Raw genomic sequence first — 44,683 nt, 5'->3', positions numbered from 1 at the left:
GGCCTGAAAGATAGTCTTTGACAACCCGACGCTTGAACTGCGCACTATGTCTGCTCATGAAAAAACACCCCAAATCGTTGGACGGGTGTCCAACTTTTGGGGTGCAGTTCAAATGAGCCGGGCTTTCCTTTTTTAGAAGAGGTCGCTAGTGCAGTTGGGCCGCGCCCAGTTGCCCCCTAGTTACCCTTAGTTGCCGCTGCCGCGCGCAACACGGCGTTGCTTGACCGCCTCCGCGAGACCTTCCAGCACGGCGACGCTTTCGTCCCAGCCGATGCACGCGTCGGTGATGCTCTGGCCGTACGTCAGCGCGCAGCCTTCCTGCAGGTCCTGGCGACCCGCCACCAGGTGCGATTCCACCATCACGCCGACAATCCGTTCGTCACCCGAAGCAATTTGACGACCGATATCCGCGCATACCGGAATCTGGTTTTCATGCTTCTTCGAGCTGTTCGCGTGGCTCGCGTCGATCATCAGACGCGCCGCGAGACCTGCTTTGCCGATATCCGCGCAGGCCGCATTCACGCTGTCCGCGTCGTAGTTCGGCGTCTTGCCGCCGCGCAGAATGATGTGGCAGTCCTCGTTGCCGGCCGTCGACACGATCGCCGAGTGGCCACCCTTCGTCACCGACAGGAAATGGTGAGGCTGCGAAGCGGCCTTGATTGCGTCGACGGCGATCTTCACGTTGCCGTCCGTGCCGTTCTTGAAGCCGACCGGGCACGACAGGCCCGACGCGAGTTCGCGGTGCACCTGCGACTCGGTGGTCCGCGCGCCGATCGCACCCCACGAGATCAGATCCGCGATGTATTGCGGGCTGATCATATCGAGGTATTCGGTACCGGCCGGCAGGCCCAGTTCGTTGATGCGCAACAGCAGTTCGCGGGCGGCGCGCAGGCCGTCGTTGATCTTGAAGCTGTTATCCATGTGCGGGTCGTTGATGAGGCCCTTCCAGCCTACCGTGGTACGCGGCTTTTCGAAGTACACGCGCATCACGATTTCGAGTTCGCCAGCGAAACGCTTGCGTTGCTCGATCAGGCGACCGGCGTATTCCATCGCCGCTTTCGGATCGTGAATCGAGCACGGCCCGATGATGACGATCAACCGGTCTTCCATGCCATGCAAGATCCGATGCATCGCGTTGCGCGAGTTGTAGATCACGTTGGACACCGTTTCGTCGCAAGCGAATTCGCGGATCAGATGAGCGGGGGGCGTGAGTTCTTTCAATTCGCGAATACGGACATCGTCGGTGTTGTGCGGGGGCATGTTGTTCTCCTGAATCGGTTCTTAGCGTGTTCGCCTGCGCAGCGGCGGACAACAATCAAAAAGGTTTCAACGACAGAATTTCAGATACGGTTCAAACGAATGAGGCGAAAAAAAAACCGCCAGGCTTAGCTGGCGGTTTTTCGGGAATTCTTGGTGTTGCGTGCACTAACACCCCTCTCGATCCGCCAGCGGTCTGAGATAGCCAAAAAAGTAAAAATAAAACTTGGCGGACATGGCGAAATAGGTCGCTGGTCAAAAAGGGTGAGTGACTTTATAACCTGCTGAAGCTCGGTTGACAAGCTGCAGCGTACAAAAATGCGGAAAATCCGCATACTTCGTGCGATTGATGCACGAAGTATGCGTTTGCTTCAAAATCAGGCAGTACCGCCAACCGTCATCCGGTCGATCCGCAGCGTGGGTTGACCGACGCCCACCGGCACGCTCTGGCCTTCCTTGCCACACACGCCGACGCCCGAATCGAGCTTCATGTCGTTGCCGATCATGCTGACGTACTTCAGCGATTCCGGGCCGCTGCCGATCAGCGTCGCGCCCTTCACCGGGTACGTGATTTTGCCGTTTTCGATCATGTACGCCTCGGACGCCGAGAACACAAACTTGCCGTTCGTGATGTCGACCTGGCCACCGCCGAAATTCACCGCATACAAGCCGTTCTTCACCGACTGGATGATTTCCTGCGGGTCCTTGTCGCCGTTGAGCATGTAGGTGTTGGTCATGCGCGGCATCGGCAGCGCGGCGTACGACTCGCGGCGCGCGTTGCCCGTGACCGGCATCTTCATCAGACGCGCGTTCAGCGTGTCCTGGATGTAGCCCTTCAGGATGCCGTCTTCGATCAGCGTCGTGCACTGCGTCGGGTTGCCTTCGTCGTCGATATTGAGCGAGCCGCGGCGGTTCGGCAGCGTGCCGTCGTCGACCACGGTGACGCCCTTGGCGGCGACCTGTTCGCCGATGCGTCCCGCGAATGCCGACGAGCCCTTGCGGTTGAAGTCGCCTTCCAGCCCGTGGCCGATCGCTTCGTGCAGCAGCACGCCGGGCCAGCCCGGTCCGAGCACGACGGTCATCGCGCCAGCCGGCGCCGGACGCGCGTCGAGGTTCACCAAAGCCGCATGCACGGCGTCGTCGACGTAGCGCGACAGCACTTCGTCGGTGAAATAGCCGTAGTCGAAGCGGCCACCGCCGCCGCCGCTGCCGATCTCGCGGCGGCCGTTCTGTTCGGCGATCACGGTCACCGACACGCGCACCAGCGGACGGATGTCGGCCGCAAAGCCGCCGTCGCTGCGCGCGACCAGCACCACGTCGTATTCACCGGCGAGCCCCGCCATCACTTGCTGGATGCGCGGATCACGGCCGCGCGCCATCTTTTCGATGCGCTCGAGCAGCTTGACCTTGGCGGTGGCGTCGAGTGAATGGAGCGGGTCGGACGGCAGGTACAGATCGCGTCCGGCAATGCCGGTCAGCGACGAGGCCGCCTTGATCTTCTGCTTGCCGCCGCCCGCCTTGGCAATCGAGCGGGTGGCGAGCGCCGCCTGACGGATCGCTTCGGGCGAGAGGTCGTCCGAATACGCGAAGGCCGTGCGGTCGCCCGATACGGCGCGCACGCCAACACCCTGGTCGATGCTGAAGCTGCCCGATTTCACGATGCCTTCTTCGAGACTCCACGCTTCGCTGCGCGTGTACTGGAAGTACAGGTCCGCGTAGTCGATCTTGTGCGTGAAGATTTCGGCGAGCGTGCGGGTGAGCAGCGATTCGTCGAGACCGTAGGGCGTCAGGAGGATGTCCTTGGCGGTGGCGAGATTACGGATACCGGGTTCGATGATGTTCATGCGAAGTATGTTCTGCTCGATACGGAGGATTCGGTTAGCGCCCGAGTCACTATATGCGTGACGGGCGCCGCAGTTTCAATGTCGTTTCAGCTCAGCACACGATGACGCCACGCGGGCAGGCTCTGTCGCACCTCGTCGATGCGTGCACGTTCGAGATTGCCGGCGACCACGCCAGCGCCCTCGTCGCGCACCGCGACGATATCGCCCCACGGGTCGATCAGCATGCTGTGGCCCCAGGTGCGGCGGCCGTTTTCGTGTTGACCGCCTTGCGCCGCGGCCAGCACATAACACTGGTTTTCGACCGCCCGCGCGCGCAGCAGCATTTCCCAATGCGCGCGGCCGGTGGTGTAAGTGAACGCGGACGGCACCACGATCAGCGCGCAGTCGCCCATGCGCCGGTACAGCTCGGGGAAGCGCAAATCGTAGCAGACCGACAGGCCGACCCGTCCGAACGGCGCCTCGAAGCTGCGGACTTCTTCACCGGGGCGGATGGTGCGCGCCTCGTCGAACGATTCCTGGCCTTTTTCGAAGTTGAACAGGTGGATCTTGTCGTAGCGCGCGGCTTCGTTGCCTTGCGGGTCGAACACCAGCGTAGTGTTCAGCACACGCGACGCTTCCGGCGCAGTGATTGGCAGCGTGCCGCCAATCACCCAGATATTGTGACGCCGTGCGGCATCGGCGAGAAATCGCTGGATTGGGCCGTCCTGATAAGGCTCGCGCACGGCCAGTTTGTCCGTGTCCTTGAAACCCATGAAGCAGAAATATTCGGGCAGCAGCACGAGTTGCGCGCCGTCGGCGGCGGCTTCGGCGATCAGGCGTTCCGCGTCGGCCAGATTGCGTTCGCGATCCGGCCTGCTCACCATCTGCAACGCGGCGACACGGAAGCTGCTGGCAGGAGGGCCGCTGGACACCCCGGCGGATGAAAGTGGAGAGACGTGTGTTTCGCTCATGAGCGTTTCGAAAAACTCCCGGCAAGGCGGCGGCACTCACTGCGTGTGCCACTTACGTCGTTGATGTCATTCAGGACTGGCTGGGACCGCCGTCGACGCACCGCGCTTTCGCTCTAACCGGCAAAAGGGCCAGCAAAAAACTCAGTGCGCTTCCACGGTCGAAGCTGGAGCGTCCATCTTACCGCGATCGCTCTTCACCCGCTCGACGTGCGGCTTGGCCCACGAGCCGGTGATCGCGTAGTCGCGCGCGAACACGTGCGAGACCGAATGCGAGAGCGCCAGATCGGCCACCAGCGCGCCCAGCCCGAACAGCGGATTGATCACCGTCGCAGCGATCACGCCGGCGCCGGCGCTGACAGTCGGCACGACATGCACATGCAGATCCTGGGTTTCCTGCGCGAGATCGATCGAGCCCGTCATGTCGGCGCGGGCCGGGGCGGTGATCAACTGGAAGTTGTCGGTGCGGCCAATGCCGTCGTGAATCTGCGCGGTGCCGCTCACCTGCTTGAACGGCAGACCCTCGCCGATCACATCGCGGAAATCGAGCGTGACGAAGCGCGCGAGGCTCTGCAGACTCAGCACGCCCAGCAGCGTGGCCACGCCCTGATCGATCTTCAGGATCTGGCCGTGGCGCAGGTCGAGGGCGAGATTGCCGTTAAGCGTCGGATAGTCGATCGCAGCCGGGCCGCCGCGCCACACCATTCTGCCCGACAGCGAGCCCTCGCCGGCCTTGATCGTGCGCGGCTTGCCGAATTGTTCGAGCAGCGCGCCCGCGTCCTTGATATCGAGCTTGAAATCGAACACGGTGCGGCGCTGTTCGCCTTCGTCAGCGGGGTTGTCTACGCCGGTCGACGTGCGCCAGTTTGCGGTTGCGGTCAACTTGGCGGCCGGATTGGTGATGTCGAGCTTGTCGAGCTGCCAGACCGGCACGCCGTCTTCGGTGAAATTGTGCGCGTCGACTTCGAGACGGCCGATGTTGCGGTCTCGCACGATCAGCTCGTTGACCACCAGATCGATCGACGGCATGTTCTGCGCGGGCGCCGACATGGCGGGGCCGAGCAGGTCCTTGTCGGCGACCGAAGGGATCACCACGCGGGCAAAGCGCGCCTGCAATTCGCCCGGCGACTCGCGGGTCGCGCCTGGCAGCCACGATACGTGGCCCGACACCTGGCTCGACGCGATATTCGCCTGCCACTGGCGATCGGCATGCGACGCGCCGACGATCACGTTGTCCCAGTGGCGCTTGAGCAGCGTCAGCGTGTCGATATGCAGCGCGAAGCGGCTCGGCAGGAATTGCGCGACGGTAGGGTTCGGCGTAGTGGGGGCGGCCGGCGCGACGGGCGTGGCGGGCGCGTCGCGGTTGCGCATCTGCGTGACGAGCGCGCGCCATGCATCGGCGTCGAACGCCTGCACGTCGACGTTGGCGACCACACCGTCGGCCGGCAGATCGGCGGGCTTGTTGACACCGATCGCGCCGCGCACCACCGTCGGCGCGGCTTTCGGCTGATAGCGCAGCACATAGGTCGCAGCGACCGGCCCAAAGGTCAGATCGGCGCGCTCCAGGCCGGCTTCACCCGGTGCTGGCGACGGATTGACCGCGAAGCGCAGCGGCATCGCCGCGCCGACCGGCTTGTTGAACGGCGCGGGGAAATCGAGCGCGAGGCCGGTCAGGTCGGAGTTCGCCGACACCTCCGGCAGTTGCCCCTTGGCCCCGCGCACGTTCAGCGCGTACGGCGCACTGCCGCTCATGTGCGTCAGAACCTGCGCGGCGGGACCGTGCAGATTGAGCCCGCGAGCGGCATCGACGGCAATATGGCCGTTCAGATTCAGCGCATACGTGCCGTTCTGCCGGAAGCCGCCGTTGGCGTGCACGTCGCCGCCGAGGAACTGCCCGGAAAGCCGGTCGACCTGCGCGGTATGTTCGGTGAACTGCACCTTGCCGTTCAGTTGCGACAGCGGCGGCGCGTTCTCCACGCTGAGCCGGTTGTTCACGAAGCCGACCGCGCCTTCCACGCCGATGTGCGGCTTCGGCGTGCGCGGAATGGTCAGCTTCAGCGCGAGCGACGCCCGTCCTTCGGCGCGAATCTTCTCGGTCTGATGCTTGGCCATGATGCCGAGCGAGCTGTCGTTCACATAGTCGAGCATGTCGGCAAGCGGCCCGCGTCCGTTGCCCTGGATGATGAGGTTCGACGCCTTGGTGCCGAGGTCCTCGATCTTGCCGTTGACGCCGCTGAGCGCAACCCGCTTGTAATGCCCGCGATTGATATCGAAGCGCATCACGTTCTGTTTGAGTTCGAACACGCCGTCGATGCCGTCCAGCGGCGGCCACACGTTCGGCGTGCCGTTACGCATGTTGCGCGGCGGGTACGGCGACGGGTCGAACTTGCCGCCCTTGAACGGCGCGTAGACACGGAAGATGCCGGCGCTCGGGTCGCGCGCGTACGGGAATTTGGTCAGATCGCCGTGCACTTCGATCATCGCGCCGTGCGACATGCCGGCCTGCAGGCCGTGGCTGAGATAGATGCGCAACTTCTCGCTGATGCTGGTGGGCAGGTAGCGGTAGATGCGCGTGACCTGCGCGCGCTGGAAGTCGGCTTTCAGGTCGAGCGAACCGCGTCCGTGGCCCGGGTTGCTGTAGCTGGCGGAAGCAGTAGCCGCGACGTCCGCGTTCGACACGCCGAAGTCGGCCAGCTTCACGCTGAACGCCGGATGGTTTTCGCCTGGCGCCTTAGGCCCCATGGTCCAGTCGGCGCGGCCATGCAGACGGTCGAGCTTCAGACGCGGGTCGTCGAACACGCCCGGCAGCGTGATGGCCACGTTGGAGGTGTCGAGAATCGCGGTGCCGCGATTTTCGTCGGCATCGACGCTGCCCCACAGATTTTCGATGCCGGGAATGCCTGCGCGCGGGTGGTTCAACGGCGTAAGCCCCGGCGGCGGTTCCTGGGCGGCGACGCTGATACCTTGCAGGTCGCCCTTGAAGCGATAACGCTCGATCGGCTCCGCGCCGGTCGGCCGGTGGTCGCTGCCCGCCTCGCCGGATTCCGGTTTGCCGCGCTCGACTTCGATCACGTAGTTAGCGACGAGGCCACGTGGATTGAAGCGCACGAGATTGTTCAGCAGACGCTTAGGCAGCGGCAACGCCCGGCTGAATTCGGCGAGGATGCCCAGATCGACGCGATCGCCGCTGACACTGACGAGCTGGCCATGTTGCTGCGAGGCCATCCGGTAGCGCCCGTTCAGGGTCGAAAAAACCAGTGTGCGGGTGAGCGGCGTGCCGTCGTCGAGCGGCGGCTGGCCGAGTTCGGCGCGGACATCCTTCAGTTGCAGCTGGTAGTCGTCGCCCTCGGCTGCCAGATGCCATGAGAAGTGAGCGACCGGCAGCAGCAGCTTCGGCTGGGTCGGATGTACGCGTAACGCGACGTCCATCCCGTTCAGTTGTCCGCTCGCGGCCTTCATGCGGCCGTCGGTGAAGTCGATCCAGATTGCATTGTCGACGCGGCCGGCGAAGGTCTCGATCGGGAAATTGACGTAGCGTGCCAGCGCGGGCAGATCGACCGGGCCCGTCGACACATAGGCCTGGCCCGTCCAGTTGATCGGCTTGCCGATCGCGGAGAGCGGCGCGTGCCGGAAATACGTGCGGAAATCGATCGGACCACGCAGCACCTGGCCGTCGGGCGGTGCTTGCAGCGCGAGCCGGTGGTCGTAGCCGTCGTTGAGAATCGCGATCCGGATGTTGCGCAGTGCGAGTTCCGGTGCATCATGCTGCGCATCGCGCCAGCGCAGCACAGCGCCGCGCACCACGATGGCCTGCTGGCGCAAAAGCCAGGTGGACAACGTGTCGTTGCCGCTATGGCGGGTCGGAATCGGCACACCGGCCACTGACATCACGCCGTCACTGGTGCGCGACACCAGCACGTCCGGCTGGTCGACGATCAGGCTGGAGAGCGCCGGATGAAACTGCCACAGCGACTTCCATGAGAGCGTGGCGGTGGCGTGCGGAATGGTGAGTGCGGGCTGCCCTTCGTGGTCGCGGATGACGAGGTTCGTCACGTCGAGACCCGGCTGAAAGCCGCTCCAGTGCGGCGCGAGCTTGCCAATGGTGAACTGCGTGCGCAGTTTGTCGGAGACAGCGGCTTCGATGCGAGGCCGGAACGAATCGACGCGCGGCAACACGATATAGCGCAAGCCGAGAAACAGACCCGTCGCTATAAAGTAGAGGACCAGCGCGAGCGCCAGCGCCACGCGAAAAATCCGACGCAGCACAATGTGGTCGCTTCCGCTCACAGGCCGGACCTGCCCGGTTTCGTGCGGGTCGGCGGATTCGTTTCGCTCGGACATGCTGCGGCGGGTGGGCGTATGGTAGTTTTGCGAATTAACGACGAAATGTAACACACGAGAAAGCGTCGGCGGACTTCCTGCAAACCCTGTCTACGTGCCGCCTCGCCGTGAGCGCCGGGCTAACTTTCTCTGGTGTTGCAGCTAACTGAATAACGCTATCAAGCAACGAGCGAGCCTGACCCTTGATGACTGACGCCACTCTGCTGAGTTCCAGCTATTCACACTACGCGGCGCGTGCCGCCGCGGCCCGTCCGCCACTCGTCGCGCAGGTCGCGGCGCTTGCGTCGGCGCCATTGAGCCGCGAGCGTATCGACGCGCGCTTCGATGCGTTGTGCGCCGAGGCCGCGGGTGCGGCCGGCGTGGCGGGCGTGCTGTTGAGCGAGGATGCGCTCAAACGGGCGCTGCGCCAATTGCGCACGGAAGTGTTTTGCGCGGTGATGGAACGCGACCTGGCGGGGGAGGCCGACGTTGCCGAAGTCACCGGCGCGATGACCGATCTTGCGGAAACGACGATCCAGCGCTCGCTCGCGGTGCTGTCCGCTGAACTCGAAACGCTGTACGGCGAGCCGCGCGGCCCGCAGGGCGAGCGGCTCGCGCTCGGCGTCGTGGGCATGGGCAAACTGGGCGGACGTGAGCTGAACGTGTCGTCTGATATCGACCTGATCTTTGTTTATGAAGACGATGGTGAGACAGCGGGCGGTCAACGTTCGCCGATTGCCACGCAGGACTTTTTTACGCGTCTCGGCAAACGCCTGATCGGCGCACTGGCCGAAGTAACCGCCGACGGCTACGTGTTCCGTGTCGACATGCGTTTGCGGCCGAACGGCGATTCGGGACCGCTCGTCTGCAGTCTCGGCATGCTCGAAGAATATTTCTACGTACAGGGCCGCGAGTGGGAGCGCTATGCGTGGATCAAAGGCCGGATGGTGTCCGAAGGCGCCAGCCCCGCGGCGCAGCGCCTGCAGAAGCAACTCGACGCGATCGTCACGCCGTTCGTTTATCGCCGCTATCTCGACTTCGGCGTGATCAGCGCGATCCGCGCGCTGCATCTACAGATTCGCCAGGAGGCGCAGCGCCGCGCGTCGATGCGGCCCGACAAGGCCGACGACATCAAGCTCGGGCGCGGCGGTATCCGCGAAATCGAATTTAGCGCGCAGGTGTTCCAGTTGATCCGCGGCGGTCAGGATGCGGGTTTTCGCGTGCGGCCGACGCTTGCCGTGTTGCGGCACGCGGCCACGCATGGACTGCTGGATACCTCGGTGTGCGTGAAACTTTCGCAGGCTTACCGGTTTCTGCGCGAGCTGGAGCATCGTCTGCAATACCGTAACGATGCACAGACTCACGCAATGCCGGTCGATCCCGAGGAACGTGTTGCGCTTGCTCAGGCAATGGGCTGCGACGACTACGCGGCGTTGATGGTCAGACTCGACGCGCATCGCGAGTTCGTCGAGCAGCAGTTCGACCAGATTTTCGCCGACAAGGTGAGCGGCCGCGACGGCTGCGGTGCGCCGGAAGACGGTGCGGCCGCATGGGTCTGGAGCAGCGCGCTCGCCGACGACAGCGCCGACGAAGCGTTGCGCGCACGGCTGATCGAACTCGGCGTGGCCGAACCTGGCGATCTGCTGACGCGATTGCGCGCGGTATGGCAGTCGTCGCGCTATACGGGACTTGCCGAGCGCAGCCGGCAACGCTTCGATATCGTCGCGCAGCGGGCGCTGGAAGCGGCGCGCACGCTGGAGCCGCCCGAGCGGCGGGGCAATACGGTCGTGCGCTTCTTCGACCTGCTCGAAGCCGTGAGCCGGCGCGGTGCCTATCTGGCGTTGCTGACCGAATATCCGCAGGCGCTGCATCAGGTGTTGTCGGTGCTGGGCGGTTCGCGATGGGCGGCGGGTTATCTGATTCGCCATCCGCAATTGCTCGACGAGTTGCTGGACGATGAAGCGATCAACAGCCCGTTCGACTGGCCCGAGTTCAAGCGCACGCTGCGCCTGCGTCTGGCCGCCGCCGACGGCGTCGAACAACAGATGGACCTGCTGCGCCATGCGCACCAGGCCGAAGTATTCCGCATTCTGCTGATCGACCTCGCGGGCAGGCTGAGCGTCGAGCATGTGAGCGACCGGCTGTCCGAACTCGCCGACGCGGTGCTCGACGTCACGCTCGAAGCGGTCTGGAAGCAGTTGCCCAAACGCCATCGCGAGGTGCCGCGCTTCGCGGTGATCGCGTACGGCAAGCTGGGCGGCAAGGAGTTGGGCTACGCGTCCGACCTCGACGTGATCTTCCTGTACGACGATGCTGACGATGCCGCCGCCGATGTCTACGCGACGTACACTCGCCGCCTGATCACGTGGCTGACGACCGCGACCGGCGCAGGCACGCTGTTCGACGTCGACTTGCGGCTGCGGCCGAACGGCGAGTCGGGGTTGCTCGTTACCGATCTGGACGCGTTCCGCCGCTATCAGCTGCGCGAGGGCGATGCGGCTAACACCGCCTGGGTCTGGGAGCACCAGGCGCTGAGCCGTGCGCGTTTCTGTGCGGGCGATGTCGACATCGGCGCGAAATTCGAGGCGATCCGCGAACAGGTGCTGACCACGCCGCGCGAGGCCGGACCGCTCGCGAAGGAGATCGTCGAGATGCGCGAGCGCGTCGAGGCGGGACATCCGAACCACACGCCGGGGTTATTCGATCTGAAGCACGATCGCGGCGGGATGGTGGATATCGAATTTACCGTCCAGTACTGGGTGTTGCTGCACGCGGCCAGCGATCCTGAACTGATCCGCAACACGGGGAACATCGCGTTGCTGCGCGAGGTGTCGCGCTTTGGGCTGATGAGCGAAGCGGAGGCGGAAACGGTGGGCGCCGCGTATCGCACGTACCGCAAGTTGCAGCACAAACTGCGGCTGGACGGGATGGAAAAGGCGCGGGTCGACCCCGGGCTGGTGAAGACCGAGCGGGAAGTCGTGCTGGGGTTGTGGAGGCGGGTGTTTGAGTGAGGGTGGACGCCGGCCGCTTGATCAGGCGGTGGCCGGGCTTTCGCTGTTGTTCAGCCCATAACGTGGTGCGCAGAGGGCGCCTACGAATCCCGGTTTGTGTGTTGGCCCGCAACTTTTCACACAGACCGGGACGTCATCAGGTGCCGTCCCGGATATGGGTGGTTTAGCTTGTGCAACCGCTTACGCGGGATGCGCGACAACCCAGGTCGTCCACCTGTTAAGCCGCCAGCATTTCCTTCGCGTGCTTACGCGTCGTCGCGGTAATTTCGAGACCGCCGAGCATCCGCGCGACTTCTTCGACACGGCTCGCCTTGTCCAGCGATGTCACGCTGCTCACCGTGCCGCCTTTGCCATTGCCCGCTTTCGCAACCTGGAAATGATGGTCGCCACGAGCTGCAACCTGCGGCAGGTGCGTCACGCACAACACCTGGCGGGCTTGTCCAAGCTGATGCAACAACCGTCCGACCACTTCGGCGACACCGCCGCCAATTCCGGTATCCACTTCGTCGAAGATCAGCGTCGGCGTGGGGCTTGCGGCGCTGGCAATGACCGCGAGCGCCAGACTGATCCGCGCCAGTTCGCCGCCTGACGCAACCTTCGCCAGCGGCCGCAGCGGCACACCGGCGTGACCGGCGACACGGAACTCGACCTGTTCCAATCCATGTGCACCGCCTTCGGGCAGCGGCACTAGTGCGACTTCGAAACTGCCGCCTTTCATCGACAGTTCCTGCATGCCGGTGGTGACCGCTGCGCCCAATGCGTTGCCCGCCTTCGCGCGTGCTTTCGACAGTTTCTTTGCTTCAGTCACGAAGGCTTCTTTGGCCTTGGCCGCGGCGGCGTGCAGGCTGTCGAGATCCGCTGCGGCGTCGAGCGCGGCCAGTTGCGTGCGTCTTGCCTGATGTTCATCGGGCAACGTTTCCGGTTGCAGACGGAATTTGCGTGCCGCCGAGTGCAACGCGTCGAGACGCTTTTCAACCTGCGCGAGCCGGTCCGGATCGAGTTCGAGCCGTTGCGCGTAATGACTCAACGAATACGCGGCTTCCTGCAGCTGGATTTCAGCGGGTTCAAGTGCGGCCAGCACGTCGTTCAACGCGGGGTCGATTTCCGCGAGATCGCGCACCTTCGACACGATCGACGCCAGATGCGTGATCATCGCCTCGTCCGATTCGGACAGCGCGCCGAGTGCCCCTTGCACGCCGTCGATCAGATTGGCCGAATGCGAGAGCCGCCGATGCTCGGCGTTGACCTCTTCCCATTCGCCCGGTTGCGGCGACAGTTTGTCGAGTTCGGTCAGTTGCCAGGCGAGACGCTCGCGCTCTAGTTGCAACTCACGGTCGCGTGTCTGCGCATGCTCGACGGCCTGGACCGTCTCGCGCCACGTGCGCCATGCCCGGGTGACGGTCGCCGCCGTGTCGGCAAGGCCGGCGTGAGTGTCGAACAATTCGCGTTGAGCGTCCGGGCGCATGAGTAACTGATGCGCATGCTGGCCGTGAATGTCCACCAGCATTTCACCGACTTCGCGCAACTGCGTAAGCGTCGCCGCGGTGCCATTGATGAACGCCCGCGAGCGGCCATTGGCATCCACGACGCGCCGCAGCATGACGGTGCCGCCGTGATGGCCGTCGTCGGCGGTTGCGGCGAGCGCCTGCTCGTCGAGCCATTGATCAACCAGCGCATGGGTCTCGAACTCGGCCGTGATGTCGGCGCGGCTCTCGCCGTTGCGTACGACGTTGGCATCGGCGCGGGCGCCGAGCGCGAGCGCCAGCGCGTCGATCAGGATCGATTTGCCGGCGCCGGTTTCGCCTGAAAAAACAGAAAAGCCGCTGTCGAATTCGAGGTCGAGCGCGGCGACGATGACGAAGTCGCGTATCGAGAGGTGGCGAAGCATGGAAGTCGTCTGATGAGCTTGAAATTCAGGTTCCGGCAGCGGCGACTGCGTTGGCGTCCAGCGTTACTTCGCCGCTCAGGGCTTGGGGTCTTCTTCGTGCGACGGGTATTCGTTCCAGTGCAGCTTTTTACGCAGCGTGGCGTAATGGCTGTAGCCGACCGGATGCAGCATCGGCACCGTATGACGCGAGCGGCGCACCTCGATCGTGTCGCCCAACTCGAGCGACGTGAACGACTGCATGTCGAAATTGACGTTCACTTCACGCCCGGACACGATCTGGATGCTCACTTTCGAGTCGTCCGGCAGCACGATAGGGCGGTTCGACAACGCGTGCGGCGCGATCGGCACCAGCACGATGCCCTGCAATTGCGGATGCAGAATCGGCCCCTGCGACGACAGCGCGTAAGCGGTCGAGCCGGTCGGCGTGGCGACAATCAGCCCGTCCGAGCGCTGGTTGTACATGAAGCGGCCGTCCACCGACACATGCAGTTCGGCCATGCCGGAGAAGCCGCTGCGGTTGACCACCACGTCGTTGAAGGCCAGCGCGTGATAGATCGGATTGCCGCCGCGCATGATCCGCGCTTCGAGCAGCACACGTTCTTCACGCTCGAATTTGCCGGCCAGCATTTGCGGCACGATCTCGCGCATATCGGAGATCGGGATATCGGTAATGAAGCCCAGCCGCCCATGATTGATGCCGATGAGCGGAGTGCGGTAGGGCGCGAGTTGACGGCCGATGCCCAGCATCGTGCCGTCGCCGCCCAGCACGACGGCCACGTCGGCGCGCGCGCCGATCTCGGCGGGACGGAGCGCCGGATAGTCGGTGACGCCGATTTCGGCTGCGGTGTCGGCTTCGAACACGACTTCGAAGCCGCGCTTCGCGATGCACGAGGCGAGCGCGGTCAGCGGCTCACCGATGCCCGGCGTATTGTTGCGCCCGACGAGCGCGACGGTCTTGAACTGGCTGGTCACTTGCATGCCGGCATTACACCATAGGTAGGGCCTGAAAAGAACCGCTGACAGACCCGGTAGTGAGCCGGCTCACACAGGCTGTCAGCGCATGTCGCGATTATCGTTAGAATGGTGAAGCCTTGATGACATGCGCGCCGACAACTGGCGGCAGATTCGTCAGGAGTGAGCGCCGCTGGCGCTCGCGGTTGTCGCGTCATTGAGCTAAAATTTTCCCTCATGCTAGATCCTCGCGCACAAACCCTCCTCAAAACGCTGATTGAGCGATATATCGCCGAAGGTCAGCCGGTCGGCTCTCGCACGTTGTCACGTTATTCGGGCCTCGAACTGAGCCCGGCCACGATCCGCAACGTGATGTCCGATCTCGAGGACCTGGGGCTCGTGATCAGCCCGCACACTTCCGCGGGCCGCATTCCCACCCCGCGTGGCTATCGCCTCTTTGTCGACACGATGCTGACGGTCGAATCCGCTGCAGACGAAGAAGCCGTGATGCGCACCGTCAAAACCACGCTGCAGGGTGGGGAGCCGCAAAAAATCGTCGCGGCGGCAGCCAGCGTGCTGTCCAGCCTGTCGCAGTTCGCCGGGGTGGTTCTTACGCCGCGGCGCAGCCACGTCTTCAAGCAGATCGAGTTCATGCGTTTGTCCGACAAGCGCATCCTGCTGATCATCGTGACGCCCGAGGGCGACGTGCAGAACCGCATCATGGCGACCCAGCGTGACTTCTCGCCGTCGCAACTGGTCGAGGCCTCCAATTACATCAACGCGCATTTTGCGGGCCTGTCGTTCGACGACGTGCGCCGCCGTCTGCGCGAGGAAATCGACGAACTGCGCGGCGACATGACCACGCTGATGCACGCGGCCGTCACCGCCAGCACCGACGAAGCCGATACCGGCGAGACCGTGCTGATTTCCGGCGAGCGCAATCTGCTCGAAGTTGCCGATCTTTCGTCGGACATGGCGCGGCTGCGCAAGCTGTTCGATGTGTTCGATCAAAAGACCAGTCTCCTTCAGTTGCTCGACGTGTCGAGTCATGCGGCGGGCGTGCAGATTTTCATCGGCGGGGAGTCGAACCTCGTGCCGATCGAAGAAATGAGCGTCGTCACCGCGCCGTACGAGGTGAACGGCAAGATCGTCGGCACGCTCGGCGTGATCGGACCCACCCGTATGGCCTACAACCGCGTGATTCCGATTGTCGACATCACTGCACGGCTACTTTCGCTGACGCTCAGCCAGCAGTAATGCCTGGCGCTCCTTGCGAGAGCAGGCCGGACGCGTCGAAGCCGTGTTGCAAATGATGCGCGAGACCGCGCGGCTTGCCAATCGGCCGAATGGCCAGGGGTGCCTGGGGATCCGGGCACGACCTGCGCCGCTATAATGAATCTCTCCTGAATCCGACTCGCCGCCCCAAGCGGTGACCTCCGCTGCCTATGCGCTTCGACCTCGAGCGGCCTTCACAGAACGCCACGTCACATCGTGTCGCCGTGCTGCTGATCAATCTCGGCACGCCCGACGCGCCGACGCCGCGCGCAGTCCGACGCTATCTCGCGCAGTTTCTGTCCGATCCGCGGGTGGTCGAGATTCCGGCGCTGCTGTGGCAGATCATCCTGCGTCTGCTGATCTTGCCGTTTCGCAGTCGTAGCTCGGCGAAAAAGTACGCGGCGGTCTGGATGCCGGAAGGCTCGCCATTGCGCGTCTATACGGAAAAGCAGGTGGAAGGCTTGCGCCATCTGCTGCATTTGAACGACTACACGGTGCTGGTCGACTACGCGATGCGCTATGGCACGCCAGGCATCCCGGCCATGCTGAACCAGCTGAAACTCGCCGGTGTCGAGCGCGTGCTGCTGGTGCCTATGTATCCGCAATACTCGTCGTCGACCACGGCCACGGCTTTCGATGACGCTTTCGCCGCGATGAAACGCATGCGCAATCAGCCGGAAATCCGCACGCTGCGCCAGTACGCCGATCATCCGGCGTACATTGCCGCGTTGGCCGCACAGGTGCATCAATATTGGCATCAGCATGGCCGGCCGGATTTCGCTGCGGGTGACAAACTCGTGCTGAGCTTTCACGGTGTGCCCAAGCGCACGCTCGATCTGGGCGATCCCTACCACGAGCAATGCCAGCAGACCGGCGCGTTGCTGATGCAGGCGCTCGAACTGACGCCAGTGGAATGCCGCATCACCTTCCAGTCGCGTTTCGGCAAGGCTGAATGGCTGCAACCGTACACCGCGCCCACACTGAAGGAACTGGGTGCAGCGGGTGTGCGACGTGCCGACGTGTTCTGTCCGGGTTTCACTGCCGACTGCCTCGAAACGATTGAAGAAATCGGCATGGAAGTGCGTGACGAGTTTCTGCATGCGGGCGGCAAGGAGTTTCACCGCATTGCGTGTCTGAACGCCTCGCAACCGTGGATCGCCGCGCTCGGCGAAATCGTCGCGCAGAATCTGCAGGGCTGGCCTGTGCAGGCCGTGCCGGTGCCACACACCAGTGGGAGTGGAGCAGGCGGATGAACTACAAAATATCAACCGAAGCGGGCGCGAAGCTGCGCATCGACAAATGGCTTTGGGCGGCGCGCTTCTTCAAGACGCGCTCGCTAGCGGCAGATGCAGTCGACAAAGGCCATGTGCTGATCGGCGGAGCCAGCGTCAAGCCGGCTAAGGAAGTGCGGGTCGGCGATCTGGTCGAGGTCGAAATCGAGCGGATTGTGTGGCAGGTGGAAGTGCTAGGCGTGTGCGACGTGCGCGGCCCGGCGAGTGTCGCACAGACGCTCTACGCCGAGACCGAAGAAAGCAAGGTGAAGCGGCAGGTCGAGCAGGAACGCCGCAAGACGTATCGCGAGCCGGCCGCCGCTTTGCACGGGCGCCCGACCAAGCGCGACCGGCGCACTATCGACAGATTTTCTGGTGGGGATTGAACAACTGCTCAATGGTCGCGTGCACACCGCCGTACTCAGTGGTGTGATCGTTGACCGCCCCGGACATGCAGATTGTGGTGGTGCCCGCAATCAGAACCAATGCGACCACCCCGATTGCAAAGGTCAGTTTCACGGTACTCCCCTTGGGAAGATTCGGTATTGAAACGGGCTTGAAGCGGGTAAATCAGGTGGTAATGCAAAATGCCGGTAAGGTAGACGTCAGATTAGGGTTAACGTGTCTTTTTCGACGCTTTATTGGAGCATAGGCCACTTGCTGGCTTCCCTCAATCTCAATCTGATTGCGCCGCATGAATGGTTGTAACGGCGGATTTCGCCTGGATCGCGGCAGTGTGAAAAGAACGGGGAGACCCGCTTGAAATGGGTCTTTCCGGCCCCATCTGCCGTTTCGTTATGCAGCTTTGCGTGGAACGATGTGTCGCGATTTTGCAACGCACAAATCGCACTATGTTCACGTACTGCCGCCACTGTTGGCTTTTACTTTTTAACGACTTTCAGCGACATGGAAAACACGCAAGAGAACCCGACGAGCCAGAATCCCACGCCCGCCGACGAAACCGCGCGCCAGGCCGCCGAGGCTGCGGCATCCCAGCAGGACGCGGCTGCTAACGCTGGTGCGCCGGCGCCGGAAAGCGCCGAGCAGATCGCGCTCGCCGAAGCTCAGGCGAAGATCGCCGAGTTGCAGGAAAGCTTCCTGCGCGCGAAGGCCGAGACCGAGAACGTGCGCCGCCGTGCTCAGGAAGACGTTGCGAAGGCTCATAAATTCGCAATCGAGAGTTTCGCGGAGCACTTGCTGCCGGTGGTCGACAGCCTCGAAGCCGCCGTCGCACATTCGTCCGACGACCTGCAGAAGGTGCGCGAAGGCGTCGAACTCACGTTGCGCCAGTTGACCGGCGCGCTGGAAAAGGGCCGCGTCGTTGCCCTGAATCCGGTCGGCGAGAAGTTCGACCCGCATCGTCACCAGGCTATTTCCATGGTGCCGGCCGATCAGGAGCCGAACACGGTCGTCGCCGTGCTGCAAAAAGGCTTCGTGATCGCCGACCGGGTGCTGCGTCCGGCACTCGTCACTGTCGCGGCGCCGAAGTAAGCAAACGCGGCATGCGGTTGTCTTTGTAGCAATCGTCGCCCGGCAGGTACCGCCATGGCCAACATTCCCGTCGACGCAACCGCGTTCGCCGTCTTCGACATGCAGGCGGTTAGCGCCGACTCGTTCGACGCCGCGCTTGCCGAAGCCGGGGATGATCTGGCCGTCGTGTTTTTCTGGGGTCTCGACTGTTTCAATTGCGAGATCGCCAAGAAAGCCATGCTGGCGCAACCGGACGCGATCCGCGCGCTCGGCCTCCGGTGGTTTCACAGCAATGTCTATGAGCACCGCGAGCTGGGCCGGCGCTTCATGCTTCACGGCGTCCCCACGTGGTTCTTCTTTTACCGTGGCAAGCGGCTAGGCCGGGCAACTGGCTGGCATGGTCTTGGGCAGTTCGAGGCGGCAGTAGCGGCTGCCCGGGAAAAGATTCGGGGCATCAACGTCGCCGGCAGCAACCAGGCCGACAGCGCGGAGCCGGGCAAAAGTTCGACCGATTGAAAAAAATTAAAGACCGCATCGCAAAAGAGGTCTTGAAAACGATGCGGTCGCACTTATGTTGAGTGCAGGTAGGAATTCAGAGCGGATCGCCTTGCCGCCAGATGGGCAAACAGGGCGATTCCCGCAGCGATCAAAGTCAGGAGAACAGTAAAAATGGGCAAAATCATCGGTATCGACCTCGGCACGACCAACTCGTGCGTGGCGATCATGGAAGGCAACACGGTCAAGGTCATCGAGAACTCGGAAGGTGCTCGCACCACGCCGTCGATCATCGCTTACATGGAAGACGGCGAGATTCTCGTCGGCGCACCGGCGAAGCGTCAGTCGGTCACGAATCCGAAGAACACGCTGTACGCGGTCAAGCGCCTGATCGGCCGCCGCTTCGAAGAAAAGGAAGTGCAGAAAGACATCGCTCTGATGCCGTACAAGATCATGAAGGCCGACAACGGCGACGCATGGATCGAAGTGCGCGATCAGAAGCTGGCACCGCCGCAAATCTCGGCGGAAACGCTGCGCAAGATGAAGAAGACCGCTGAAGATTACCTCGGCGAGCCGGTCACCGAAGCTGTGATTACGGTTCCCGCGTACTTCAACGACAGCCAGCGTCAGGCCACCAAGGACGCAGGCCGCATCGCCGGTCTGGAAGTCAAGCGGATCATCAACGAGCCGACCGCTGCTGCGCTGGCCTTCGGCCTGGACAAGGCTGAAAAAGGCGACCGCAAGATCGCGGTGTATGACCTGGGCGGCGGTACGTTCGACGTGTCGATCATCGAAATCGCCGACGTCGACGGTGAAATGCAGTTCGAAGTGCTCTCCACGAACGGCGATACGTTCCTGGGCGGTGAAGACTTCGACCAGCGCATCATCGACTACATCATTGGCGAGTTCAAGAAGGAACAGGGCGTCGATCTGTCGAAAGACGTGCTCGCGCTGCAACGCCTGAAGGAATCGGCTGAAAAGGCGAAGATCGAACTGTCGTCGAGCCAGCAGACCGAAATCAACCTGCCGTACATCACCGCAGACGCATCGGGTCCGAAGCACTTGAACCTGAAAATCACGCGTGCCAAGCTGGAAGCGCTGGTTGAAGAGCTGATCGAACGCACGATCGAACCGTGCCGCGTGGCTATCAAGGACGCAGGCGTGAAGGTCGGCGAAATCGACGACGTGATTCTGGTCGGCGGCATGACCCGCATGCCGAAGGTGCAGGAAAAGGTTAAGGAGTTCTTCGGCAAGGATCCGCGCCGTGACGTGAACCCGGACGAAGCCGTCGCCGTTGGCGCCGCGATTCAAGGCCAGGTTCTGTCGGGTGACCGCAAGGACGTTCTGCTGCTCGACGTGACCCCGCTGTCGCTCGGCATCGAAACGCTCGGCGGCGTGATGACGAAGATGATCAACAAGAACACCACGATCCCGACCAAGCATGCACAGGTCTACTCGACGGCCGACGACAACCAGGGCGCCGTGACGATCAAGGTGTTCCAGGGCGAACGCGAAATGGCAGCCGGCAACAAGCTGCTCGGCGAGTTCAACCTCGAAGGCATTCCGCCGGCACCGCGCGGCACGCCGCAGATCGAAGTGAGCTTCGACATCGACGCGAACGGCATCTTGCACGTCGGCGCGAAAGACAAGGCGACCGGCAAGGAAAACCGCATCACGATCAAGGCAAACTCGGGTCTGTCCGAAGCCGAAATCGAGAAGATGGTGAAGGACGCCGAAGCGAACGCTGAAGAAGATCACAAGCTGCGTGAACTGGCCGATGCCCGCAACCAGGGCGACGCGCTGGTCCACAGCACGAAGAAGGCGCTCACGGAATACGGCGACAAGCTGGAAGCCGCGGAGAAGGAAGCGATCGAAACCGCGCTGAAGGACCTCGAAGAAACGCTGAAGAGCGGTTCGGCTGACAAGGCCGCAATCGAAGCGAAAATCGAAGTTGTGGCAACCGCGTCGCAGAAGATGGGCGAAAAGATGTACGCCGACATGCAGGCAGCGCAAGGCGCAGAAGCCGCGGCAGCGGGCGCAGCAGGTCCGGGCGCGTCGGCTGGTGGCGCAAGCCAGCAGCAGGACGACGTGGTCGACGCCGACTTCAAGGAAGTAAAGAAGGACTAAAGCCAGGTCGCATTTCGACCGTAAAGCCGCACACGGCAACGTGTGCGGCCCGGCTGCACAAGCAATGGCCCGTCTGGGCAACAAGCAAAGTGCAAGAGCGGTTATCTCGCCTGGCGAGCCTTTTGGGGCTCTCCGGGCACATTTGTTTTATGGAGGGCGTTGTTTCGAGCCGGGTCAAAACGGTGAAAAATAGCGGCCGGACGAGTCGTAAGACTCCAGCATTCAAGAGGAGCCACCGCGTTGCATTGCGCGAGTGGCGTTGAACCGATATGGCGAAACGGGATTACTACGAGGTTCTGGGCGTCGCAAAGAACGCGAGCGACGACGAAATCAAGAAGGCTTATCGCAAGCTCGCGATGAAGCACCACCCCGACCGCAATCCGGGCAACAAGGATGCGGAAGAGCATTTCAAGGAGGTGAAGGAAGCCTATGAAATGCTCTCGGACTCGCAAAAGCGTGCCGCGTACGACCAGTACGGCCACGCGGGCGTCGATCCGAACATGGGGGCGGGCGGCGCGCAAGGCTTCGGCGGGTTTGCCGATGCATTCGGCGATATTTTCGGCGACATCTTCGGCCAGGCGGCCGGTGGCGCCGCACGTGGCGGTGGTGGACGCGCGGGCCCGCAGGTGTATCGCGGCGCCGATCTGCGCTACAGCATGGAAATCACGCTGGAACAGGCCGCGCACGGCTACGACACGCAGATTCGCGTGCCGAGTTGGGTCTCCTGCGAAATCTGTCACGGTTCGGGCGCGAAGCCCGGCACCAAGCCAGAAACCTGCCCGACCTGTAGCGGTTCGGGTTCGGTGCGGATGTCGCAAGGCTTTTTCAGCATCCAGCAGACCTGCCCGAAGTGCCATGGCACCGGCACCTACATCCCCGACCCGTGCGGCCACTGCCATGGCGCGGGCAAGGTGAAGGAAACCAAGACGCTGGAAGTGAAGATCCCCGCAGGTATCGACGACGGCATGCGTATCCGTTCGGCCGGTAACGGCGAGCCAGGTATCAACGGCGGTCCGTCGGGTGATCTGTACGTCGAGATTCACATCAAGCAGCACTCGGTGTTCGAACGCGACGGCGACGACCTGCATTGCCAGATGCCGATTCCGTTCACCACGGCGGCGCTCGGCGGCGAGATCGAAGTGCCGACCCTCGCGGGCCGCGCTAGCTTCACGGTGCCGGAAGGTACGCAGTCGGGCAAGACGTTCCGTTTGCGCGGCAAGGGCATCAAGGGGCTGCGTTCGAGCATTGCCGGCGATCTGTACGTGCACGTCCAGGTCGAAACGCCGGTCAAGCTCACCGACTCGCAGCGCGAATTGCTGCAACAGTTCGAGAAGGCACTCGTGGAAGGCGGCTCGCGGCATAGCCCGCAAAGCAAGAGCTGGTTCGATCGGGTGAAGAGCTTCTTCGATTAATGGCGGTTTGAAGTTTGGCGGTAAGCATGACGGCAGATGAGCGCGGCGCAGTTTTCGCGCTGCTCGACGATTGCGACGCAACGGCGGCGCGCCGTACGAGTCGTCTGTACACGGGCTTTGTGCATGAGCGGGTTTGCGCGGATGCTGCGCAACTCGAGGCTGTGTGCGAAACCGTGGCGGCGGATACGCGGCGCGGTTTGCATGCCGTCGTGCTAGCCGATTATGAGTTTGGCCATACTCTGCTCGATATCGAGCAGCTTCGGTCTTCGAAAACGCAGCGTGGCGATGCCACGCTGCGTTTTTTATTGTTTGAGCGGTGTGACAAGCAGTCGCGTGAAGAGGTCGATGCCTGGCTTGCGGCGCGCGATGGCGATGCTGCGGAGCCTTCGGTGGCGGGCACGGCGAATGTGCGTGCGAGCGTCGATCCCACGCAGTTCAACGCGGCGATCGACGCTATTCACGCCGCGTTGCGCGCGGGCGATTCGTATCAGGTCAACTATACGTATCGGCTTGGCTTCGACGTGTTCGGCTCGCCGATCGCGCTTTATCGGCGATTGAGGGCACGGCAGCCAGTCCCGTTCGGTGCGCTTGTTGCGTTGCCTGGCGATGGCTGGGTGCTGTCATGCTCACCGGAGCTTTTCATTGAAAAGCAGGGTGCAAAGCTGCGCACGCGGCCTATGAAAGGCACCGCGCCTCGGTCGGACGACCCTGTCAAAGACCGGAGCGCGGCCGAGTTTCTCGCCAACGATCCGAAAAACCGCGCTGAAAACGTGATGATCGTCGACCTGCTGCGCAACGATCTGTCGCGGGTTGCGCAGACGGGATCGGTCAACGTGCCGGCGCTGTTTTCGGTAGAACTGTATGCGTCGGTCTGGCAGATGACGTCGACGGTAGATGCCGCGTTGCTGCCCGGCACGTCGTTCGCCGGGATCCTCAGAGCGCTGTTTCCGTGCGGCTCGATCACCGGCGCGCCGAAGCATCGGACGATGCAGTTGATCGACGAACTGGAAAGCACGCCGCGCGGTCTTTATACGGGCTCGATTGGGTGGCTTGACGCGTCGGCGTTGGCGTCGCCGCAGTCGGAACAAACACCGGCGTGCGGCGATTTCTGCCTGTCGGTCGCGATCCGGACTTTGACGTTGAGCCGTAGCCCACAAACCGGCGCGCTGCAAGGCACGATGGGCGTCGGCGCGGGTATCGTCCTCGATAGCGTGGCCGCCGACGAATATGCGGAGTGTCAATTGAAAGCGAGCTTTCTGACCGGCGCGGAGCCGGGCTTCGATCTGTTCGAAACGATGTACGCGACGCGAGAAGAGGGCGTGCGGCATCTGTCGCGACATCTGAAGCGGCTATCGTCCAGCGCTTCGGCGCTCGGCTTCAAACTCGCCGATGAAGCCAGCCTTCGCGCGCAGATCGCGGCGAAGTGCGCGGAGTTGCCGTTGCAAACCGCGCACCGGATGCGGCTCGCGCTGAGCAAAACCGGTACGCTTCAGATTACCGCTGCCGCATTGTTGCCACTAACAGCATCAGCGGACGCACCGATCGGCGTCTTGCTCGCGAATGAACGGGATTTCCCGGCGACGCAAGCCGGCGATCCGCTGCTGCTCCACAAAACCACCCGTCGCGAAGAATACGACCGCGGCTGGCGCGAAGCCGAAGCGAAGGGCGCATTCGATACGCTGTTCTTCAACGATCGAGGTGAGTTGACCGAAGGCGGCCGGTCGAATGTATTTGTGAAGCTGAACGGGCGATGGTGGACGCCCCCGCTCGCATCGGGCGTGTTGCCCGGGGTGATGCGAAGTGTCTTGCTGGAAGAGCACGCTGCCGGGTTGCAAGCGGCTGAGCGTGTGATGACACGCGCGGATCTGCAGAACGCTGAAGCGCTGATCGTATGCAATGCGCTGCGAGGCGCGATGCCGGCGCGGGTTGTGGGCTGAGAGCGGGCGCGAGGAAGAATCCACTAGCGCCCTGACGGCTACACGACACCACACGCAGGCGGCAGCGAATCACGCACGGCGCACGGCGCCATACTCGCGGCCTCTCTGGCCGACGCTGGCGCCAGCACGATCACCTCAACCACGTCCCCCATGCAGCACCCGGCTCATCCAACTTCCCAGGCGCTTATGCCATGCGGATTGATGCACGTCATGCGGTACTTCGGCATGCTCGCGGATTCCCGCGACGTCGATCAGGCAGAACGGGCTCATGGTGATCTCTCCTCGCTTTCGGTTCGTGGCTAGCGGCTCGCAGAAGAGCCGCATTGCCACATAAACGAAGGTAGACCACCGGTTTTGCAGCCAATGTCGGATGGACCTCACAACGGACGCAAAAACGTCCGTCCTGTCCTATCCGCTATCAGCGAGGGAGGAGAAAAGCTCAGAACGTATGTTCGGTACCCGGGAACGAACCGTCCTTCACTGCACGCACGTACGCTTCCACGCCCGCCAGAATGCTCGGCTGCCCTTGCATGAAATCCTTCACGAAGCGCGGGCGCTTGCCGGGGAAAATGCCCAGCATGTCGTGCAGCACCAGCACCTGACCCGAGCAATCCAGACCCGCGCCGATCCCGATCGTCGGAATTCGCAACTGCTTCGTGACTTCGCTGGCGAGTTGCGACGGGATGGCTTCCATCACGATCAGTTGCGCGCCGGCCGCTTCCACCGCGAGCGCGTCGCGCAATACCTGGCTCGCGCCCGCCTCGGTCTTGCCCTGCACCTTGAAGCCGCCGAATGCATGCACGGACTGCGGCGTCAGGCCAATGTGCGCGCACACCGGAACTGCGCGCTCCACCAGAAACCGCACGGTCTCCGCGAGCCATTCGCCGCCTTCCAGCTTCACCATCTGAGCGCCCGCGCGCATCAATTCCACTGAGCTGCGAAACGCATCTTCGGGCGTGCCATACGTGCCGAAAGGTAAGTCAGCCACGATCAGCGCCGACGGCCGTGCGCGAGAGACGCTCGCCGTGTGATACGCGATGTCGGCGAGCGTGACCGGCAGCGTCGTGGTCTGACCTTGCAGCACGTTGCCCAGCGAATCGCCGATCAGCACCGAATCGACGCCCGCGCGATCCAGCAGCGATGCGAAGCTGGCGTCGTAACAGGTGAGCATCGCGATTTTTTCGCCAGCATCTCGCATAGCCTGCAGCTTCGGCACGGTGATCGCGCTCCGGCTGGCTTCCTGCAAATAAGTCATGGGTCAATCCATTGGAAAAAGAGGTGGCAGCGCCGCTTACAGCGACGTGCCTTTGACAAAGAATTCCTTGCGGCCGCGCATGGTTTCGATGCGCTCGGCGAGTAGGGCAAGGTCCGCGTCCGAGTCGAGCGGGTTCAGATGTTCAGCATTGACCGTCAGCACAGGCGTGCGGTCGTAGTGATAGAAGAATTCGTTGTACGCGTCGCACAGCGCGCGCAGATACGCGTCGGAAATCTGCAGCTCCATCGGCACCGCGCGCTTCTGGATGCGCGCGAACAGCACTTCAGGACTGGCTTGCAGATAGACCACGAAATCCGGCGCGGGTGCGCTGACGTCGAACTGGGCCGCGAGCGCGCGATACAACTGCCACTCGTCTTCCGGCAACGTGAGACGCGCGAAGATGTCGTTCTTCTGCGTCATGAAGTCGGCGATGAGCGTCGTGCCCAATGCTTGCGCGACGTTCACTTCCTGCGCCTGTTGCACGCGCTGCAGTGCGAAGTGCAGTTGCGTGGGCAGCGCATAACGCGCGGTGTCGCGATAAAAGCGTTCGAGAAACGGATTGTCTTGCGGACGTTCGAACAATTCCTGCATCGACCAGCGTTGAGCCAGACGTCGCGCCAGTGAAGTCTTGCCGACGCCAATCGGCCCTTCGATCGCGATATAGCCAAACGGCGGCCGCAATTGCGGCGCCGTGACGGTGAGAGGCGGCGAATTCATTCGCAGCGGCCTTTGTCGGCATTCAATGCATTAAGCATAGGGCACTGACACGGGCCCTTCACCTTTTCAATACGTTGATCGCTGACGCTGGCGAGCAGTGCATCGGCACGGCCATGTTGCGGGATCACCAGCGCCGTGTCGATTTCGACCAGTGGCACTAGTACAAAAGCGCGTTCGATCATACGGGGATGCGGCACGATCAGATCGGGTTCGTCGATCGATTGATCGCCGTACAACAGGATGTCCAGATCGAGCGTGCGCGGCGCATTGCGAAACGGCCGCTCGCGCCCGAACTGATGCTCGATCTTGTGGCACAGCGCCAGCAGATGCCGCACGGGGAGCGTCGTATCGACCTTCACGACGCAGTTGAAATAATCGTCACCGCCCGCGTCGATCGGGGCAGTGCGATACAGGCTCGATTTAGCGAGCACGGAGATGGTGTGCTGTTGTGCGAGGCACACCACTGCGTCTTTCAGGGTCTGGCGCGCGTCCCCGAGATTCGCGCCGAGGCCAAGATAAGCAACCGTCATGGCATAACTTCCTGCAACTATCGTTCGACGGCTTCAGCGAAACGCGCTATCAGTCTTCGTGCGAGCCGTCGTGGCCCGCATCGTCGTCTGTGCGTTCGGCTGGCGTGCCGCCCTCCATTCCGTCGCCCGGTTTGCGGTTTCTGGCGCCACTGCTGCGCCGCCGTCGTTTTCTGGGGCTCCGGTCCTTCCCGCCTTGCGTGAGCAATGTCTCGCGCGCGGCAATGTCTCCTTCGATGAACTCCGTCCACCACGTACCGACCGACTCATCGAGTTCGCCCGATTCGCAGCGCAACAGGAGGAAATCATACCCCGCTCTAAATCTTTGGTGTTCCAGCAGCTTCAATGCGCTTCTTCCGGAGCGTTTCTCGAGGCGCAACTGCAGGCCCCAGATCTCGCGCATATCCGACGAGAAGCGCTTGTGGATTGCGAGTTTCTCGGTTTGCATGTCGAGGACTTCGTCCATCGCGCGATGCAAAGCGGGTACCGGATACTCGCCGTTCGCTTCGAATTTCTGCCAGCGTTGCTGCACGTCATGCCACAGCAGCGTCGCGAACAGGAAGCCCGGCGACACCGGTTTGCCGGCGAGTACGCGAGCGTCCGTGTTGCTCAGCGCAAGCGTAATAAATTTTTCGCCGATGGGCTGTTCGAGCACCACGTCGAGCAACGGCAGCAGGCCGTGATGCAGACCTTCCTGACGCAGACGCTTCAAGCAGGCAAGCGCGTGGCCGGACAGCATCAGCTTGAGCATCTCGTCGAACAGACGCGCGGCAGGCACGTTGTTGATCAGATCGGCCATCTCGGTGATCGGTGCGCGCGTGTTGTCTTCGATCTCGAAGTCGAGCTTTGCGGCGAAACGCACCACGCGCAGCATACGCACCGGGTCTTCGCGATAACGCGTGGCCGGGTCGCCGATCATGCGCAGCAAACGCGCGCGCATGTCGGCCATGCCGTTGTGATAGTCCAGCACGGTTTGCGTGGCCGGATCGTAGTACATCGCGTTGATCGTGAAGTCGCGGCGCGTGGCGTCTTCGTGCTGCTCGCCCCATACGTTGTCGCGCAGCACGCGGCCGCTGGCATCGACTGCGTGGGTGCGGCGATCGAGTTCGTCGCGCTTCAGGCGACGTGCCGGTGGTGCATCGGCCGCGGGCGGATCGACCAGCGCACGGAACGTCGAGGTTTCGATGATTTCCTGGCCGAACTGCACGTGCACGATCTGAAACCGGCGACCGATGATGCGTGCGCGCCTGAACAGCTTCTGCACCTGTTCGGGCGTGGCGTCGGTCGCGACGTCGAAGTCTTTCGGCTTGATGCCGAGCAGCAGGTCGCGCACCGCACCGCCGACGATAAACGCGCGATGCCCCGCCTGTTGCAGCCCCTCGGTGACGCGAATCGCGTTCCTCGAGATCAACGTGGGATCGATGCCGTGTACGTCGTGCGGAATGATGACCGGCACGTCCGGATCACGCACGGTCTTGGCGGTGGAGGCGCCGCCAGCGGTCGTGCGGGCGGGTTTGCGGCGCGCCTTGCTGGCGCCGCCCGTGGTCGACGTGGTGCGCGCGTGCGCGCTGCCGGTTTGGTCTGCTTCGGCTTCGGCGGGTTGGGCGTCTTCAGCGGGCGCCGGATCCTGGCCGAATAGCTTGCGGATAAGTTTTTTGATCACGAGGGTTGAAAGAGTTCGAGGATGCGCCAGCCTTTGGCCTGCGCATGGGCACGCAATGTGTCGTCCGGATTGGTCGCGATGGGGTCGGTGACTTTTTCGAGCAACGGGATGTCGTTGTGCGAGTCGCTATAGAAATAGCTGTGCTCGAAGTCGCTCCAGCTTTTGCCGAGCGAGCCAAGCCACGCTTCGGTGCGGACGATCTTGCCTTCCTTGTAGCTCGGCGTGCCGGTCGGGCGGCCGGTGTACGGCGAATGCGGTTCGCCGTCGACGGTTTCCACCTCGCACGCGATCAGCGCATTGACGCCGAACGCCTGCGCGATTGGACGCGTGATGAATTCGTTGGTGGCGGTGACCACGCAGCACAGGTCGCCGGCTTCGCGGTGTTGCTTCACGAGTTCGAGCGCGACCGGGAAGATGGCCGGCGTGATGACTTCGTGCATGTACTTCGCGTGAAGCTCGGCCAGTTCCGCGCGCGTGTATTTTGCGAGCGGCGTGAGCATGGCGATCAGATAGGCGTGAATGTCGAGCTTGCCGGCTTTGTAGTCGGCGAAAAAGCGGTCGTTTTCACGGGCGAAATTTTCGGCGTCGACCATGCCCTGTTGCACCATGAAGCGGCCCCATTCGTGGTCGCTGTCGGTGGGAATGAGCGTGTGGTCGAGATCGAAGAGTGCGAGGTTAGCCATGGGGGCCTATTTTACTTGAAGCGGATGAAGCGGCGTGCGAACCCGCGACCGAGGCTGTTGACGAGCCGCCGGCAACAGCCGGTGCGCCGCGCTGCTCTTCCAGCATGATGCGCAAGAGCGGCAGCGTGACCGCGCGTTTCTGTTCGAGCGAAAAGCGGTCGAGCGCGTCGAGCAGCGCCATCAGGCTCGGCATGTCACGGCGAAAATGCGTGAGCAGGTAGGCGGGGACGTCGTCGGCCAGCATCAGGCCGCGCTCGCGCGCCGCCAGTTTCAGCACCGCCGCCTTACCTTCGTCCGGCAGCGGCGCGAGATGAAACACGAGGCCCCAGCCGAGGCGCGTACGCAAGTCTTCCCGCACGCTCATGCCGATCGGCGCTGCGTTGCCTGCGGCGACCAGCGCGCTGGTGGGATGCGCGCGCACTTCGTTGAACAGGTTGAACATGGCGATCTGCTGCGCGGCGGACAACGCATCGCAATCGTCGATGGCATAGAGCGCGACGCGCGGATCGAAGCTGAACGCGGCAAGGCTGCTTTGCGGGCTCGCAAAGCGCGCATGTCCCGGCGGCGCTTCGTGCACCAATGCCTGCAGCAGATGCGTGCGGCCGCTGCCGGATTCGCCCCAAAGGTAGAAGGTGCGATCGGCGACCGGCCCGGCGGCGAGCGCGTTGTCGAGCTCACGCAGGCGCGTGACCAGCTCGGCGTTCGCGCCGGCGAAGAAATTGTCGAATGTCGATGGCGGCGGGGTGCCGAGATCGAGCGTCAGTTGACGAAGCACAGTAGGTTAATGCCGAAAATGAGGCTAAGGCCGCAGTTGGCCCGGACCGCCGGGCCTTACACAGTCAAAGAGCAGTCAGTTGTTATAAAGCGTGCTCGCCAGGTAGCTTTGGCGCAACTCGCGGATCGCGACCGACAGGATCGCGCTGAACGGCAGCGCGAGCAGCACGCCGAAAAAGCCGAACAGCTGACCGAACGCGAGCAACGCAAAGATCACCGCGAGCGGGTGCAGGCCGATCCGTTCGCCGACGAGGCGCGGCGTCAGATAAAAGCTCTCCACCAGCTGCGCGAAGCCGTAAATCAGCGCGACCGCACCGAAACCGTACCAGTTGCCGAACTGTAACAGCGCCGCGATCAGCGCCAGCACAAGGCCGGTGGCAAACCCGAGGTACGGGATAAACACCGCGAGCCCCGTGAAGATGCCGACCGGCAACGCAATCTCGAACCCGGCGATGCTCAGCGCAATCGCGTAGTATGCCGCCAGGATGACCATCACGAGCACTTCGCCGCGCAGATATTGCGACAGCATCTCGTCCATGTCGCGCGCAAGCTGCAGCGTTTTATCGAGCCAGCGGCGCGGAATCAGCTTCTGCACGCGTGCCATCATCCGGTTCCAGTCGTACAGCAAATAGAACAGCACGAGCGGCACCGTGACCAGATTCGCGATCAGCGCGAGCATCAGGTTGCTGCTGGTGCGGATCGACGTCCACGCGTACAGCGCGACGGTCTGCGCGCTGCCTTCGAGCTGCGCCATCACGAATTCGCGGATCTTGACGAAGTCGAGCGAGTCGGCGAGGCCCATCATGGCCAGCTTGGGCTGCAGCCACGCGCTCGCATGCGCGAGCAGCAGAGGCACCTGCTGCCGCAGCAACGGCCCTTTTTTCTGGATGACAGCGAGCACCAGCAACACCAGTACGCTCATCATCAACGTGAAAAACAGGATCATCACGAGTGCTGCGAGGCCGCGCGGCACTCGTCGGCGCTCCATCCACGACACGCCCGGCTGCAGAATGTACGCGAGAATCGCGCCGAGCAGAAATGGCGTGAGCACCGGACTCAGCAGCCACAGCAGCACGCAGACACACAGCGCAATGACCAGCCAGATCAGCGCGCGGCGCTGCACCGGCATCAGAATCGAGGAGTTTTGTTGCAAAGTTGTTTCCCTGGTGTCGTCGGAACCGGATGAATCAAATTCCAGCCAGCCGGCCAGCATCGGGTAAAATCGCATTTTACCGACCTTCTCGCTCTTCCCCATGAATCAACCGAAATCCGCCGCCCCTGACGCCCAAGGTTTGTCGTATCGCGACGCCGGCGTGGACATCGACGCGGGCGACGCCCTTGTCGACGCGATCAAGCCCTTTGCCAAAAAGACGATGCGCGACGGCGTGCTGGGTGGCATCGGCGGGTTCGGCGCGCTGTTCGAAGTGCCGAAGAAGTACCGCGAGCCGGTGCTCGTGTCGGGCACCGACGGCGTGGGCACCAAACTGCGCCTCGCGTTTGAACTGAACAAACACGACACCGTCGGCCAGGATCTGGTCGCGATGAGCGTGAACGACATTCTGGTGCAAGGCGCCGAGCCGCTGTTCTTCCTCGACTATTTCGCGTGCGGCAAGCTGGACGTCGCCACCGCGGCCACGGTCGTGAAGGGCATCGCGTACGGCTGCGAACTGTCGGGTTGCGCGCTGATCGGCGGCGAAACGGCGGAAATGCCCGGCATGTATCCGGACGGCGAGTACGATCTGGCCGGTTTCGCGGTCGGTGCGGTCGAAAAGAGCGAAATTATCGACGGCAGCACGATCGCCCCGGGCGACGTGGTGCTGGGTCTGGCATCGAGCGGCATCCATTCGAACGGTTTTTCGCTGGTGCGCAAGATTATCGAGCGCGCGAAGCCTGATCTGAATGCGGATTTCGACGGCCGCTCGCTGGCCGACGCGCTGATGGCGCCGACGCACATCTACGTGAAGCCGTTGCTGGCATTGCGTCAGCAGATCGCGATCAAGGGCATGGCGCACATCACGGGCGGCGGTCTGGTCGAAAATATTCCGCGCGTGCTGCGTGAAGGTCTGACGGCTGAACTGGATCATCGTGCATGGCCGCTGCCGCCGCTGTTCTCGTGGCTGCAAAAGCACGGCGGTGTTGCCGATGCGGAAATGCACCGCGTGTTCAACTGCGGTATCGGCATGGCAGTGGTGGTGTCGGCGCAAGACGCCGAGACGGCTATCGGCCTGCTGTCCGCTGCGGGCGAACTGGTCTGGAAGATCGGCACGATTCGCGAGAGCGCGGCCGGTGAAGCGCAGACGGTGGTGATCTAAAAGCGGCATTCCCGCGCGGCGGCTGGCTTGTAGAAGGCAGGCGCCGTGCGGGTTACCGGTAGTTCAGGATGTGTGTCGAAGCTTCCAGTCACGCAAGCTTCAAACCAGCGCTTCAATCACGTCAAGCACCCGCGCAGTTGCGTGCGGATCGCAGCAGTCAATCACCACTCGTTCTGTCATGCTGCGCAGCCATGTGAGCTGGCGCTTGCACAGTTGCCGTGTGGCAAAAATCCCTTTGTCCCGCATCGTCGCGTAATCGACCGTGCCGTCCAGGTATTCCCACACCTGCCGATACCCCACGCATCGCATCGACGGCATCTCGGGCGTTAAGTCGCCGCGTTCGCGCAGTTTCACCACTTCGTCGATAAAACCGCCGTCCAGCATCGCATCGAAGCGTTTCTCGATGCGCGCGTGCAGCACGCTTCGATCGGATGGCTCCAATGCAATCGGCACGAACCGCCATGCGCTGGCGGCGTCGTCCTGTCGCGCGGGGGCCGCGAGCAAGGTTGACATTGCCTGACCGCTCAGCATGAAAATTTCGAGCGCGCGTTGAATGCGTTGCGAGTCGTTGGGTGCGAGACGCGCGGCGGTGACAGGGTCAACCGACGCAAGCCGCGCATGCATTGCCGGCCAGCCTTCGCGGGCGGCGTCGGCGTCGAGCGCGGCGCGCACTTCCGGATCGGCAGTGGGCAGGTCGCTCAGCCCTTGCGTGAGCGCCTTGTAGTACAGCATCGTCCCGCCGACCAGCAACGGCAGCCGGCCGCGCGCGTGGATGTCAGCGGTCAGACGCAATGTGTCTGTGCGGAATTGCGCCGCCGAATAGACATCAGTCGGATCGACGATATCGATCAGATGATGCGGCGCCACCGCGCGCTCCTCAGCGGTGGGCTTGGCGGTGCCGATATCCATCTGGCGATACACCAGCGCCGAATCGACACTGATGATTTCCACCGGACGCCGCGCGGCCAGTGCCAGCGCGGCCGCGGTTTTGCCGGATGCGGTCGGACCGAGCAGGCACGGAATCGACGTGGGCTGATCGGAAGAAGTGCGTGAAGTCATAAGCAAACCGGCGCGTGCCGCAACCCTCTCGTCATAAGCGGCACGGTCACTGCCCGCGCATGAACAGCCGATCGAGATCGGACAGCGTCAGCTGATACCACGTCGGACGCCCGTGATTGCATTGATCGGCGCGCTCGGTTGCCTCCATCTGACGCAACAGCGCGTTCATTTCATCGAGCGTCAGACGCCGGTTTGCACGCACCGCATGATGGCAAGCAAGCGTGCCGAGCAGTTCGTGCTGACGCTCGGTCAACACGCGCGAGCCGCCGAACGCGTGCAGGTCGGACAGCACCGCGCGCGCGAGCGCCTGCAAATCGGCGTCCTTCAGCAACGCGGGGACGGCGCGGATCGCCAGCGTGGTCGGCGACAACACGGCGAGATCGAAGCCGAGCGCGTCGAGCGTGTCGCGTTCCTCTTCCACCGTGCCGATTTCGATTGGATCGGCAGGCATGGTCTGCGGAATCAGCAGCGGTTGCACGGCAATCGCGCGGTCGGCCAGCGCGTTCTTGAACTGCTCGTACAGAATGCGCTCGTGCGCAGCATGCATGTCGACGATCACCAGTCCGTGCGCGTTCTGCGCAAGCACATAGATGCCGTGGATCTGGCCGAGTGCGAAGCCGAGCGGTTGTTCGTCGTGAGCGTTGAACGAGGACGGCGTGTACGGTGCGGACGCTTGATAGGGCGACGGATTTTCAGCGGCCGAGTCGCGTGCTTCGAACAGCGTGGCGCCTTCGGCCGTGCCGGTCTGCGTGTCTTTGCGGCCGAATAGCGCGTCGTAAAACGCCAGAGGCTGCGCGACTGGCAGCGTGCCCTGGGTCATGCGCGCCTGGCGCATCCACGTGTTGCCTGGCTGGGACGAACTCCCGAAGCCGCCACCCGAACTGCCGCCGAGTCCGCCCCCCGAGCCGCCAAAGCCTCCCGCACCGGTGGGCGAGCCAAAGCCAGCGCCACCCACACCGGCCCCTCCCAACGGCGTCGCACCAAACGAAGCCGGGCCGCCTGCGGACGGTTCCAGATGCGCCGCATGCCCACCCGCCGTCGTTTCCGGCGACGCACCCGCATGCCGCGCCAGCGCACGCTGCACCGCATGGAACACAAACTGGTGAATCGAGCGTGAATCGCGAAACCGTACTTCGATCTTCGACGGATGCACGTTCACATCGACCCCTTCAGGCGGCAGATCGAGGAACAGCACATACGACGGATAACGATCGCCATGCAGCACGTCTTCATAAGCGGCGCGCACTGCGTGCGTCAGCAGCTTGTCGCGCACGAAGCGGCCATTGACGAAGAAATACTGCTGATCGGCGCGTCCACGGCTGGCGGTTGGCAGGCCCGCGCAGCCATAGACGGCCAGCGGACCCGCTGATTCGTCAAGCGGCAAATGGGCCGTAGCGAACGTCTCACCGAGAATCTTCGCGACCCGCACCGGCGGTTCGCTGGCATTCCAGTGCTCGACCGCCTTGCCGTTATGCAGTACCGAAATCGCGACGTCCGGTCGCGCGAGCGCCGCACGGCGAATCTGTTCGAGACAGTGACCGAGCTCGGTCTGTTCGCTTTTCAGAAATTTGCGGCGCGCAGGCGTGTTGAAATACAGCTCGCGCACTTCGATGGTCGTGCCCTGGGTGCCCGCCGCCGGGCTCAACACGCCTGTTTGTGCGTCCACGCGCACGGCATGCGGCGCGTCGGCGGTGCGGCTCGTGATCGCCATCTCTGCGACCGACGCGATCGAGGCCAGCGCTTCGCCGCGAAACCCGAGCGTAGCGACCGCTTCCAGCTCGGCGAGCGAGCGGATCTTGCTGGTCGCGTGGCGCATCAGCGCTAGTGCCAGTTCACCTTCGGGAATGCCGCAGCCGTCGTCGGTGATCGAAATACGTTTGACGCCGCCTTCGTCGAGCAGAATGCGCAGCGTCTGCGCGCCCGCGTCCAGCGCATTTTCCAGCAGTTCCTTGACCACGGACGCCGGCCGCTCGACCACTTCGCCGGCGGCGATCTGGCTGATCAGTTGATCGGGGAGCGGCTGGATCGCGCGTAACGGGCGCGCGGCGGGGACGGAGGCCGGGGCCGCAGTCGATGCGGCAGCAGAAGCCGCAGTAGGCACTGCGGTCGCAGCGGCGGAATCGGCAGGCGTTTCGGAGAATTCGGACATGGCGAAATTATAACGATTCGTCAGCACGTGCCGGCGAGCGCACCAAACGGCCGCAGATTTTTAATCGAGGCCGGGCACTTTCGGTATCATGACGCGGTCAATTTCGGGCAGTGAACGCACGTCTGCCGCTATCTGCCGTTATCGTTCGCGAATCTGCCGCGCACGACTGTTTGTCACGCTCACTTCCGTTCACCTACGCTTAACAGAGGACGCTCCTTGGACACGTTGCTACATTTCGTCAACCTTGTCTTGCACATCGACAAGTTCCTCGGGGACTTCATTCACGTGTACGGCGCCTGGGTCTATGCGGTGCTGTTTCTGATCGTGTTCGCCGAAACCGGCCTGGTCGTCCTGCCATTCTTGCCGGGCGATTCGCTGCTGTTCATCGGCGGCGCGTTCTGCGCGACCGGGCAGATGAATCTCGGCGCGCTGATCCTGCTGCTGCTGGTTGCGGCAGTGGCGGGCAATACCGTGAACTACATGATCGGGCGAGCCATCGGACCACGGGTGTTCAATTCGCACATCCCTGTGCTCGAACGTTTTCTCGACCGTAAAGCGCTGCAGAAGACGCACAATTTTTACGAGAAGCACGGCGGCAAGACGATCGTGCTCGCGCGTTTCATTCCGGTCGTGCGGACTTTCGCCCCGTTCGTGGCGGGTGCGTCGTCAATGACGGTGAGCCGGTTCCAGTTGTTCAACGTCATCGGCGCGCTGTTGTGGGTGCTGCTGCTGGTGTTGCTCGGCTATTTCTTCGGCAACATTCCGTTTATCCGCCAGTATCTGAATGTGATCGTGCTGGTCGGTATCGGCGCGGCTATCGTGCCGGTTCTGCTCGGTGCGTTGTGGAAGATGGTACGCAAGGATGACGTGAAGGCGGGCAGCCGCTAACGCGTCATTGTTCAGAAGTGCGCTGGCCTCGTGATGAATGGGCCAAACGAACAAAAGGCGTCGCGATTTTCGCGACGCCTTTTGTTATTGGGCGGTGCCTACTGTGTTGGCGGCTTCGAATCAGCGGCGTATGTCCAGGCTAAAAACCTTCGCAGCAGATCGCAGATTATCGTTATCGCGCTCAGGTAATCGCACGCGGTGCAAGCGGTGTCTCCGGCGTCGGATAGCCGGCTTCCTTGAAGGTCTGAATGATTGTGCGGTTCGTGTCGAAATAGACCTGCCAGTAATGCTCATTGCCCGTATAGGGACGCACGCACAGTAACGGCCCTTCCGGCGTGAAGCTCAACACCTCGATGTCCGGTGCGGGATCCGTGACCACGTTCGGGATCTGCGAAACCGCCGCTTTCAGGCGATTCATCGCGTCCGTTGGATCCACGCCGTTGGCGATCTTCGCGGTCAGTTCCACGCGCCGCACCGGCAATAGACTGAAGTTCGAGATTGTGTCCGAAAAGATCTTGTTATTGCCGACGATGGTCGTCACGTTGTCCGGTGTCACGATCGTTGTACCAAACAGACCCAGTTCCGAGACCGTGCCAGTGACGCCGCCCGCGGTGACGAAGTCGCCGACCTTGAACGGCCGGAGCACCTGCATGAAAACGCCGGCCGCGAAGTGCGCGAGCAAGCCGCCCCAAGCCGTGCCGATTGCGAGGCCGAGACCGGCGAGCAGGGCGGCGAATGAGGTTGTCTGCACACCGAATATCTGCAGGATCGCGAGGATCAGCAGCAGGTTCAGCAATGCGCCGAGAATCGAGCCGAGGTAATGCGCGAGGGTGGGATCGACCCGGCCGTTGCGCGACAGCATCTTGCGCAACAAGCCGGTGATCAGGCCGATGATCCAGCGACCGACAATCCACAGGACGATCGCCCCTAGAACCCGGGTGCCGATGTCCACGCCCCGGGTCATGATGAACACGCGTACGGTATCGAGATCCAAGATGTTCCTCGTTGGATAAGTTGCCTTCTACTGATTGAACGACGGTGGCGCAATACAGCGGCAAATGCCCGGCGACAGGCGCAAACGGTAACACTCGGTCTTCGGGAGTTATAGGCGACGGCGCGCGCTTGTGCAAGGACCGTTCCTGGTCGCGATGAAGGCCGTCTGGCGGGAATGACAGGTGTTCTGGCTGTTATGCAGTTCAGCTGACTGGCGCCCGTGTGGTCGGAACTTGAGAGGATGGTCGGGCCGTGAGTCCGGGTGATGTTGTCATGCGCGCTGAAGGCCGCTTGATCACGCGTGTCCGCTTACATAGGCAGATGCGATTCCGAATACGGCGATGTCTGGATCACAACCGGTTTGTCGGCGCTGACTGGCGCCGGACGCGAACGGCGCGCAACGTAACGCCACACGAACGACACGATGATCGCCAGTCCGTACGCGCAGGCCCGTTCGACGAATGCGTCGCTGGAACTGTACTGGCCGTAGCGACTCTGCGCGTCGGCGAATATGACGAAGGTCAGGGCTGCGTCGAATAGAAACGCAAATAGAAGGAGCGCGGCGAACACGTCAGTGCCATTGATGGCCGGACCCGATGCAAACCGGTTATATAGACAGCAAGCAATCTGAACAATCACAAGCAACGCGAGGTTCGAGACGAGATCGAACAGGAAATGGGTCATATCGATTCGATGAAAAGATAGGATCGCGGCATGGCCGAAGCATCTGCTCGCGCGAGGTTTCAGCGTACCTGGCGGGACCGGCGGCGATCATTGCATATCTTTCTGTCTCGATAAATGATGAATTTGGGAGTCCGTTGTATATCGTCCGCATTCTTGCGTTGGATGTCGGAGAGGGGGCGGTTGGTGGCTCCGTAGTGGATGGCGCGGCAAAGCGCGGCATTGTTCGTGAGCAATTCGACGGGGCGTCGAGGTGCGCTCACTGAAGACTACGCGGGCGAGTGCGTTTTTAGCCGCCGACGCATCGCAGAGAGAAGCCGCCGAACCAGCGGTTCACGACCGGTTTCAGTCATCACGATGAACAGAGCGTCATGCGTCTGCGATCGATCTTGCATCCGTGCGCACGTATGCAATCAGAAGTGATATGACACGCCAATCTGCAGCGTTGGATACCAGCGGAACGGAGATGCCTTGTCGCGCAGTTGTTGCAATCCAGTCGCAATGATCTGCTGGCTCAAAGCCGGGCCCGCAGCCTGGGAGAGCCCAGGTGACAACGTGTAGGTACTGCGCGGGATGCCATAAGCAACGCCCAGATCGATGACCAGTCCAAAGCCTTTGCCCCTCGGTTGCAAGCCGTAGCCAATGCCCAGATAAGGCATCACCGTCGGATACTTGGCGGTGGCTGTCGCATATTCGCCAGGGGAGGCCGGTAAGCGTTGGCCTTTAAACGTGTAGGTGCCATTGGTCGGCACGGAGTTGCCTGTGACTTCGTTGTCGGTGAAGCGAAGACCGGCCGTGACTCGAAACCCGTTGTTCGACCACGGGAACACATCACCATAGATGCCACCCTGACGAAGGCGTACACCGTCTTCGTAAACATTCCCGCCCACCGTGAAGTTGTGAGAGAAGTTGATCCCGTTGAAGTCAGCGTGCACGCCGAACCATGTTGTGACGTTGTACGCTGCACCAATGCCGACGCCAAGTGTTCCGCCTTGCACGTAAACCTGTTGGGCGTGCAACGAATCCATCGAGATTGCCAACCCTATTACCCACACTATTTTTACAGTCTTCATGGGCGCCCCCTGAGCGTTGGACGGCGCGGGATGATTGCCCTGCCGGCCCGGTCTTGTGGTCTCTTGCGGAGCGTCTATGGCACCGTGAACCGATCATGCTTGTGCAGAGGAAGGACGGTCTGTGGGGTGTCGAACTATTTAAGAGATTTGACAATCGCGCGGAATGTCAGCGTGAAGGGCATTGCTGATTGAAGGTGGAGCGAGGCTTTGTAGGGCATCGCACATTCGCAACGCGAAGACTTTGCGCGTGCGGCTGGCGTGCGATGGGTTGGAGTGCGAATGGAAAAGGAGGCGAAAGCCGCGATGTTTAAAGGCGACTTAAGGTGCGCTTGATGACGCTGGACACGTCAAATCGGTCGACTGTTTGAAGCGCGGTCAAAGGCCTGTAGGCGGTCGCCAGAAGCGATTCCTTATGTTTGATGTGGACGTTCATGCGTTGCGACGCAGACTGCTTCCCGACTAGCGCGCCGGGTCGTCGCATGCAGGCGTGTAGCGTAATATTTCGCAGAGTGGACGCTGATACAGCCTGCGTATCTGGCCGACCGTTTCGATGAAGATGCGCACCCGAACCTTGGGTTGCGCGATTGACGTCGACTACTTCAACCATCAAGCAAGGAGATAGACGTGAATCAGCAGCAAACTGGAGCGGTAGCTCTGGCAGTCGGCACGTACACGCTGAAAATGCCCCATGTGGACGGCAAGGGCCGAGGGATTTATCTGCTGGGTTTCGATCCGTCGACAGGCCGCCTCAGTGAAGTCGCTGTGCAAGACGCGGTGAATCCATCGTATCTGACGTTGTCGTCGGATCGGCGCAGGCTGTACGCGGTGCGGGAGGTCAACGCGGAAGACGGCCCGGGTCTCAGCACCTACGACCTCGACGCAGCAAACGGCACGCTGACGCTGTTGCACGACACGCCGACGCAGGGTGTCTGGCCGTGTCACGTGTCGGTCGATAACGAGGTGCCGCTTCTGCTGATCTCGAACTATCTGACCGGTGAAGTGCTGTCGTATTCACTCGACGCGCGTGGCGTACCATCCGGCGAGCCGGTCGTGTTGACGCGTGACGGGACAGGACCGAACCCGGATCGCCAGGACGGACCGCATGCGCATTGCGCGCTGGTCAGCCCCGACCATCGTTATGTCTATCTGGCCGACCTTGGAGTGGATGGCATCGTGCGTCATCCGCTGGATGGTGGCAACGTGAATCCCGTTTCCGACCTGACGTTGAAAGCGGCGCCGGGTGCGGGGCCGCGTCATCTGCTATTCACCGGGAGCGGTGCTTATCTGCTGGCCAATTACGAAATGTCGTCGACCGTGCGAATGTATCGGCTTGATGGCGACGACGTGTCCCTCGTCAGCGAGGTGTCGAGTCTGCCGGCAGACTTCGACGGAAACAGCGGTGCGGGCGGTATGCGGTTGCATCCGTCGGGACGCTTCCTCTATGTCGGCAATCGTGGACACGATTCGATCTTCGCCGCGCGAGTCGACGAAACTGCCGGCACGTTGACGCCGATCGGCACGTGGAGTCTCGGCGGCCGTACGCCGCGCGATCTGGCGGTGTCGCCCGATGGCAAATACCTGCTGGCCGCCTCACAGGACGAAGCCTTTATCCGCGTGTTCTCGATCGATGCGCAGACCGGCGAACTCACGTTCACGGGCAACGACTTTGCAATCCCGAACGCAGTGTGTCTGGAATTCCTTTAAAGCGATTCACGTGATGAGCCGACTCTCACGCTAAATGCGCGCTTTATTGTGGCGTGTTCGTCGGGCGCAGTGGTGTCTGCAAATGAAAAGACGGGCGGTGTGAACCGCCCGTCTTTTTGTTGATGCGTTGATGAACGTCAGTGAGTCAGGACGTCAGACCACGACGCGCTTTACGTTCCCGAAGCAGGCATCGAAAGGCTCGGGCAGAAGTGCGTCGCTGCCAGACCTTGCGCCTGTTGCGAACGCACACCGGCGGCGCTCGAAGTCGGCGGATCGATAAAGACCTGTGCGTTGTTCGCTCCAGCCGGGGCGGTGAACGTCATCGTTACTTTCCACCAGTTGCCCGCCTTCACCGCGCTCAGCGAGGTCGCCTTGCCGGAACCCCACGTACCTTGAACGATCGCGCCCGTGTTCGTGTTGAGCACCCACGGTACTTCCGCGCCATTCGGGCCATCGGTCTGAAGCGAACCACCCGGGAAGACGGTAGCGTTGGTTGTCGCGAGAACGTAGTCGGTGAAGGTGTAGGTCTGGCCGGCCTGCACGCGGATCGTTTCGTTGATGTTGGAGACCGAGTTACCGTTCGCGTTCGTCAACGTCGCTGCGTACGTGCTGGTTCCGGAGATGTCCGTCGCGACCGATGCCGTAGCGCCGTTCGCCTGGGTCCATGCATTCGACGATGCCAGGTTCAGCGGCGAGTTGATCAGGTTGTTCGCCGAGCAGGTGGCTGCCGTCTGATCGGTCGTCGGGCCGTAGAAGTTCGCGATGCTTGCCTGGATCGCGTCGTCCGTTGCGTTCGACGTCGATTTGGCGATCACCGCGCCTTCAAAGAACTGGATCGGCGCTGCGCTGCCGTCGCCGCCTTCACCGAGCGACAGACCACCTTGCCATTGTCCGTTGAACGCATGGCCTGCATCGTTGAAGAAGTTGTACGCTTCGGGCGGTGCCTGGTCGAAGACCGATGTGAGGGTCGCTTGCGACGCGTCGCCACTCTTGACCGCGAAGAGATTGGACTGAGTCACCGGCGAATATTTCGACAATACCGTCACGAAGTTCGCGTTGGCGGGCTGTTGCGGACCGTACAGATAGACGCCGGCTTCTGCGTCGACGCCCGGCCAGTTGACGCCCTTGCAGTTGCCTGAGCTGATCGGCGATACACCGGTGTAGCCGTCGCAATAGCCGAACACGGCGGCGTTGCCGCTCGAGAACGCCAGGCCGAACATCTCGCCCTCGATTTCGCCTTTCGCATAGGTGCCGGGGTCGGCGCTGTCTTCCATGTTGCCGTAGGTGCCGCAGCAACCGGAAGCCGGGCCGTACTGCGCGCCTGCCACCATGTATTCCGCGATTTCACTGTCGCCGATCGACTGGTTGACCGTGCCGATACGATTGCGATAGGCCTGCCCGCCGACGGTACTCAACGCCGGGATCTGCACGCCTTGACCCAGTGCCATGTAGCTCAGCGCAGCCTGTCCGCCGGAGAGTGCGGGCAAGTCGTTGCCGATCGTCAATGCCAGAGTCGGTGACTGCGTGGTCAGCGTCGGTGCCGTGTGGACCTGAACCGTCAACGTGCCGCTGGTGCCTGGCAGCGTGATGGTGGCGAAACCGTTGAGGACCGGTACCGTCATCGTCGATGTGGAACCCGACGCGCCGGTCGTGACGACCAGTGACTCGGAGCCGTCCGTATTGAGTTTGAGCGTGGCCGGGACGTTACCGAATGCGCCGCCCTTCAACGGCGCGACCAGATCGATCTGGTCATAGATGTAGGAGACCGTGCAGGTTGTGTTGCTGCAGAAGGTGTTGGCGCTGGTGACATTGGTTGAGCCGAGCAGCTTGGTGTCGGCGCCGCTCGGCAGCGTGCTTGCGACGTACGGGTAGATGTCTTGCGTGGCCTTATCGGACGCGCGCTGAACCTGGAAGAGCGGGCCGGCGTAGTTCTTCGTCAGCAGTCGCGTCACGCTGTGCGCTGCGACGCAGGCGGTGCCGGCATCGGACGCGGCGTCGCAGGGGAGGGCCGGCGGGACGGATGCGTCGGTATTCGGCGGGGTCGTTGTGTTGGTGCCCGTGCCTGTGCCTGTGCCCGATGTTGATGTGGATGAGCCGCCACCGGGCGGTTGCGACGTGCTGGTGTTCTGCGACTGGGGTGACGCGGGGTTGGTGTCGCCATTACACGCGGCGAGTAAGACTGGCACCATCAGTAATGCGGAAAGCAATCCGGTTCTTCTTAACATCATCATCTCCTCCTTATAAGCCCGTGATGCAGCGGGCATCTTTGTGATGCCCGCTGCATGTTAGGACAGCGGAATAAATTGAATACTTGTATTGATGACTCAAGGGGGTGCTGCGGGTTGTTGCTGGTTCTTGTGTTTATCCCGTTCTTATTCTTGCTGTTGAGGAATTGGCTGGGAGAGCGTCAGTGCTGTTCTCTCGCCAGGAAACTGATGTTGCTGAGCGGGAACGGGTGGCTCGCATACGTTTGCGTCGACGGCCGAATTGAGCGCGTGGGAGCGGCGGCCCGGCGCAATAGAAGAAACTCGAAGCTCTGTGCGGCTTGCAATGGTTGTCTCCAATTGTTGTAGTGCAGCAACCTGCGGCGGGCTCGGATCGATTGGTAATATTATTAATCAATAATATCGCTGATTTTATTAGGGAGATTCCCTGGAGGGAAAGTGGCGAGATGTGTGTTTGGGGTGAGCGGTGGGTCTGCCTGGTGAAATCGATTTGACTAGGAAGGTCTGGGGCGTCCGCCTCGCGTTGACTTGGTGGGAGGCGGGCTGGGTTGAGGGGTGTCTGGTGCGCGGCTTGTCAGTCAGTGAGTCTGTCAACGTGAACTTTCGCCGTAGTTGCTGCGTTGGTGGTACATGCTGACTGAGAAGGCTTGGGCACATTTTGGCGTCTGTGTGCACACGGAAATTATGCTTAATATTTATCTTTATTATTCATTGCGGATGCGTGCGTGGGGCGCGAGTGGACGCTGAACGGGCGAGTGAATGTATGGGCTGACAGTCAACAGCGACTCATGCGTCGTCCAGGCAAATGGAAGGATGTGGTGGAGGAGAGTGCACTGTCGATGCCGCTGATGTCGCGTGATGCTTCCTGGCTTTTAACGTGTCATCAGTCAGTTGCCGTTTCGTTCGCGCCAGCTTAGGTAGCGAGCCAGGCATTTTTCCGGCGGGTGATGAATGGGGAGATCGGATGGGGGAGATCGAGTCAGTCAAAGGCGACGTGCGAACAGTGTGGACACATCGCGTTGACCAGATTTTTTCGATGAGTCCGCGCTTTGCATTTCAATGCGAGTGCAGCATGGATAGCATGAGCAAACGGCAACGGCCGTTGTTCGAATAGATTCCGAATCTGTAGGCCGCCGCTCAAACGCTTGCGGTTGCATGGTCGGTTTTTGCCGGACGTAACGAACGGCCACTTGAAGGGATGCTGTTAGAGGTAGCAGGCGAGGTCGTTTGCGATCACGCATTCGTCAGCCGGCAGGCGTGAGGCGCGCAATCAGCGAGACCCAACCCACGTCTGCGACGAGCAACTACCGCCGACGGTTTCGCGAAACTGCCGCAAATCAGCGGATATTGTTGACGTCGCCTCATGTCGCCGGACATGCGTTGCGCGTGGGTCAAGCAGCCGCAAAAGGTTTGCGGAGCAGCGGCATTTCTGCGGGGCAAAAAGAAAAGGGCTTGCGACGCTGACGCGTGCAAGCCCTCGAATCTTTTGGTAGGCCGTACGGGATTCGAACCTGTGACCAACGGATTAAAAGTCCGCTGCTCTACCAGCTGAGCTAACGACCCAAAAGAGAAGCGAGATTATATCGATAGCCTTTACAGGCTGTCAACCCATCGTCGCAATAAACTATCGACACTTCATATAATGAAAAGCCCGAGGTATCTCTACCTCGGGCTTTCCAGCGAGAGGCGCGCGTGGCTATAGCATCGGACACTGCGCGTTACCGCAACTGCTCAATCTACAACCAGACAATCAGACAACTGTGACTACTTGATCT

The 44,683-nt window shown here is 62.1% G+C and carries 33 protein-coding genes and 1 tRNA gene (1 of these 34 only partly in view); 12 read left to right on the top strand and 22 right to left on the bottom strand.

Annotation, left to right across the window (positions count from 1 at the left end; genetic code table 11):
* Positions 1–186 precede the first annotated feature (186 nt).
* The 4 genes from aroG to LMG28727_RS08705 all read right to left on the bottom strand — a co-directional run bounded on the left by aroG (position 187) and on the right by LMG28727_RS08705 (position 8,389).
* On the bottom strand, positions 187–1,260 hold the full coding sequence (aroG, locus tag LMG28727_RS08720) for a 3-deoxy-7-phosphoheptulonate synthase AroG (RefSeq protein WP_201641880.1): 1,074 nt from the start codon (positions 1,258–1,260) through the stop codon (positions 187–189).
* Positions 1,261–1,634: 374 nt separating this feature from the next.
* Positions 1,635–3,101, bottom strand: a complete 1,467-nt coding sequence (gene tldD / locus LMG28727_RS08715; protein WP_201641879.1) for a metalloprotease TldD — start codon at positions 3,099–3,101, stop codon at positions 1,635–1,637.
* 86 nt (positions 3,102–3,187) lie between these two features.
* Positions 3,188–4,051, bottom strand: coding sequence for a carbon-nitrogen hydrolase family protein (locus LMG28727_RS08710; RefSeq protein ID WP_201641878.1), 864 nt, complete (start codon positions 4,049–4,051; stop codon positions 3,188–3,190).
* Positions 4,052–4,192: 141 nt separating this feature from the next.
* Complete coding sequence (locus tag LMG28727_RS08705) at positions 4,193–8,389, bottom strand: YhdP family protein (protein ID WP_201641877.1); 4,197 nt, start codon at positions 8,387–8,389, stop codon at positions 4,193–4,195.
* Positions 8,390–8,574: 185 nt separating this feature from the next.
* Here LMG28727_RS08705 and glnE point away from each other — a divergent pair, with 185 nt between their 5' ends.
* A complete protein-coding gene (glnE, locus tag LMG28727_RS08700; RefSeq protein WP_201641876.1) occupies positions 8,575–11,379 on the top strand; it encodes a bifunctional [glutamate--ammonia ligase]-adenylyl-L-tyrosine phosphorylase/[glutamate--ammonia-ligase] adenylyltransferase in 2,805 nt (934 codons plus the stop codon).
* 217 nt (positions 11,380–11,596) lie between these two features.
* On the opposite strand, the gene recN is transcribed toward glnE, so the two are convergent.
* Together recN and LMG28727_RS08690 are read right to left on the bottom strand one after the other, a co-directional pair.
* On the bottom strand, positions 11,597–13,267 hold the full coding sequence (recN, locus tag LMG28727_RS08695; protein WP_201641875.1) for a DNA repair protein RecN: 1,671 nt from the start codon (positions 13,265–13,267) through the stop codon (positions 11,597–11,599).
* Positions 13,268–13,342: 75 nt separating this feature from the next.
* The gene (locus tag LMG28727_RS08690; RefSeq protein ID WP_201641874.1) at positions 13,343–14,245 is read right to left on the bottom strand and encodes an NAD kinase; all 903 of its coding nucleotides are present in this window, start codon (positions 14,243–14,245) and stop codon (positions 13,343–13,345) included.
* A gap of 210 nt (positions 14,246–14,455) precedes the next feature.
* On the opposite strand from LMG28727_RS08690, the gene hrcA reads away from it, so the two are divergent.
* From hrcA to pabB, 8 genes are all read left to right on the top strand, one after another.
* Positions 14,456–15,475, top strand: coding sequence for a heat-inducible transcriptional repressor HrcA (gene hrcA / locus LMG28727_RS08685; protein WP_201641873.1), 1,020 nt, complete (start codon positions 14,456–14,458; stop codon positions 15,473–15,475).
* A 188-nt stretch (positions 15,476–15,663) separates the two neighbouring features.
* Positions 15,664–16,746 (top strand): ferrochelatase, encoded by a 1,083-nt coding sequence (gene hemH / locus LMG28727_RS08680; RefSeq protein WP_201641872.1) that lies wholly within the window; start codon positions 15,664–15,666, stop codon positions 16,744–16,746.
* Complete coding sequence (locus tag LMG28727_RS08675) at positions 16,743–17,150, top strand: RNA-binding S4 domain-containing protein (RefSeq protein ID WP_201641871.1); 408 nt, start codon at positions 16,743–16,745, stop codon at positions 17,148–17,150. Before hemH ends, LMG28727_RS08675 begins: the two co-directional genes overlap by 4 nt.
* Before the next feature lie 520 nt (positions 17,151–17,670).
* Positions 17,671–18,255 carry a nucleotide exchange factor GrpE gene (gene grpE, locus LMG28727_RS08670; protein ID WP_201641870.1) on the top strand — a complete coding sequence of 195 codons (585 nt, stop codon included), beginning with the start codon at positions 17,671–17,673 and terminating at the stop codon, positions 18,253–18,255.
* A 54-nt stretch (positions 18,256–18,309) separates the two neighbouring features.
* Positions 18,310–18,750, top strand: coding sequence for a thioredoxin family protein (locus LMG28727_RS08665; RefSeq protein WP_201641869.1), 441 nt, complete (start codon positions 18,310–18,312; stop codon positions 18,748–18,750).
* A gap of 153 nt (positions 18,751–18,903) precedes the next feature.
* On the top strand, positions 18,904–20,856 hold the full coding sequence (dnaK, locus tag LMG28727_RS08660) for a molecular chaperone DnaK (protein WP_201641868.1): 1,953 nt from the start codon (positions 18,904–18,906) through the stop codon (positions 20,854–20,856).
* A 269-nt stretch (positions 20,857–21,125) separates the two neighbouring features.
* On the top strand, positions 21,126–22,268 hold the full coding sequence (gene dnaJ, locus LMG28727_RS08655) for a molecular chaperone DnaJ (RefSeq protein ID WP_201641867.1): 1,143 nt from the start codon (positions 21,126–21,128) through the stop codon (positions 22,266–22,268).
* A 26-nt stretch (positions 22,269–22,294) separates the two neighbouring features.
* On the top strand, positions 22,295–24,205 hold the full coding sequence (pabB, locus tag LMG28727_RS08650) for an aminodeoxychorismate synthase component I (protein WP_201641866.1): 1,911 nt from the start codon (positions 22,295–22,297) through the stop codon (positions 24,203–24,205).
* A gap of 135 nt (positions 24,206–24,340) precedes the next feature.
* Here pabB and LMG28727_RS34510 read toward each other — a convergent pair whose 3' ends face one another.
* The 8 genes from LMG28727_RS34510 to LMG28727_RS08615 all read right to left on the bottom strand — a co-directional run bounded on the left by LMG28727_RS34510 (position 24,341) and on the right by LMG28727_RS08615 (position 30,977).
* On the bottom strand, positions 24,341–24,475 hold the full coding sequence (locus LMG28727_RS34510; RefSeq protein ID WP_268960459.1) for a hypothetical protein: 135 nt from the start codon (positions 24,473–24,475) through the stop codon (positions 24,341–24,343).
* A 169-nt stretch (positions 24,476–24,644) separates the two neighbouring features.
* Positions 24,645–25,460 carry a 3-methyl-2-oxobutanoate hydroxymethyltransferase gene (gene panB, locus LMG28727_RS08645; RefSeq protein WP_201641865.1) on the bottom strand — a complete coding sequence of 272 codons (816 nt, stop codon included), beginning with the start codon at positions 25,458–25,460 and terminating at the stop codon, positions 24,645–24,647.
* 36 nt (positions 25,461–25,496) lie between these two features.
* Positions 25,497–26,177 (bottom strand): deoxynucleoside kinase, encoded by a 681-nt coding sequence (locus LMG28727_RS08640; protein WP_201641864.1) that lies wholly within the window; start codon positions 26,175–26,177, stop codon positions 25,497–25,499.
* Positions 26,174–26,707 carry a 2-amino-4-hydroxy-6-hydroxymethyldihydropteridine diphosphokinase gene (gene folK, locus LMG28727_RS08635; protein WP_201641863.1) on the bottom strand — a complete coding sequence of 178 codons (534 nt, stop codon included), beginning with the start codon at positions 26,705–26,707 and terminating at the stop codon, positions 26,174–26,176. The genes LMG28727_RS08640 and folK overlap by 4 nt, the downstream gene beginning before the upstream one ends.
* Positions 26,708–26,756: 49 nt before the next feature.
* On the bottom strand, positions 26,757–28,367 hold the full coding sequence (gene pcnB / locus LMG28727_RS08630) for a polynucleotide adenylyltransferase PcnB (protein WP_201641862.1): 1,611 nt from the start codon (positions 28,365–28,367) through the stop codon (positions 26,757–26,759).
* Complete coding sequence (locus LMG28727_RS08625; protein WP_201641861.1) at positions 28,364–29,050, bottom strand: histidinol-phosphatase; 687 nt, start codon at positions 29,048–29,050, stop codon at positions 28,364–28,366. Before LMG28727_RS08625 ends, pcnB begins: the two co-directional genes overlap by 4 nt.
* Positions 29,043–29,825, bottom strand: coding sequence for a DnaA regulatory inactivator Hda (gene hda, locus LMG28727_RS08620; RefSeq protein ID WP_201641860.1), 783 nt, complete (start codon positions 29,823–29,825; stop codon positions 29,043–29,045). The genes LMG28727_RS08625 and hda overlap by 8 nt, the downstream gene beginning before the upstream one ends.
* A 75-nt stretch (positions 29,826–29,900) precedes the next feature.
* Entirely contained in the window at positions 29,901–30,977 is a 1,077-nt protein-coding gene (locus LMG28727_RS08615) for an AI-2E family transporter (protein ID WP_201641859.1), read from the bottom strand.
* Between the two features lie 100 nt (positions 30,978–31,077).
* Between LMG28727_RS08615 and purM the strand changes: the two genes are divergently transcribed.
* Positions 31,078–32,136 (top strand): phosphoribosylformylglycinamidine cyclo-ligase, encoded by a 1,059-nt coding sequence (gene purM, locus LMG28727_RS08610; protein ID WP_201641858.1) that lies wholly within the window; start codon positions 31,078–31,080, stop codon positions 32,134–32,136.
* Between the two features lie 99 nt (positions 32,137–32,235).
* Here purM and miaA read toward each other — a convergent pair whose 3' ends face one another.
* Complete coding sequence (gene miaA / locus LMG28727_RS08605) at positions 32,236–33,195, bottom strand: tRNA (adenosine(37)-N6)-dimethylallyltransferase MiaA (RefSeq protein ID WP_201641857.1); 960 nt, start codon at positions 33,193–33,195, stop codon at positions 32,236–32,238.
* A gap of 46 nt (positions 33,196–33,241) precedes the next feature.
* Entirely contained in the window at positions 33,242–35,344 is a 2,103-nt protein-coding gene (mutL, locus tag LMG28727_RS08600; RefSeq protein ID WP_201641856.1) for a DNA mismatch repair endonuclease MutL, read from the bottom strand.
* Positions 35,345–35,560: 216 nt separating this feature from the next.
* Between mutL and LMG28727_RS08595 the strand changes: the two genes are divergently transcribed.
* Positions 35,561–36,232, top strand: coding sequence for a VTT domain-containing protein (locus LMG28727_RS08595; RefSeq protein ID WP_201641855.1), 672 nt, complete (start codon positions 35,561–35,563; stop codon positions 36,230–36,232).
* Positions 36,233–36,413: 181 nt separating this feature from the next.
* Here LMG28727_RS08595 and LMG28727_RS08590 read toward each other — a convergent pair whose 3' ends face one another.
* The 3 genes from LMG28727_RS08590 to LMG28727_RS08580 all read right to left on the bottom strand — a co-directional run bounded on the left by LMG28727_RS08590 (position 36,414) and on the right by LMG28727_RS08580 (position 38,979).
* On the bottom strand, positions 36,414–37,226 hold the full coding sequence (locus LMG28727_RS08590) for a mechanosensitive ion channel family protein (protein ID WP_201641854.1): 813 nt from the start codon (positions 37,224–37,226) through the stop codon (positions 36,414–36,416).
* A 308-nt stretch (positions 37,227–37,534) separates the two neighbouring features.
* A complete protein-coding gene (locus tag LMG28727_RS08585; RefSeq protein WP_201641853.1) occupies positions 37,535–37,909 on the bottom strand; it encodes a hypothetical protein in 375 nt (124 codons plus the stop codon).
* Positions 37,910–38,319: 410 nt separating this feature from the next.
* Positions 38,320–38,979 carry a hypothetical protein gene (locus tag LMG28727_RS08580; RefSeq protein WP_201641852.1) on the bottom strand — a complete coding sequence of 220 codons (660 nt, stop codon included), beginning with the start codon at positions 38,977–38,979 and terminating at the stop codon, positions 38,320–38,322.
* A 624-nt stretch (positions 38,980–39,603) separates the two neighbouring features.
* On the opposite strand from LMG28727_RS08580, the gene LMG28727_RS08575 reads away from it, so the two are divergent.
* Positions 39,604–40,683, top strand: a complete 1,080-nt coding sequence (locus LMG28727_RS08575; RefSeq protein WP_201641851.1) for a lactonase family protein — start codon at positions 39,604–39,606, stop codon at positions 40,681–40,683.
* A 170-nt stretch (positions 40,684–40,853) separates the two neighbouring features.
* Here LMG28727_RS08575 and LMG28727_RS08570 read toward each other — a convergent pair whose 3' ends face one another.
* The 3 genes from LMG28727_RS08570 to ybgF all read right to left on the bottom strand — a co-directional run.
* On the bottom strand, positions 40,854–42,890 hold the full coding sequence (locus tag LMG28727_RS08570) for an arabinofuranosidase catalytic domain-containing protein (protein WP_236591663.1): 2,037 nt from the start codon (positions 42,888–42,890) through the stop codon (positions 40,854–40,856).
* Between the two features lie 1,505 nt (positions 42,891–44,395).
* Positions 44,396–44,471: transfer RNA gene (locus LMG28727_RS08565), tRNA-Lys, on the bottom strand.
* 201 nt (positions 44,472–44,672) lie between these two features.
* Positions 44,673–44,683, bottom strand: partial view of a tol-pal system protein YbgF gene (gene ybgF, locus LMG28727_RS08560; RefSeq protein ID WP_201641850.1) — the 3' end only. The gene runs 739 nt beyond the window's last position; the window shows 11 of its 750 coding nt (coding positions 740–750); the start codon falls outside the window, past its right edge — the gene reads right to left on this strand; the stop codon is at positions 44,673–44,675.

The sequence above is a fragment of the Paraburkholderia metrosideri genome, assembly GCF_904848625.1.
GTDB classification, from domain to species: Bacteria; Pseudomonadota; Gammaproteobacteria; order Burkholderiales; family Burkholderiaceae; genus Paraburkholderia; species Paraburkholderia metrosideri.
This window is presented reverse-complemented; position numbering and strand designations above follow the sequence as displayed.

What these genes read in the sequence shown, in the direction of transcription:
- aroG (WP_201641880.1), bottom strand. Translation starts at nt 1,260, where the DNA reads ATGCCCCCGCACAACACCGACGATGTCCGTATTCGCGAATTGAAAGAA.
- tldD (WP_201641879.1), bottom strand. Translation starts at nt 3,101, where the DNA reads ATGAACATCATCGAACCCGGTATCCGTAATCTCGCCACCGCCAAGGAC.
- LMG28727_RS08710 (WP_201641878.1), bottom strand. Translation starts at nt 4,051, where the DNA reads ATGAGCGAAACACACGTCTCTCCACTTTCATCCGCCGGGGTGTCCAGC.
- LMG28727_RS08705 (WP_201641877.1), bottom strand. Translation starts at nt 8,389, where the DNA reads ATGTCCGAGCGAAACGAATCCGCCGACCCGCACGAAACCGGGCAGGTC.
- glnE (WP_201641876.1), top strand. Translation starts at nt 8,575, where the DNA reads ATGACTGACGCCACTCTGCTGAGTTCCAGCTATTCACACTACGCGGCG.
- recN (WP_201641875.1), bottom strand. Translation starts at nt 13,267, where the DNA reads ATGCTTCGCCACCTCTCGATACGCGACTTCGTCATCGTCGCCGCGCTC.
- LMG28727_RS08690 (WP_201641874.1), bottom strand. Translation starts at nt 14,245, where the DNA reads ATGCAAGTGACCAGCCAGTTCAAGACCGTCGCGCTCGTCGGGCGCAAC.
- hrcA (WP_201641873.1), top strand. Translation starts at nt 14,456, where the DNA reads ATGCTAGATCCTCGCGCACAAACCCTCCTCAAAACGCTGATTGAGCGA.
- hemH (WP_201641872.1), top strand. Translation starts at nt 15,664, where the DNA reads ATGCGCTTCGACCTCGAGCGGCCTTCACAGAACGCCACGTCACATCGT.
- LMG28727_RS08675 (WP_201641871.1), top strand. Translation starts at nt 16,743, where the DNA reads ATGAACTACAAAATATCAACCGAAGCGGGCGCGAAGCTGCGCATCGAC.
- grpE (WP_201641870.1), top strand. Translation starts at nt 17,671, where the DNA reads ATGGAAAACACGCAAGAGAACCCGACGAGCCAGAATCCCACGCCCGCC.
- LMG28727_RS08665 (WP_201641869.1), top strand. Translation starts at nt 18,310, where the DNA reads ATGGCCAACATTCCCGTCGACGCAACCGCGTTCGCCGTCTTCGACATG.
- dnaK (WP_201641868.1), top strand. Translation starts at nt 18,904, where the DNA reads ATGGGCAAAATCATCGGTATCGACCTCGGCACGACCAACTCGTGCGTG.
- dnaJ (WP_201641867.1), top strand. Translation starts at nt 21,126, where the DNA reads ATGGCGAAACGGGATTACTACGAGGTTCTGGGCGTCGCAAAGAACGCG.
- pabB (WP_201641866.1), top strand. Translation starts at nt 22,295, where the DNA reads ATGACGGCAGATGAGCGCGGCGCAGTTTTCGCGCTGCTCGACGATTGC.
- LMG28727_RS34510 (WP_268960459.1), bottom strand. Translation starts at nt 24,475, where the DNA reads ATGAGCCCGTTCTGCCTGATCGACGTCGCGGGAATCCGCGAGCATGCC.
- panB (WP_201641865.1), bottom strand. Translation starts at nt 25,460, where the DNA reads ATGACTTATTTGCAGGAAGCCAGCCGGAGCGCGATCACCGTGCCGAAG.
- LMG28727_RS08640 (WP_201641864.1), bottom strand. Translation starts at nt 26,177, where the DNA reads ATGAATTCGCCGCCTCTCACCGTCACGGCGCCGCAATTGCGGCCGCCG.
- folK (WP_201641863.1), bottom strand. Translation starts at nt 26,707, where the DNA reads ATGACGGTTGCTTATCTTGGCCTCGGCGCGAATCTCGGGGACGCGCGC.
- LMG28727_RS08625 (WP_201641861.1), bottom strand. Translation starts at nt 29,050, where the DNA reads ATGGCTAACCTCGCACTCTTCGATCTCGACCACACGCTCATTCCCACC.
- purM (WP_201641858.1), top strand. Translation starts at nt 31,078, where the DNA reads ATGAATCAACCGAAATCCGCCGCCCCTGACGCCCAAGGTTTGTCGTAT.
- miaA (WP_201641857.1), bottom strand. Translation starts at nt 33,195, where the DNA reads ATGACTTCACGCACTTCTTCCGATCAGCCCACGTCGATTCCGTGCCTG.
- mutL (WP_201641856.1), bottom strand. Translation starts at nt 35,344, where the DNA reads ATGTCCGAATTCTCCGAAACGCCTGCCGATTCCGCCGCTGCGACCGCA.
- LMG28727_RS08585 (WP_201641853.1), bottom strand. Translation starts at nt 37,909, where the DNA reads ATGACCCATTTCCTGTTCGATCTCGTCTCGAACCTCGCGTTGCTTGTG.
- LMG28727_RS08580 (WP_201641852.1), bottom strand. Translation starts at nt 38,979, where the DNA reads ATGAAGACTGTAAAAATAGTGTGGGTAATAGGGTTGGCAATCTCGATG.